The sequence below is a fragment of the Mucilaginibacter litoreus genome, from assembly GCF_042676805.1.
Lineage (GTDB): Bacteria > Bacteroidota > Bacteroidia > Sphingobacteriales > Sphingobacteriaceae > Mucilaginibacter > Mucilaginibacter litoreus.
Genome location: NZ_JBHTHZ010000014.1, coordinates 57,672 through 115,342, shown reverse-complemented (window position 1 = coordinate 115,342; position 57,671 = coordinate 57,672). Strand labels below are relative to the sequence as shown.

General features: G+C 41.0%; 48 protein-coding genes and 1 tRNA gene (1 of these 49 only partly in view). 23 read left to right on the top strand and 26 right to left on the bottom strand.

Going from position 1 to position 57,671, the window contains the following annotated elements:
* The first annotated feature begins 249 nt into the window (after positions 1–249).
* The 3 genes from ACFQZX_RS16160 to ACFQZX_RS16150 all read left to right on the top strand — a co-directional run bounded on the left by ACFQZX_RS16160 (position 250) and on the right by ACFQZX_RS16150 (position 2,171).
* Positions 250–323, top strand: a tRNA-Asp gene (locus ACFQZX_RS16160).
* A 252-nt stretch (positions 324–575) separates the two neighbouring features.
* Complete coding sequence (locus tag ACFQZX_RS16155) at positions 576–1,805, top strand: site-specific integrase (protein ID WP_377117294.1); 1,230 nt, start codon at positions 576–578, stop codon at positions 1,803–1,805.
* Positions 1,806–1,880: 75 nt separating this feature from the next.
* Positions 1,881–2,171 (top strand): helix-turn-helix domain-containing protein, encoded by a 291-nt coding sequence (locus ACFQZX_RS16150; RefSeq protein ID WP_377117292.1) that lies wholly within the window; start codon positions 1,881–1,883, stop codon positions 2,169–2,171.
* 174 nt (positions 2,172–2,345) lie between these two features.
* On the opposite strand, the gene ACFQZX_RS16145 is transcribed toward ACFQZX_RS16150, so the two are convergent.
* Both ACFQZX_RS16145 and ACFQZX_RS16140 read right to left on the bottom strand, forming a co-directional pair.
* Positions 2,346–3,425, bottom strand: coding sequence for a hypothetical protein (locus ACFQZX_RS16145; protein ID WP_377117290.1), 1,080 nt, complete (start codon positions 3,423–3,425; stop codon positions 2,346–2,348).
* A gap of 15 nt (positions 3,426–3,440) precedes the next feature.
* Complete coding sequence (locus ACFQZX_RS16140) at positions 3,441–4,292, bottom strand: RNA polymerase sigma factor (protein ID WP_377117288.1); 852 nt, start codon at positions 4,290–4,292, stop codon at positions 3,441–3,443.
* A gap of 127 nt (positions 4,293–4,419) precedes the next feature.
* On the opposite strand from ACFQZX_RS16140, the gene ACFQZX_RS16135 reads away from it, so the two are divergent.
* Positions 4,420–4,635, top strand: coding sequence for a helix-turn-helix domain-containing protein (locus ACFQZX_RS16135; RefSeq protein ID WP_377117286.1), 216 nt, complete (start codon positions 4,420–4,422; stop codon positions 4,633–4,635).
* A gap of 35 nt (positions 4,636–4,670) precedes the next feature.
* Here ACFQZX_RS16135 and ACFQZX_RS16130 read toward each other — a convergent pair whose 3' ends face one another.
* The 5 genes from ACFQZX_RS16130 to mobC form a co-directional block, all read right to left on the bottom strand.
* Positions 4,671–6,485: an ABC transporter ATP-binding protein gene (locus ACFQZX_RS16130; protein ID WP_377117284.1), complete on the bottom strand. Its 1,815-nt coding sequence runs from the start codon at positions 6,483–6,485 to the stop codon at positions 4,671–4,673.
* A gap of 78 nt (positions 6,486–6,563) precedes the next feature.
* On the bottom strand, positions 6,564–7,373 hold the full coding sequence (locus ACFQZX_RS16125; protein ID WP_377117282.1) for a helix-turn-helix domain-containing protein: 810 nt from the start codon (positions 7,371–7,373) through the stop codon (positions 6,564–6,566).
* A gap of 6 nt (positions 7,374–7,379) precedes the next feature.
* Positions 7,380–8,261, bottom strand: a complete 882-nt coding sequence (locus ACFQZX_RS16120; RefSeq protein ID WP_377117280.1) for an SDR family NAD(P)-dependent oxidoreductase — start codon at positions 8,259–8,261, stop codon at positions 7,380–7,382.
* 131 nt (positions 8,262–8,392) lie between these two features.
* A complete protein-coding gene (locus tag ACFQZX_RS16115) occupies positions 8,393–9,754 on the bottom strand; it encodes a relaxase/mobilization nuclease domain-containing protein (RefSeq protein WP_377117278.1) in 1,362 nt (453 codons plus the stop codon).
* Positions 9,741–10,085 (bottom strand): plasmid mobilization relaxosome protein MobC, encoded by a 345-nt coding sequence (gene mobC, locus ACFQZX_RS16110; RefSeq protein WP_377117276.1) that lies wholly within the window; start codon positions 10,083–10,085, stop codon positions 9,741–9,743. Before mobC ends, ACFQZX_RS16115 begins: the two co-directional genes overlap by 14 nt.
* 379 nt (positions 10,086–10,464) lie before the next feature.
* Between mobC and ACFQZX_RS16105 the strand changes: the two genes are divergently transcribed.
* The gene (locus tag ACFQZX_RS16105; RefSeq protein ID WP_377117275.1) at positions 10,465–13,830 is read left to right on the top strand and encodes a helicase-related protein; all 3,366 of its coding nucleotides are present in this window, start codon (positions 10,465–10,467) and stop codon (positions 13,828–13,830) included.
* A 1-nt stretch (position 13,831) separates the two neighbouring features.
* Positions 13,832–18,109 (top strand): Eco57I restriction-modification methylase domain-containing protein, encoded by a 4,278-nt coding sequence (locus ACFQZX_RS16100; RefSeq protein ID WP_377117273.1) that lies wholly within the window; start codon positions 13,832–13,834, stop codon positions 18,107–18,109.
* Positions 18,110–18,655: 546 nt separating this feature from the next.
* Here ACFQZX_RS16100 and ACFQZX_RS16095 read toward each other — a convergent pair.
* Positions 18,656–20,086 carry a hypothetical protein gene (locus tag ACFQZX_RS16095; protein WP_377117271.1) on the bottom strand — a complete coding sequence of 477 codons (1,431 nt, stop codon included), beginning with the start codon at positions 20,084–20,086 and terminating at the stop codon, positions 18,656–18,658.
* A 227-nt stretch (positions 20,087–20,313) separates the two neighbouring features.
* On the opposite strand from ACFQZX_RS16095, the gene ACFQZX_RS16090 reads away from it, so the two are divergent.
* Both ACFQZX_RS16090 and ACFQZX_RS16085 read left to right on the top strand, forming a co-directional pair.
* The gene (locus ACFQZX_RS16090) at positions 20,314–22,602 is read left to right on the top strand and encodes a Piwi domain-containing protein (RefSeq protein WP_377117269.1); all 2,289 of its coding nucleotides are present in this window, start codon (positions 20,314–20,316) and stop codon (positions 22,600–22,602) included.
* Positions 22,590–23,450, top strand: a complete 861-nt coding sequence (locus ACFQZX_RS16085; RefSeq protein ID WP_377117267.1) for a hypothetical protein — start codon at positions 22,590–22,592, stop codon at positions 23,448–23,450. The genes ACFQZX_RS16090 and ACFQZX_RS16085 overlap by 13 nt, the downstream gene beginning before the upstream one ends.
* Positions 23,451–23,497: 47 nt before the next feature.
* Here ACFQZX_RS16085 and ACFQZX_RS16080 read toward each other — a convergent pair whose 3' ends face one another.
* Positions 23,498–23,809, bottom strand: coding sequence for a hypothetical protein (locus ACFQZX_RS16080; protein WP_377117265.1), 312 nt, complete (start codon positions 23,807–23,809; stop codon positions 23,498–23,500).
* A gap of 127 nt (positions 23,810–23,936) precedes the next feature.
* Between ACFQZX_RS16080 and ACFQZX_RS16075 the strand changes: the two genes are divergently transcribed.
* Positions 23,937–24,497 carry a hypothetical protein gene (locus tag ACFQZX_RS16075; RefSeq protein ID WP_377117263.1) on the top strand — a complete coding sequence of 187 codons (561 nt, stop codon included), beginning with the start codon at positions 23,937–23,939 and terminating at the stop codon, positions 24,495–24,497.
* A 486-nt stretch (positions 24,498–24,983) separates the two neighbouring features.
* Here the strand turns inward: ACFQZX_RS16075 and ACFQZX_RS16070 are convergent, their stop codons facing one another.
* From ACFQZX_RS16070 to ACFQZX_RS16060, 3 genes are all read right to left on the bottom strand, one after another.
* On the bottom strand, positions 24,984–25,823 hold the full coding sequence (locus tag ACFQZX_RS16070) for a hypothetical protein (RefSeq protein ID WP_377117261.1): 840 nt from the start codon (positions 25,821–25,823) through the stop codon (positions 24,984–24,986).
* A gap of 10 nt (positions 25,824–25,833) precedes the next feature.
* Positions 25,834–26,301: a hypothetical protein gene (locus ACFQZX_RS16065; RefSeq protein WP_377117258.1), complete on the bottom strand. Its 468-nt coding sequence runs from the start codon at positions 26,299–26,301 to the stop codon at positions 25,834–25,836.
* 319 nt (positions 26,302–26,620) lie between these two features.
* Positions 26,621–26,848: a hypothetical protein gene (locus tag ACFQZX_RS16060; RefSeq protein ID WP_377117256.1), complete on the bottom strand. Its 228-nt coding sequence runs from the start codon at positions 26,846–26,848 to the stop codon at positions 26,621–26,623.
* 4 nt (positions 26,849–26,852) lie between these two features.
* On the opposite strand from ACFQZX_RS16060, the gene ACFQZX_RS16055 reads away from it, so the two are divergent.
* Both ACFQZX_RS16055 and ACFQZX_RS16050 read left to right on the top strand, forming a co-directional pair.
* Positions 26,853–27,701, top strand: a complete 849-nt coding sequence (locus ACFQZX_RS16055; RefSeq protein ID WP_377117254.1) for a sensor histidine kinase — start codon at positions 26,853–26,855, stop codon at positions 27,699–27,701.
* Positions 27,664–28,404, top strand: a complete 741-nt coding sequence (locus ACFQZX_RS16050; protein ID WP_377117252.1) for a LytR/AlgR family response regulator transcription factor — start codon at positions 27,664–27,666, stop codon at positions 28,402–28,404. Before ACFQZX_RS16055 ends, ACFQZX_RS16050 begins: the two co-directional genes overlap by 38 nt.
* A gap of 144 nt (positions 28,405–28,548) precedes the next feature.
* Here the strand turns inward: ACFQZX_RS16050 and ACFQZX_RS16045 are convergent, their stop codons facing one another.
* From ACFQZX_RS16045 to ACFQZX_RS16030, 4 genes are all read right to left on the bottom strand, one after another.
* The gene (locus tag ACFQZX_RS16045; protein WP_377117250.1) at positions 28,549–29,310 is read right to left on the bottom strand and encodes a LytR/AlgR family response regulator transcription factor; all 762 of its coding nucleotides are present in this window, start codon (positions 29,308–29,310) and stop codon (positions 28,549–28,551) included.
* A complete protein-coding gene (locus ACFQZX_RS16040) occupies positions 29,291–30,310 on the bottom strand; it encodes a sensor histidine kinase (RefSeq protein ID WP_377117247.1) in 1,020 nt (339 codons plus the stop codon). Before ACFQZX_RS16040 ends, ACFQZX_RS16045 begins: the two co-directional genes overlap by 20 nt.
* Positions 30,311–30,381: 71 nt before the next feature.
* The gene (locus ACFQZX_RS16035) at positions 30,382–30,822 is read right to left on the bottom strand and encodes a hypothetical protein (protein WP_377117245.1); all 441 of its coding nucleotides are present in this window, start codon (positions 30,820–30,822) and stop codon (positions 30,382–30,384) included.
* Position 30,823: 1 nt separating this feature from the next.
* Complete coding sequence (locus tag ACFQZX_RS16030; protein WP_377117243.1) at positions 30,824–31,786, bottom strand: heme-binding domain-containing protein; 963 nt, start codon at positions 31,784–31,786, stop codon at positions 30,824–30,826.
* A gap of 169 nt (positions 31,787–31,955) precedes the next feature.
* Here ACFQZX_RS16030 and ACFQZX_RS16025 point away from each other — a divergent pair, with 169 nt between their 5' ends.
* Entirely contained in the window at positions 31,956–33,560 is a 1,605-nt protein-coding gene (locus ACFQZX_RS16025; protein WP_377117241.1) for an ABC-F family ATP-binding cassette domain-containing protein, read from the top strand.
* Positions 33,560–34,147: a TetR/AcrR family transcriptional regulator gene (locus ACFQZX_RS16020; protein ID WP_377117239.1), complete on the top strand. Its 588-nt coding sequence runs from the start codon at positions 33,560–33,562 to the stop codon at positions 34,145–34,147. The genes ACFQZX_RS16025 and ACFQZX_RS16020 overlap by 1 nt, the downstream gene beginning before the upstream one ends.
* Before the next feature lie 48 nt (positions 34,148–34,195).
* Here ACFQZX_RS16020 and ACFQZX_RS16015 read toward each other — a convergent pair whose 3' ends face one another.
* From ACFQZX_RS16015 to ACFQZX_RS16000, 4 genes are all read right to left on the bottom strand, one after another.
* Entirely contained in the window at positions 34,196–34,654 is a 459-nt protein-coding gene (locus tag ACFQZX_RS16015; protein WP_377117237.1) for an organic hydroperoxide resistance protein, read from the bottom strand.
* Positions 34,655–34,690: 36 nt separating this feature from the next.
* On the bottom strand, positions 34,691–35,740 hold the full coding sequence (locus tag ACFQZX_RS16010) for an alpha/beta fold hydrolase (RefSeq protein ID WP_377117235.1): 1,050 nt from the start codon (positions 35,738–35,740) through the stop codon (positions 34,691–34,693).
* 39 nt (positions 35,741–35,779) lie between these two features.
* On the bottom strand, positions 35,780–36,202 hold the full coding sequence (locus tag ACFQZX_RS16005; protein ID WP_377117233.1) for a DoxX family protein: 423 nt from the start codon (positions 36,200–36,202) through the stop codon (positions 35,780–35,782).
* A gap of 174 nt (positions 36,203–36,376) precedes the next feature.
* On the bottom strand, positions 36,377–36,742 hold the full coding sequence (locus ACFQZX_RS16000; RefSeq protein WP_228950019.1) for a winged helix-turn-helix transcriptional regulator: 366 nt from the start codon (positions 36,740–36,742) through the stop codon (positions 36,377–36,379).
* A gap of 74 nt (positions 36,743–36,816) precedes the next feature.
* Between ACFQZX_RS16000 and ACFQZX_RS15995 the strand changes: the two genes are divergently transcribed.
* Entirely contained in the window at positions 36,817–37,557 is a 741-nt protein-coding gene (locus tag ACFQZX_RS15995) for an SDR family oxidoreductase (protein ID WP_377117230.1), read from the top strand.
* A gap of 129 nt (positions 37,558–37,686) precedes the next feature.
* On the opposite strand, the gene ACFQZX_RS15990 is transcribed toward ACFQZX_RS15995, so the two are convergent.
* On the bottom strand, positions 37,687–38,607 hold the full coding sequence (locus ACFQZX_RS15990; protein ID WP_377117228.1) for a helix-turn-helix domain-containing protein: 921 nt from the start codon (positions 38,605–38,607) through the stop codon (positions 37,687–37,689).
* Positions 38,608–38,616: 9 nt separating this feature from the next.
* Positions 38,617–39,426, bottom strand: coding sequence for an SDR family oxidoreductase (locus tag ACFQZX_RS15985; RefSeq protein WP_377117226.1), 810 nt, complete (start codon positions 39,424–39,426; stop codon positions 38,617–38,619).
* A 284-nt stretch (positions 39,427–39,710) separates the two neighbouring features.
* Between ACFQZX_RS15985 and ACFQZX_RS15980 the strand changes: the two genes are divergently transcribed.
* Together ACFQZX_RS15980 and ACFQZX_RS15975 are read left to right on the top strand one after the other, a co-directional pair.
* Positions 39,711–40,505, top strand: coding sequence for a DUF1223 domain-containing protein (locus ACFQZX_RS15980; RefSeq protein ID WP_377117223.1), 795 nt, complete (start codon positions 39,711–39,713; stop codon positions 40,503–40,505).
* Between the two features lie 33 nt (positions 40,506–40,538).
* The gene (locus ACFQZX_RS15975) at positions 40,539–41,333 is read left to right on the top strand and encodes an alpha/beta fold hydrolase (protein WP_377117221.1); all 795 of its coding nucleotides are present in this window, start codon (positions 40,539–40,541) and stop codon (positions 41,331–41,333) included.
* A gap of 325 nt (positions 41,334–41,658) precedes the next feature.
* Here ACFQZX_RS15975 and ACFQZX_RS15970 read toward each other — a convergent pair whose 3' ends face one another.
* Positions 41,659–41,895 carry a hypothetical protein gene (locus tag ACFQZX_RS15970; protein WP_377117218.1) on the bottom strand — a complete coding sequence of 79 codons (237 nt, stop codon included), beginning with the start codon at positions 41,893–41,895 and terminating at the stop codon, positions 41,659–41,661.
* Between the two features lie 237 nt (positions 41,896–42,132).
* Between ACFQZX_RS15970 and ACFQZX_RS15965 the strand changes: the two genes are divergently transcribed.
* The 3 genes from ACFQZX_RS15965 to ACFQZX_RS15955 all read left to right on the top strand — a co-directional run bounded on the left by ACFQZX_RS15965 (position 42,133) and on the right by ACFQZX_RS15955 (position 43,545).
* Positions 42,133–42,687 carry a YeeE/YedE family protein gene (locus tag ACFQZX_RS15965; protein ID WP_377117215.1) on the top strand — a complete coding sequence of 185 codons (555 nt, stop codon included), beginning with the start codon at positions 42,133–42,135 and terminating at the stop codon, positions 42,685–42,687.
* A 2-nt stretch (positions 42,688–42,689) separates the two neighbouring features.
* On the top strand, positions 42,690–43,103 hold the full coding sequence (locus tag ACFQZX_RS15960; RefSeq protein WP_377117213.1) for a DUF6691 family protein: 414 nt from the start codon (positions 42,690–42,692) through the stop codon (positions 43,101–43,103).
* A gap of 118 nt (positions 43,104–43,221) precedes the next feature.
* Positions 43,222–43,545 carry a cation transporting ATPase C-terminal domain-containing protein gene (locus ACFQZX_RS15955; protein ID WP_377117211.1) on the top strand — a complete coding sequence of 108 codons (324 nt, stop codon included), beginning with the start codon at positions 43,222–43,224 and terminating at the stop codon, positions 43,543–43,545.
* Between the two features lie 32 nt (positions 43,546–43,577).
* Here the strand turns inward: ACFQZX_RS15955 and ACFQZX_RS15950 are convergent, their stop codons facing one another.
* Complete coding sequence (locus ACFQZX_RS15950; protein ID WP_377117209.1) at positions 43,578–43,988, bottom strand: winged helix-turn-helix transcriptional regulator; 411 nt, start codon at positions 43,986–43,988, stop codon at positions 43,578–43,580.
* 159 nt (positions 43,989–44,147) lie between these two features.
* Between ACFQZX_RS15950 and ACFQZX_RS15945 the strand changes: the two genes are divergently transcribed.
* Positions 44,148–45,179, top strand: coding sequence for an NADP-dependent oxidoreductase (locus tag ACFQZX_RS15945; protein WP_377117207.1), 1,032 nt, complete (start codon positions 44,148–44,150; stop codon positions 45,177–45,179).
* Positions 45,180–45,282: 103 nt separating this feature from the next.
* On the top strand, positions 45,283–45,633 hold the full coding sequence (locus ACFQZX_RS15940; protein WP_377117205.1) for a nuclear transport factor 2 family protein: 351 nt from the start codon (positions 45,283–45,285) through the stop codon (positions 45,631–45,633).
* A gap of 298 nt (positions 45,634–45,931) precedes the next feature.
* Here the strand turns inward: ACFQZX_RS15940 and ACFQZX_RS15935 are convergent, their stop codons facing one another.
* Positions 45,932–49,492, bottom strand: a complete 3,561-nt coding sequence (locus tag ACFQZX_RS15935) for a VCBS repeat-containing protein (RefSeq protein ID WP_377117203.1) — start codon at positions 49,490–49,492, stop codon at positions 45,932–45,934.
* Positions 49,493–49,750: 258 nt separating this feature from the next.
* Between ACFQZX_RS15935 and ACFQZX_RS15930 the strand changes: the two genes are divergently transcribed.
* The gene (locus tag ACFQZX_RS15930) at positions 49,751–51,079 is read left to right on the top strand and encodes a vanadium-dependent haloperoxidase (protein ID WP_377117201.1); all 1,329 of its coding nucleotides are present in this window, start codon (positions 49,751–49,753) and stop codon (positions 51,077–51,079) included.
* Here ACFQZX_RS15930 and ACFQZX_RS15925 read toward each other — a convergent pair.
* On the bottom strand, positions 51,076–55,068 hold the full coding sequence (locus ACFQZX_RS15925; RefSeq protein ID WP_377117199.1) for a two-component regulator propeller domain-containing protein: 3,993 nt from the start codon (positions 55,066–55,068) through the stop codon (positions 51,076–51,078). The genes ACFQZX_RS15930 and ACFQZX_RS15925 overlap by 4 nt on opposite strands.
* A 201-nt stretch (positions 55,069–55,269) precedes the next feature.
* Between ACFQZX_RS15925 and ACFQZX_RS15920 the strand changes: the two genes are divergently transcribed.
* Positions 55,270–57,671, top strand: partial view of a SusC/RagA family TonB-linked outer membrane protein gene (locus tag ACFQZX_RS15920; RefSeq protein ID WP_377117197.1) — the 5' portion only. The gene runs 823 nt beyond the window's last position; the window shows 2,402 of its 3,225 coding nt (coding positions 1–2,402); its start codon is at positions 55,270–55,272; the stop codon falls past the right edge of the window.

Here is a 57,671-nt window from a genome sequence, read left to right as displayed (position 1 = left end):
GTTTATAATTGATTTTAAATTTAGGCTAATAATAGGCTATAAATGTCAGTTTAACAAATCTAAGAGAATCCACGTTTGATGATAGACCTTTATTATATTGCTAAAGCCAACAATTAAGTCAAAACGAATTTAAGTTAAATTTTGAAAAAGCTGCTATAACACCAAAATAATGCAGCAACAAAGGAAAATTAAAAATTTTAAAAAAGATTTGCGCTATTAAAAACGAAGCGTATATTTGCAGTCCCAAACGGAGTGGTAGTTCAGCTGGTTAGAATACATGCCTGTCACGCATGGGGTCGCGGGTTCGAGTCCCGTCCATTCCGCTAAAAGGGTATCAAAACCCACCAAAAGTGCTTAAATCAATGATTTAGGCGCTTTTTTTATGTCAAAAGCGCTCGTTTCAGACTAAGTTTTATGATTCTCTCGGTTACCTATTCGGTTACCTATTTGAATCACCTAATTTAGGTAACCGAATAAGGATTTAATTGATTGATTTTGAATGAATTAACATGGTGTCAAATGGCATCAAAACGATTCAAATTTTATTAAATCTTTTATCAAAAAATTGGTTACTTATGAAGAATTCTAACAGCTTTTCGATCCTGATCTGGGCAAACAAAGCAAAATCAGATGTTAATGGCCTTATGCCCCTATACGCGAGAGTGACTGTAATGGGCAAAAGGGCGGAGATCTCTCTAAAAAAGAAGGTCAATCCTGCTAAATGGGATGCAAAGACCGGCTACATGAAAGGAAGCGGCAATGAAGTGCGTACTATCAATAATCATATTCACCAAGTTTCGGAGGAGATCTTCCGGATCTACAGTGAATTGCAGAAAAACAGCGAGTACATTTCGGCCGAAGAAATTAAAAATAAATTTACAGGCGTACCGGATGAGCGGCGTTCTCTGCTTCAAATATTTGACGAACACAATGCCGATATTCAGAAACTGGTCGGCAAGGACTATGTTAAAGCGACGCTGACAAAATACAAAACTATCCGAAGCAAAGTCGCTGAATATATACTGCACAAATACAACAGGTCCGATATTTACCTCGACTTACTTGAGTACAGCTTTGTAACGGGTTTTGAAAAGTATCTTAAGATAGAAGCAGGCATCGACCATAACACGGCTATGGCGTATATCAAGCGCCTTAAAAGGATCATCTCTTTAGCGGTACATAACCATTGGATACCGTACAATCCGTTTGCGGCTTTCAAATGCACTACACGAAAAGTAACACGTGAAGAATTAAATCCGGAGGAGCTTGAAAGACTTATTGATAAAAATTTCGCTGTAAAGCGTCTTGAAGAAGTACGTGACTGTTTCCTCTTTAGTTGCTACACAGGTTATGCGTTTGTTGATGCATCCAAATTGACCAGCGCGAATATTGTGATCGGGAATGACGGAGAAATGTGGATGAAGACCAACCGGACAAAAACAGAAATCGCTGCCAACGTCCCGTTGCTGCCACAGGCCATAGATATTATCAACAAATACAAAAATCACGATGAATGTGTGATCAGTGGCCGAATCCTGCCGATGAAAAGCAACCAAAAGATGAATGCATATCTTAAAGAGATAGCAGATCTGTGCGGCATAGAAAAAAATCTTACAACCCACATGGCCAGGCATACCTTCGCCACGACAGTAACACTAGGAAACGGTGTTCCGATAGAGTCAGTCAGTAAAATGCTTGGCCATACCAAAATCACCACAACGCAGATCTATGCCAGGGTAAGGGAACAAAAGCTAAGCTCTGATATGAAACTCCTTCGAAAAAAACTAAACGCGAAATCTGTATAGAACCCATGTTCATTCATCAAAAAGTTTATTCTTCGGTAGTTCCGAAAAACTACCGAAGAATTTGGCTTTTGCCCGATGATCTTTGTGCAAAAAGAAAATCCAATGGCACTTGAGATCATAACCAAAGCGGATCTGGAAGAATTTAGATTAAGGCTATTAGAAGATATCAAATCGATAGTAGGCAACCAAAAACAGGAAACCGGCAAGCTGCTGAAGAGTTACCAGGTCAAAAATCTGCTTAAAATATCCGGTGGCACCTTACAGAACTTAAGAATGAATGGTACCTTACCATTCTCAAAAATCGGAGGTATCATTTACTATAAGTATGATGACATTGCCAAGATCCTTGAAGCTAAAACCAGATAAGCTATCACTTCAACTTATAAATTATAAGTCCAGCTTATAGCAATGCTCTACCTACACGATAAGCGAGCCGTTGTATATACGGAGAGTCTCACGTTCTGTCCCTATTTAGTGAGGCAGCATGGCCTCACCCTACGGCTGTACAAGCAGCCTCAAATTTCTTTGATGGCGTTCAGTCTATTCCACGATCAGATCGATGCCAACCTTGGCCGCCTTAAACGCGATCAGATCCTTTAGCCCTGCAAAGTTCCAGTTCCGCAACAGGAACGGCTCAGCCATTGCAACCTCTTCCTTCTCCTGCTGGCAGGTAAGTATCAATGTCGCCGCCCTATGCTGAAGACAAAAATCGATCAGCCGTTTACTATAAACATTCAGCTTATGATTGATGTAATCTTTCTCCAGGTGCTGGTAGTGCTCCAGCGGCTTACGCTTCCGGATCTTACCATGACCAGCCTTGTTACCCGAAACAGCAGCCTGAACCCGTCTCCGAGCCGCCTGAATGGCCAGCCTGCGGTGCAGAAATTCTTCCTTGCTGCCGATGGTCATTTTCGCTTTACCGATCTTAACCAGGATAGGATGCTCAAAAGAAAGTGACGCTTCAGCGATGATCTCTTCACCCAACAGGTGCACCTGCCTTTCCTGAACAAAAGTCGCCAGTAAAAAAATCTTATGCTGTTCCACCTTCAGGTAACTGGTCGCCATCTTCAGGCTACAACTTGTAACCTGCCTTAACAACTCCCGCTTGTCATCGTAGCCTCGGCCCAGGTAGGTCCTAAATGGAATACCGAACAAGGTAAACGTGAAGTTGCCGGGTTCGCAAGCCTCCAGCCGCCGGATACATTCCGCGCTAAAGGGCATAGCAATAGAACGCTTGAAGTTCCGCATGGAGCGTTCACCATTTCTGTAAAGCTCTTTCTCCTTTAAAAATGTCCCTACCAACTGGCTGTTGAGGTTATTGTAAATATTGCTGGGCAATGCACCTTTGAACTTTTCGGTCAATACCCGATAAGTAGAATTGGTGCGGGAGGAAACCAGCATCCCGTCAGCATCCTTATGTTGATCGGATATCTTCAATTTGACACCTTCCGTCAGGTAAACCAGTTCAGAAATCTGCTCCTGTAAGAACTGATGGGTATAGACGAGGTTAGCACATTTAAAGCAGGCCCTCTGCCATTCCATTAACTTGCCAATGGATGCATATACAAGATCCTTATCGCTGCTGTTAACCAGCAGCTGGATCTTACGGGTAATATGCATAGTGCCTCCCATAACTTATGCGCTTAGACGGGATGACACAGTATATCTGCTCTTATACCGCGACGCAGGATCAGCCATTTTCTTTTTTTGCCCGCCTGCTATTTTAAAAGCTTTGACATATTCCAGCTGAACAGAAGATAGCGGAAGACATAGAAAAGTTGCGATCTGCTCAAAACTGTACTTACCAACGGTTCTCAGTTGATAGATAACACTTTGATCAGCACTTAAACCTTCGATCTGTTCCAGCTTCTCCCAAAAGGCTGCGGTAACAGCATAACCCTCACTTGTTATCTGCCTATCCTTTGCAGTTAGTAAAACGGTCTTTAATCGCAGCTTTCCTTTTTCAAGGATCATGGTTACCGTTGTTACTGATAAGTGATAACGTTCCGCGATTTGCGTATGGGTAAACCCTTTGATAAAGTGTAGCTCCATGACTTCTCTTTCCCGGCCATAACAAACTTTAGCAATGGCGTCGCTGATCGCGTCGAGCCGTTTTTGTTCAACGTCGTCGAAATCAGAATTATACTCCTGCACATCAACTATAAAGTCATCGTAATTTTCCAACGCATCCAGCTGCACCATGCGGCGGTGAAACCTGCTGCCGGCATTCCGGAAGTAAGAATAGCAAGCCCATTTCACAGACTGCATCAGAAACCGTTCAGCGTGCTCCGTACTGGTTATCGTCTCCCTGAAATTCCAAAGCTTCAGGAACGCGTCCTGTACGATGTTCTCGATGATATAAGTATCATTTAGCATCCGCAATCCGAAGCGATGTAACATTGTTCGCCTCTGCCTTAACAATGTTTGGAAGTCATTTTCTCCAACTATCTGTTGTGGATTGCCTAAATCGTTTACAAGACCAAACATAACACAATTGTATTTAGAATAACCCTACTAATGTATAGATTTTCTAAACAAAATCAAATATATTATTTCGTTTTGCTAAACACTTGTACTTTAATTCTGGAAATAAGTAATGGAGAACTAAAATTTAATGACGCAACTGGGTTTATATCTGGCAAAGAAATCTGTCAACAAAGCAGAAATTTCGCGAAAGACCGGAATAAGTAAGTCAAGACTTAGTGAGTTGTCAATGAATCCGAGTACTAAACTTAGGGCGGATGAACTTTACCTGATCGCCTTGGCAATCGATGTTGATCCAACAGAACTTTTAAACCATCTTTTCACTGACTTAAAATTGAAGGAATAACCTAACTCCTGATAAAACCAGTGACCACAAACTTTCTATTGATAACCCATCTTTTGCAACTCAAATAATTCGGTGTAACGCCCGCCTTTAGCCAGTAATTCTTCGTGTGTGCCGATCTCCGTTATCTCCCCTTTGTCTAATACGATAATGCGGTCAGCCATCCTTACAGTCGAGAAACGGTGTGATATCAATACGGCCATTTTACCTTGAGTAAGTTCAGTAAATCTTTCAAAAACCTGAAATTCCGCCCGGGCATCAAGTGCCGATGTGGGTTCATCCAGGATGACCAGCTGAGCATCACGCATGTATGCCCGGGCAATGGCCACTTTCTGCCACTCGCCCCCGGACAATTCGACGCCTTCGGCAAACCGTCGGCCTAGCATCTGCTCGTAACCACCGGGCAATTTACCAGCCAGCTCATCGGCCATACTTTGGCTTGCAGAACGATAGATAAGCTCTTTATTAGTCTGTTCGTCTATGTTACCTGCGGCAATATTTTGAGAGAAGGTCATTTGATAACGAAGGAAATCCTGGAAGATCACACCGATATGTTTGCGCAGATCGTTCAGATCATACTCCCGCAGATCATGCCCGTCTAAAAGAATGCGTCCTTCGCTCGGATCATATAAGCGCGCTAGCAGTTTAACGAGTGTACTTTTACCTGCTCCATTCTCACCGACAAGAGCCAGCTTCTCCGTTGGATGAAGCGTGAAATGCAGGTGTCGGTTCGCCCAGCGTTCGCTGTTCGTGTATTTGAACCCTACATTTTCAAACGTAAAGCCTTGTTGGATAGGATCAGGAAATGGCAGAGGTCGATCAGCGTTTTGAATCCTCGGCCTGATCTTAAAAAAATCAAAAAAGTCACTCAGGTAAATGGCTCCCTGGGAAACGCTGGTAAAACGAGACAAGATGGTCTCAAGCAGCGAACGCAGTTGCCTGAACGAGCCAGCCAGGAAAGTCAGTTCGCCAATAGAAAGAGCGCCGCTGACCGTTTGCTGAATAATAAATACATACGCACCGTAATAACCAAGGCTGCCTAATAGTGCAAATAGCGTCCCCCAAATTGATCGTTTAATAGCGATCCGTTTACTGTCCAAGTAAAATTTATCAGATAAAGCCTTGAAGCGGTCAATAATAAATCGCGATAGGCTGAACATCTTAATTTCCTTGGCCGTTTCATCACTGGCTCCTATATATCGCAAATAATCAAGTTCACGGCGCTGCGGCGTTTGCCTGCGGCTCAGCGCATAGGTTTGGTCATTAAAGTAAGACTCCCCCAAAAAGGCAGGTAGGATAGCGACAATCAAAAGAATAATCAGCCAAGGATTGAATGCAATTAAACCCGCTGCAAGAAAACCAACGGTGATCAGATCTTGTACCTGACTCATCACCTGTGAAAGCAAGATAGTGCGGCCGGCTGTTTGTTGCCGCGCACGTTCGAGTTTGTCATAGAAAGTGGCATCTTCAAACTGGTCGAGGTCTAGTAAACCCGCATGTTCCATAATGCGCACAGACGTATGATTAGCGAAACGGTCGCCGAGCAAACCATCCATCAGCGTTATGGCGCGGCTAAGACCATCCGACAGCAGAGCCAACGCGAACTCAGCCGCCACCAGCTTCCATAGATAACTTTCTGCAAAAGCATCGTGCGTCTGATTGAGGTGAACTACCCGGTCAATGATCAATTTACCAACAAACAGCAATAAAAACGGAATGGCTGCCTTAAAGAATCGCAGAACTATATTGATCGCCATCATGGCGCGACCAGATGCCCAAACCAGTTTGAAAAATGCCGGCAGGTTGCGCAAAGCACGTAACCGATCCTTAAAATTTACATTTGGATTTGTCATCGCTACAAAGCTAACAATCACAGCCCTTAAGAGATCACGCCAAAATTATTCGTTTTGCAACGATTATGTCAACACTGCCTAAGGAACCACGCTGGATGGCGTAACCCCATATGTTTTTTTGAAAGCAAATGAAAAGTGAGAAAGGTCCTTGAAGCCTGCATCCAAATAAACGTCAGTCACTTTGCGACCTTTTTCTTTAAGCAGAAAATAAGCTTCCTTTAAACGCTGTTCCTGCAACCATTTGCTGGGTGAGGTATGAAAGGTATGCTCAAAATCACGTTTGAAGGTAGCCAGACTGCGACCCGTAAGGTAAGCAAAGCGATTCAGATCAACATTGAACTTATAATGCTGCGTCATAAAGGCTTTAAGATCAACCTTGCCCGGCGGATCAAAGTCAAACAGCAAGTCGCATAGCTCGGGGTTGGTTTCCAGGAGTATCATGGCAGCTTCCTTTACCTTCAGCCTGGTGATTATTTCATTCAGTTCACCCGAACCATTAAGGTATGGGCTTAAAGAAGCGATGAATTGCTGGAGCAAAGGCACCGGCTTCAGGCTTAACAGGGTCTCACCTGTATAAACCTTTTGCTGGTGTAACTTATACTCCTCACTGATACTTCTGAGTGTTTGCTGATCAATGACCACGCTGATGGACTTGAACGCCTCCGTAGCCGAAGGGTACTTAGTGAACTTAGCCAGCTGGTTTTTAGCCGTAAACCTGAATTCCCCCTCACCGAAACAGTGCGTTTTACCATTCAGGTAAATATCATTCCGGCCGGAAACTACATAGCTCAATGTATGGTTAGGCACGAAATGCTCTCCGCTGCGGCTGACGTTACCGTAACAGGACTGCAAGATCTTCGGCTGGTCATCTGATCCTTTGATAATCATAAAGCTTTATTTTTTCTTCATAAAAAACTGTCCCTGTTCTGTTGCTGAGAAATCATCCGCATCATCGCTATCGGTTGATTTGCTAACCTCAAGCCATGCCTCCAATTCCGCAGTACGCTCTGCATCCGCCTGTCTGATCATCTTGACCGCATCGCTGCCTAGTACCAGGTGCACCGGTGGCTTCGGATGATTTACTACATTGATCATTGCCTGCGCCGCTTTATCAGGGTCGCCTAACGGCTGGAATTTGCCGGCGGCAAATAATTCAGCGCGTTTATCCGTCGTTTCTTCATAGCCTTCCACCTTGGGTGCATAAGTCATTGAAGAACTTCCCCAATCCGTACGAAACCCGCCCGGTTCCACGGAGGTTACAAATATTCCTAATGGATTCACCTCGTTGTTTAGCGCTTCGGTAAAACCTCCCAAACCAAATTTAGCTGCCTGGTAAATGCTGACGCCGACACTACCGCGACGCCCACCGATAGAACTGATCTGCAAAATTCGTCCCGACCGTTGTTTCCGCATATACGGCAGCACTGCCCGGGTGAGAGCGATAGGTGCATACAGGTTGGTCACCAGCTGGCTGTTGACCTGTTCCTCAGTGTAGGCTTCTGTTGCGCCGGTTATGCCGAAACCCGCATTGTTCACCAGCACTTCGATCCTTCCGAAATGCTTAATGGCAAGTCCCACCGCCGCGCTTATTTCTTCGTTAACATTAACGTCCAGCTTTAACGGCAATATCTGATCCGGATAATTAAGTTCCAATTCGTTTAGATCGTCTGTATTTCTTGCCGTTGCTACGACGTTATCGCCGCTGGCCAGTACTGCCTCTGTCAGGCTGCGTCCTAATCCACGCGAACTTCCTGTGATAAACCATGTTCTTTTCATTGTCTTTTATATTTTGTTAAGACAAAGGTAGCGCCACAACGAAGTTAGCGTTTTGTTGTAAAGCTCAAATTATTTTGTTGAACGGCTCATTAAACAGGTGGCTAAAATAATCTCTAACCCCTCATAAAAATTCATCTCCGGTTCGTCCTGGCCTTTTTCTGCCGCTGCCGGTTTCTGCCATGTACCGCTTCATCATCCACATCTTCAGCTATCTCTATACCGTTATAACTATATAAATTACTATCAGTGTAATCAGGAACATCACTGCGATCAATATCTTCAGCACTTTCAAGCTCTTTTCCTGAGTAACCGCTTTCTGTTCCAGTTTCATCAACCGGCTCGTGTTGTCCTGATCCTTTTCGGACATCTCCCGTAACAACTTGGCGCTCGCCGTCGCGTTGGTTTGCATTAAGCCCAGGGTTTGAAATAACAGCTCCCTTTCTTCCTCCAATGCTGTTGTCGTTTCCTGCTGGTCGGCCTTCGGTGAGTTCGCCGTATCTTGCTTTTGTGCGGCTGTTTGCTGCGCTAACAGCCTTGCTGTCTCTGTCTTGTTCATAATCGATGTACTTAACTATTTCCGCCCACTTGAAGCGGTTACCCAGTGATTGCCCTTTGATCTTAAAGTCATTGATGAAATAGGTTATACCGCTTATTCTCCCAGTACTTGCCTGGTTAAACAAAAGGCTGACCCCGGCTTTATTGCAACGCGCTATAAATTCACTTAAGCTGAGTTTCCTATCGTAAATGATTGGATCAAGAATAGCCTGCAATAATGCCTTGTCAGAGGGAATGCCGGTTCGGATGGCTCGCTCTATTTCGTTCTTTCGCAATGAACGTTGCGATAGCTTGTTATGTTGGCCTGTTGTTACTTTGCTACTTTGATAAGATGATACATGGTTATCCTGTAACCTTGCCGCACTGTTATCTTGTTCTATCGGTCTACTATCATACAGTTCTGCGGATATACTGCTGTCGATGTTATTTGATCTACCGATATCAGGCTGCTTAGCTATGCTGTTAGCTTGCGCTAATGGTATAAGGTTATACTGCTGCTCTAATCTTCTCAATACGGTTTGGCTCTTACGGTAATTATTACTGTCAGATACTACCGATCCGTCAAAGCGAATACGGTTTACTAATAAATGGATATGCGGATGTTCTGCATCAAAGTGACGGATGACCAGGTGCTGATTATCACCATAACCCATAGCTCGCATATATTCTAATCCGATCTCCAGCAGCTTTTCATTGGTCAGATTTTCGGGACGCTCGTCAGCTGAAAAGTTAAGGCTGGTATGCCAGACGTATTTGGAGAGGGAAGAACGCAGGCTTTTGATCAGGTCTACCTCTTTTTTGATCATGCCGGCTGAAAGAGAAGAAAAGGTGCTTGCTAATAGTTCAGCCCGTTTGCTTTCATCCGAATGGTTCAGCTTTTTGAGGTTATAAGCTAAAGCGCCCATGAAGTTAGAACCCAACTTCTCAACCGCGATCATCCAGTAAACGTCTAATGATCTCCTGCTGCTGCTTTGCAACAGCTTCCAATACCGGCAGCAATGCAGCAGGAAGTCTGCCGGCATTAACCTGCTTGGTAAGCTGGTTAATGTTAACACCTATCCTGTTCAGTTCCCCATAAAGCTCAACGGTCACTTTCGGCAAAACTGTTTTCGGGTATTTACCGGTAAACAGCTTTTGCCGGATCATCACAGCCAGGTGCTGTCCGCAAATGACACTCCAGTGCTCCAGTTTTCGCAGTTCACCTTCCGTTAGCCGGAAAACAACTGTCGCGGATAGTTTATGTTCTTTATCTTTTTTCGGCCTTGCCATAGTGCAAAGCTCCACAGACAAAACACCACTTTTTGACAAGCATTTCTGTACTACCGAAACATAGTCTCAATACACAACAGCCAATAAATAAAATCCCAGCGGTCTGCTGAACAAAGTGAAGCTGCCTAAATCAGCGCAGCTGACCCCGCAGGCAAGTCGTTTTGGTATTACCAAAACATAACTTGCTCTACTTCATGGTTAATAAAACTAACTGTTCAAATATCAAACATAATCTACATTAAGAAACAAAAGCTTGATTGGCAGCAGAGGTTTTTGTGGACATGAATGGGATTTACCCGCCCCTAAACCAGTGTTTTGCTTTTAAAATATCTTATAAATCACTTAGTATTGTTAGTTTTATAGTTTACAAAAACTGTGCATGCCTAAAATTTATGACAACATAGAAAACCAATTATCTCAGGGACTGAATCAAACCTTGGACGCTGCAAAGCGGGCGGACTTATGTGTAGGATATTTTAACCTACGGGGTTGGAGGGAAATTGGCGATAAAATAGACGTTCTTAATGGCGATAATGCAATCGAAAATAAAGTGAACGTATTTCGGACTTGCCGACTTTTAGTTGGCATGCAAAAGATGCCGATTGATATTTTAAAAGAGCAGTTTTCAAAGGAAGATCATCAAATTGATCAAGCAGAAGCTCTTAAGCTTAGGCGACGCTTAGCAGAGGAATTTAAAGATCAGTTAACTATCGGTGCGCCAACAGAAACTGACGAAAAGGCGCTGCGTTTGCTCAGCCAGCAAATGAAAGATAAAAAAGTTGTTGTTAAACTTCATTTAAGATATCCATTACATGCAAAACTTTACTTATGTTATTTAAAAGATCGGGATAAGATTGAAGGCTTTGTAGGGAGTAGCAATTTAACTTTGGCCGGCTTATCAAGACAAGGAGAATTAAACGTGGATGTAGAAGAACAGGATGCCGCAAAAAAGTTGGTTACCTGGTTTGAAGATCGATGGATCGATAAATGGTGTTTTGACATAACAGACGAACTAATTGAAATTATCGATAATAGTTGGGCTGCTGATAGATTATTTAAGCCATATCATATATACCTTAAAATTGCATATCATCTTGCGCAAGAAGCGAGAGCAGGCATTAGTGAGTTTAAGGTATCTTCAGTTTTTCAAAAAGACCTTTTACCATTTCAAGTTAATGCCGTTCAAAGAGCAGCAAAAATGCTCAACAAGCGCGGTGGTGTCATGATTGGGGACGTTGTCGGTTTAGGTAAAACTATTACAGCTACAGCTTTAGCGAAAATTTTTGAGGATGATTTTTTTCTAGAAACTTTAATAATTTGTCCTAAAAATTTGGTGGATATGTGGGAGCATTACGTCCACCGTTACCAGCTTCGAGCGAAAATTATTTCACAAAGTTTAGTGCAACGACTACTTCCAACACTTAGACGCTATCGCTTAGTTATCATAGATGAAAGCCATAACCTACGCAACGACCAGGGAAGTCGCTATCGTGCTATCCGATCCTATTTAGAGGAAAACGAAAGTAAGGTAATTTTACTTTCAGCAACTCCCTATAATAAAACTTATCTCGACCTTTCTAACCAATTAAGACTATTTATTAACGATGACAGAGATCTTGGAATAAGCCCTGAAAACTATATAAATTCAATTGGAGGACGTGTTGAATTTGAAATTCAACACTCTAGTTTCATTCGTAGTATTAAGGCATTTGAGCATAGTACATATTCAGATGATTGGAGGGAGCTGATGCGCCTTTTTCTTGTACGCAGGACAAGAAGTTTCGTACGTAAATGGTATACCGAACAAGATTCTGAAAATGACCGAAGGTATTTAACTTTTGCGGATGGAAGCCGATCATATTTTCCAGATAGAATTCCAAAACGTGTCGAATACGAGTTCAATCCGTCTGATCCCTTGGATCAATATGCTCATCTTTATTCAGCGGATGTTGTTAATTGTATCAATAATCTCTCGATTCCCAGATACGGATTGGGAAACTACTTGACGGATCGCCCTTTGGTTAGGCCCACTTCTGACGAACAATCGATAATAGCTAATCTTTCACGGGCAGGTAAACGCCTGGTAGGGTTTTGTAGAACAAACTTGTTTAAACGGTTAGAAAGTAGCGGTTACTCTTTTTTGTTATCGTTGAGTAGACATGCATTAAGAAATTTTATTTTCATTTACGCAATCGAGAATCAACTTCCAATACCAGTAGGAAAAAACACTAGTCATAACCTCGATGACTATCTTGATGATCAAGATTTGGATGATTCCGAATCAGAGCGCAACCATCTAAATCTAATTACCGATGAAACAGTATATCTTAAACAAGCGGAAAAAGTTTATGCCAGTTTCCGAAGCCCTAAACATCTAAAAAAGTTTGACTGGATACGATCTGAGTTTTTTAATGAATTATTAATGCAAGAATTAATTGATGATTGCAGAGATATCTTATCCATTTTGCTAATTGCAAAAACTTGGGAGCCTAGTCAAGATCGTCAACTCAATGCTTTATTTAATTTGATAACTAAGAATCATGCAAATGATAAAGTTTTAGTCTTTACACAATTCGCAGATACAGCTGAATATTTACATCGACAATTAGTTGCTAAGGGTGTAAACTCAATTGATTTTGTTACCGGCGATAATGAAAACCCCACCTTAATTGCTCATCGATTTAGTCCGCAAAGTAATCGAAAGCCTGAAATAGTAACTAATGGACAGGAAATTCGCGTACTCATCACAACGGATGTTTTGAGTGAAGGACAAAACTTACAGGACGGTCATATAATTGTTAATTATGATTTACCATGGGCTATAATCAGATTAATACAACGCGCTGGTCGCGTGGACCGTATTGGGCAAAAGTCTTCACAAATTATATGCTATTCATTTTTGCCTGAAGATGGAATTGAACAAATTATTAACCTAAGAGGGCGACTATCAAATCGTATAAAAGAAAATGCAGAAGTAGTTGGATCTGATGAAACTTTTTTTGATGGTGACCCGATAAACATCGAGGACTTGTATAACGAGCGATCAAATGTATTAGAAGAAAAAGATGATGATTCGGAGATTGATTTGTCATCTTACGCATATCAAATATGGAAGAATGCTACTGATGCAGATCCGGAATTAAACAAATTGATTCCAGATCTCCCCAACGTAGTATATGCCACTAAGGCTCAAAATAACAATCTGTTCGAAGATGGTGTGATTGTTTATAGTCGTACAGCTGATGATAACGATGTACTTGCGTGGCTTAATGAGAAAGGTGAAGTAATTACTAATTCGCAATTAACAATTTTAAAAGCGGCGCAGTGTAATGCCTATACTACCCCGTTACCGAAAATTGCAATTCATCATGAACTTGTTGCCAAGGCTATGGATATAATAAAAGAAGAGGAAAAGACAATCAGCGGAACTCTTGGAAAAAAAACTGGTGTTAAATATCGTGTTTACATGCGTTTAGATCGATATATAAAAGAATTTGAAAATACTTTATTTGTCACCGAAGCTTTAAAAAAAGCTCTCGATGACATTTATAAATATCCTTTGAAGGAATTTGCAAGAGAAACCTTTAATAGACAACTTAAATCCGGCATTGCTGATGATCAGCTTGCCAATCTATCTGTATCGCTTAGAGAAGAGGATAAACTATGTCATATAGATGATGGTGATTTTCTTGCTAAAGAGGCACAAATAATATGTTCTATGGGCCTTATTCACAACTTAAACTAATATGTCATTAAACGTAGCGTCGGCGAAAAGGCTATTGCATAATTTTAGTTTCCAGGATCTTTTCCGTGAAGAATTGGGCTGGAACAATCCGAAGCAAAAGCAACCTATTCCATTTCAAACTAAAGATGGAAAGTTTTACAGAAAAAGTATTGCAGAATTGTCAGGCGCTATTGTGTTTGAAATAATTGCAGGGGATGGCAAGATTCCAAATGCGAATACGCGCCAAAATCTCAGCAATGAATTATTAAAAATTAACTTTCATCACATTTTGATTTTTGTTGATGAGGAAAGAACGCAAACTGTATGGCGTTGGTTAAAAAAGCAAGATAAAAAGAACTTGCCACGTGAGCATTATTATTCGGTTGGACAAAGCGGTGATGCCTTTATCTTTAAAATATCGGCTCTTTTAGTCGATATAAGCGAATTAGAAGATGATATCACAATCATCGACGTTGCAAAAAAAATTCAAAAAGCTCTTGATATAGAGCACATTACCAAGAAATTTTATAAGCAGTATCAACAACAATTTATTGAATTTTTGCCGCTTATTGAGGGTATTGATAATGAATCTGATAGAAGATGGTATGCATCAGTAATTCTTAACCGGCTGATGTTTATTTATTTTCTTCAGAAAAAAGGGTTTCTTGACAATGGGAATTACGATTACCTGTACTTGAAGCTAATACAATGCAAAGAAATTTATGGTAAGGATCAATTTTATCTTGAGTTTTTAAATAGACTGTTTTTTGAAGGATTTGCAAAACCCACACGCGAACGAACAAAAGAAACAAACAATATTTTAGGCACGATAAAATACCTAAATGGTGGCTTGTTTTTAAAGCATAAGATTGAAGAAAAATATCCTCATATTTTTATCCCAGATGTGGCGTTCGAAAACTTACTTAAATCAGATAATCCTAAAGGATTATTCGAACAGTTTTCTTGGAGTTTAGACGATTTGCCAGGTGGGAAAGATGATGAAATAAACCCTAATGTCTTAGGTTATATCTTTGAAAAATATATTAATCAAAAAGCCTTTGGTGCATATTATACGCGGCCGGAAATGACCGAATATCTTTGTGAACAAACAGTTCATAAATTAATTCTCGATGAAGTAAATAATTTTAAATCTAAAACCTTAGATTATCCTTTCGCCTCAATAAATGAGGTTTTGTTAAATGCTGACGCAGCAACGTGTCGATTTTTGATTTTTTCTAAAAGTTCAATTCTGCCTAACTTAAAACTACTTGATCCTGCTTGTGGCTCTGGTGCCTTCCTTGTTGCAGCAATGAAAGTCCTTATTAATCTTTATTCTTCACTGCTGGGAAGAATAGACTATTTCGAGGATGAGGATTTAATTGAGTGGAAAAGGCAAATAGAGACCGAACATCCAAGTATTAGCTATTTTATCAAAAAAACCATCATTACTAATAATTTATATGGGGTAGATATTATGGAAGAGGCTTCAGAGATTGCGAAGCTCCGGTTGTTTCTTGCATTGGTATCAAGTGCCCAAACTGTTGAACAGCTAGAACCGCTTCCGAACATAGATTTTAATATCATGTGCGGCAATTCACTTATTGGTTTAATGAGAGTTGATCCTAATCAATTCAACACCTACAATGGAATCGGTCGTCATACGCAAGGAAAGATTGTTAAAAAAGGCGACCTATTTGAGGCGGCTGTGATCCAAGGTAATATGTTTTCTGAAACCCACGCGAACAATTACCAGCAACTCATTGAGAAGCGTGAAAATTCGATAGCAAATTATAAAAGTGCGAAAGATCTAAATGTGAGCCAACTTCAAAAGTTGAGAAATAACATTGAGCTACAGGAAGATGAAGCAAAAAAAATTCTTGACAGAATCTTAGTTGATGAATTTCAGAATCTTAGTATTCCTTATTTGAAATCAAAATGGGATTTTGAAAAAAATGACTTGGGCAAGCCTGAAAAACGAGCAGTAAAATTAGATGATATTAAAGAACTAGAACCATTCCATTGGGGGTATGAGTTTTCTGAAATCTTTCGCACAAAAAACGGTTTTGATGCTATATTAACAAATCCGCCGTGGGAAATTTTCAAACCGAATTCAAAGGAGTTTTTTTCCGAATACTCTGAGGTCATTTCTAAAAAGAAAATGGATATTCATGATTTTGAAAAAGAGCAAAATGAATTACTGAAAGATCCTGAGGTTCGAGAAGCGTGGTTAAATTATTTAAGTCGCTTTCCGCACACAAGCGCTTATTATCGAAGCGCGAGTCAATACAAAAATCAAATTTCTTACATCAATGGCAAAAAGGCCGGATCTGATATCAATTTATTTAAACTTTTTACTGAGCAATGTTATAACCTATTAAAAGAAAATGGTTATTGCGGAATTGTAATTCCAACAGGAATATATACAGATTTAGGCACTAAGCAATTACGAAAACTGCTTTTCGATAAGTGTCGTATTCAACAACTCATCGGCTTTGCAAATGAACGGTATTTGTTCGAAAATGTTCATCATGCGTTTAAATTTGCGCTTTTATCATTCGAAAAAGGTGGGGAAACTGATGAGTTTTCAGCCGCCTTCAGAATCAATCCCAGAGAATGCATTGCTGCTGATGATTTGGACATATTTCTTCATGCATCTGAAAACTTTAGTAAAATTTCAAAATCATTTGTTTTTCGACAAAGTCCTGAAAGTTTGTCGATTATGGAGTTGAGACTTCCGTTAGATTTCTCAATTACTGAAAAAATTTTAGCCTTCCAAACTCTCGGAAGCGAACAATATGGTGATTGGCAGTTTAAGTTGACCAGGGAATTTGACATGACCAATGATGCAAAAATTTTCTCAAGCCAATTTGCTGATGGACACTTGACCCTTTATGAGGGAAAAATGATTCATCAGTTCCTACATAAACCTCAAGAGAAAAGATTTGTTATAGATCCAGCTTTAGGGCGAAAATCTTTATTGGGTAAAAAAGAGGACGAAGAAGGAAAGCAATTTGGATATGAAAAATTTAGGCTTGGTCTAAGAGCAATTTCGAGTAGCACTAATACTCGGACATTAATATCGACCATACTTCCTCACAATGTATTTGCAGGTAACTCTGTATTAGTATCTGCCGCCGAAACAAGTTACAGAGATCAGCTATATTTATGTGCGTTTTTAAATTCTTTTGTTGTTGATTACTATATCCGCCAAATTGTCTCGCAGAACATCAACATGTTCTATATATATCAGTTGCCAATCCCCCGTTTGCGACGCGAAACGACTTGGTACAAGGATTTAATAAAAAATACTTTATCATTAATAGCTACTGACTTGCATTATTCCAACTTATGGGAAAATGTTATGCAAATCCCCTGGAATATAAATTCATCATTCACCGACCCCGAACAAAGACTTAAAGCTACGGGGCGCATAAACGCAATTGTAGCCCACATCTACGGTTTAGACAGCAAGGAATTAGCTCATATTTTAAATACCTTTCCTGTCACCGAACAGGCCGAGAAAGATTTGGTGTTAGAAGCATTTAATGAATTACTACCCGAATTTCCTATAGAAAGATCAAAGTTTGCAAATCAAAATAATTTCTATAATTTGATCGACGATTTACCACTAGCTGAACCAACGGTCACAATGAAGGAATTCGCTTTAGACGAAGGAATATATTCAATACAGGACGTTGTCCAAATTACACGTATTCCGGCTGAAAAAATTTCCAGATGGTTTAAAGAACTTTCTAATGAAAATTACGAGGGGTTGAAAGGCAAATCGTCAGACCATAAAAAGCTCAAAATTAGCTTTCACGGCATCATAGAATTGGTTGTAATTGGAACACTTAGGGATAATAAATTTCCTCTCAAAAAAATCCTTTCCGCACGTGCAGATCTTAAGAATAAAACCCAAAAGATCTATCCGTTCGCCACAAATAATGTACGAGATAATTTGAAGGTTGCAGGTAAGAGCTTAATATTCAAATTTGGAGATGACATTGTAACATTGGACGGGACGGGGCAATTCAACTTGACAATTATTGTCTCCTTCTTCAAAAATATAGACTTTGATACAGAAGGTTTAGCACTTAGGTTATTCCCTTTAAAAGATTCGAAATTAATTATAGTCGATCCAAAGCTTGGAGGCGGAAAAGCTGTCATTAATAATGGAGAAGCTATCTGGGCTGAAACTGTTGCGTTAGCATATCAAGGGGAAGATTCTATCGGTGTAATTAGCGAACAATATAACATTAGTCGTGAGGAAATCTTGGCGGCTGTCTCATATTTAAATTGAGATGACTAAGGTATACCTGCATAATAACTATCCAAAGAATCTTGCGGAAGCCCTTCAGCTATTGCATAATTTACAGTTTCCTAAGCAGTTTGAAATTGTACGGACCAACCATTTTTCCGATGAAATACCGCCTGGTTCAGTATTGTTTTTATTTGATAGAAATAAAAAGGGTATCGATATAATTACTGAAAAACACTTTGAAGCCGGTTATAAAATATTTGCGTTCAAACAAAATTTAGTTCAACGGTTCGATTTTTTTAGCTTGACATTAACTGTACTACACTTTTGGCCCAAGATTATGAAAGTTATAACGGAAGAAAACCAGCCCTTCATCTTCACTTATAAGTACATGGATAGTACTCTAAAAAAGATTAGATAAGTATTTTAAAATTTCACTTAGAATTATTCATGGAACTGCAAAGTTTCTTTAGTCAGGGAAATTTTAAATAGAGAATCTTAAATAAATCTACTTAAGAATCACGTATTAGGTTTACGGGACCGATTATAAGTATCCTTAGTATCATTCATTTCTTAGTGCGTTAAAGTTTATTTCAACAATACTCTTAAACTATCCACTGCGGTTTTAATTGTCTTGTCGTTTTTTAAATTATCCAAGCGCGATGGAAATTTTTCAACCTTTTCAATGAGTTCCTTAACTGGCGGTGATGTTACAATTGGTTTGACTAACTGAATTAATTCCTTAAACTTTGTTTGGCACAAACTAAATTGGAGCTTATCGGAAATCTTAGGATCTGTAAAAGAAAGTATTGCCACATTAGCTTGATGCGAATCAAGTTTTTTCAATAGGTCTTCATATATTGGCTGGGCAGCTCTCGTAACTCCATTACCATTTGTTATATACGTTTCAACCAATGCGACAACATATTTTTTACTAATTTGCTTCGGAACTTTGGGTGGATTGCCAACGATTCTTTGTAACTGTGATGCAAATGATGGTTCATTGTAAAAATTATTCAATCCACGATGAGCGGATAGTAAATTGTTTATTGCCGCTTCTATTTCAACAACTCGCAAATCATCTGGTATATAACTTTCTGCATTAACTATTTGCAAAAATTCTCTTGATAGCTTTTTTTCATGTTGATAGTTTGCCGCAACAAAATTTCCATACTTTAAACCAAAAGTATCCCTTGTATCCTCATCAACTCTATCCCAAATTTCAGGCAGTAATCTATTGATATTTTGCAATGTCTGACTATCTGTTTCCGGCTTTGTATAGATGCCGAAAAAACCTGATACCAAATTGTTGACCTGTTCTTGAGTTAGATTGGTAAAAAAAACTGCTATTTCTTGAGCTTCTTGGGATGAGATTGAAGTTGTTTTAATACCTGCTAACAATTGCTTAATTTGAATAGTTAAGTTTGAAATAGGCAGTGATATGACTTCTTTCACGCATGTTTCCAGCCAAGAGACTAATTGTAACCCTGTGATTTCATTTTGATTAGGATGTGCTGCGCTGGCCCAATTACGCATATAATTAATATATTCAAGATGCTTGGAGCCTAGTTCAGAAATTAGACCGATTTCTCTAGCTCCTTTTATTAGATCGTAATCATCAACTTTATTCAGGTCACTTTCGTCCTTTAATCTTTTTCTTTTATCACCAGAAACAGCATTATCATAAAAGTATTCCAAATCATATTGCACAACTCTCTTCCTTATTTGAAGAATAGTTTCATCCCATAAGTAGTTTAGAGCTGCGTCAAAGAGCCCTGAAGCGACTCCGGCTATGAATTTAGACAGATATAACGAACTATCTTTCTCTTTAGAATCGATTTGAGCTATAACGCTATCGAGGTTTGAAAACACCTTTATACGTTCAGGTACAGTCACGAAAATGCCTTCAGATGGTAAATTGTGTTGAACTAAAAAATTTATTAGCCCACCTTCAAAATCGCGAAGCTGTATATCATAACTTGGAGTTTTGATTATTTCAGGTTTGTTGTGATCTTCCATTGCGACGAGGTTGTTTTTATTTATTGCAATTTATGCAATCTTTCAACAGTGCAGGATATATTAAATTATTTCTGGTGAATATTCAATGTAGAACTCTAAGTGCTTCAGGGTTTTATTGGGAATTAAATATTATCAACAACTTATTGGAAATACTTTTTGTTATTGGCAAATGACTAAATTTGTTAGTATTTAGTTAGCCAAACCGATTAGCGATAATAGACCATACAATGCAATTAAATTTTTTTCCGTTAAACTTTCAATTTACAGATTATCAAATCACTGATGTTAATTATAGCGACGAGTTGTTGTTAGATCTACGAAGACGCTATAATACTTCTCATTCTTTTTTCCGTTTCGGAGAGAATATTTATTTATCAAATTCAGATTCTGATTCAGGAATAGATATAGCAACTAATACGACATCAAAAAACGTTTATGGAGATAACCAAATCACAGCTTCCTTAATTAAGCACATTTTTTTTAGGACATTTAAAAAGCGTTTCATATCCTATACTCCAGTAGATTTTTATCCTTTTCGTTTCTTTTCCAGCAAAGAGAAAGATGATTTATTATTTGATCTATTACCGAATCAGCTTAAAGGGCGCATAGGCTACAAAAAGATGATTGAAGTGCAACTTAGGTTAGCAACAATCGCAGGTAAACAGCAATTCGGTTTCGTAATTAACATCGCTCGCAACTGGATATTTGAAAAAAATTGTGCTACGCTGAATTTAGAGGGATATAACCTGCTGAACGTTGAAGTACTTCACTCCGAAATCTATCCAGGCTCTTGTGGTATCCTTGCTCCAAATGAAGAGTTTATTGGAATAATTTCTGAAATTATAAACGATGAAACGGCGAAGGTATTGACCAATGAGGGAGAACAAGTTTTTCCGCTAACTGAGTTGTTTATCCGAAAAACCAAGTTCAATATAGCGAACTATTTAGATTTCGCCTTGTCACCTGATAAAACAAGCCAAATTTTAAATCATATTGAGAGTAAGAAACAAGAAATTTACAATACCAAAAGTCTTCACACAGAAATTTGTGAAATCGCAAAGGCTTTATTTTCAAGCAAACTCGATGGTCACAGTATCGAGTTTATGAATAAAGATGGCTTTTATTTTACGGTTCAAGACAAGCCATTAGAAGTTACCAACACCTTTGATTTAAAAACTCCTACTTTCATTTTTGATCCGGCCGGCACAAAAACAAATAACAATAACCCTGATCTTGGGCTTTCAAACTTTGGCCCTTATGATAGTATTAGTTTCGATATAAAATCGCCGTCTGTTTTATGTATTTGCCACAGGGAAAACCGAGGCTATTTTTCAAAGTTTTTAGCCGACCTTAAAGACGGTATCCCAAGTTCCCGGTATTTTATCAAAGGATTTCAAAAAAAATATGAGTTAACTGAAGTGAATTTCCAGATAAATGAATTGTCTGCGTTCACATTGGCGGAATATATCCGGGTAATGAAAGAATGGGATCAGGAATTCCGTCCTGATTTGGCAATTATTGAAATCCCAAACGAGTTCAGAAAATTGAAGGATGCAGATAACCCGTATTACCAATTAAAAGGAAAACTACTTTCTTACGAAATACCTGTTCAATATGTATTAACAGAAAGGATCAAAACCTACAACGAATATATATTAAATTCAATTTGCTTACAGTTGTACGCAAAACTTGGTGGCACCCCTTGGGTATTACCCGCTAATCGCTCAGTTGATCGGGAAATCATTATAGGGATTGGACATAGTTGGATCAGAAAGAACCAGTTCAAGGGAGCAGACCAGTCTAAAATAGTCGGAATAACAACTTTCTTGTCAAGTGATGGGCAATATTTACTTGGTGATAAAGTAAAGGATGTTGCCTTTGAAAATTATTTTGAAGAACTTTTAAATAGCTTAAAATCGTCGTTCAATAGGTTGGAAAGTGAACAAGGTTGGCAAGAGGGCGACACCGTTAGATTGATTTTTCATATCTTCAAGCCTGTAAAGAACACTGAATTTGATGTAATAAGCCGATTTGTAAAAGATATCACAAAGTATCGTATCAAGTTTGCTTTCGTTACCATTAGCAAATCCCATCCTCATCTATTATTTGACCCAAACCAGCCGGGTGTAAATGGTAAAGGTGCATATATCCCTAACCGCGCAACCAATGTGTTTTTGGATTCAGAAACTTGCATTGTCCAAATGCTCGGTGTAAAAGATTTAAAAACAGCTAAACAAGCTATGAGCACACCTATTCAAATTAAAATCAGGACACCTCAAGGGAATTACAATAATCCTGAACTTAATGATATGTTGTATTATGATCTGGCTTACATTGTACAACAAATATTCTCATTCACTTATTTGTCCTGGCGTAGTTTTTTACCGGCTGAATTACCAGCGACCATGTTGTATTCAAACTTGATTTCTAAACTACTTAGCAAGATGAGAAATGTAAATGGTTGGGATGCAGACCGTTTGAATTATAGTTTAAAGAGAAAAAAATGGTTCCTTTAGAAAGCAGGTCTACATATTTACAAGAAGTAGCAGGTAACTGGCTATTATCGTCATTCAACGAGTTTATAAACCGCAGGAAACCTCATGTATCCGACGAGTTGAATGAGATTGATAGCGTTTATAGTGACAGCATTAATAGTATTTTAAATAATGATGCGGAAGCATTTCAAAAAGCGTATGCTGTTATCAACAGGCGGGTACCCCAATCAGGTGCACAATCGCCTTTCGTTCATAATGATTTTTTAATTTTCGTTTTAATAGCTGGTTTAGTAAAATTCAATTACGATAAATCATGGATCAATCAAATTTTAAAATTAAAGGCCAAAAATTCAATTACAACGACCTTTGAAAATATCTTGATTGACGACTTTGGGAGTAAAAGCAACAATCATAGTATCGCATATTGTTTTGCAGTCTTAATCCGATCTCAAGAAGTTGCTAAAAATTTGCAAGATGCCGCATATAACGAAATAATAACGAACAGTCATTTATTCGATGATAGGAATGATATCGTTAAAATTTGCTCTCTTCATGCCTTTGATGGCATAATATTATCTCGACAAATTACCGACACTCATCGATTTGACGAATTAATAAAATTTCAGACCAAATTTCTAAAACGCATGAAGATCACAGCTAAAGTGATATACAACGTCTTAATACTTTTTGCTGTTTATGGGATTTATAAATTAGTCGGGCTTACTCCAGCCCTAAAAGAAAAAGCGAATGATATTGCTATTGTCACGGGTTTATTGGGCGCTGGGATAGGGAATTACTTCGGCGGATTTAGTGTCAAAATAGAAATAGTTCTAAGGAGAATATTAGGACATACGGGTGTCGAAATATAGACAATCGGCTTATCGTATTAGTAACATGCTATTCAGTGGTTGGTTAATTAATTTCCTTTAAATGTTATGTAATGTTTAATGCTTTCATTAAAAGCCCAAAAACTTTCCTCGCTTGCGTAATAATATTCAATTCCATTTTGCACCTCAAATCCTTGTTTAGAAATCTTTACTGACTTGATATGCTCAGTAAAAAACTTATAACACGTACCGCTATGGTCAAACCATGCCCATACGAATTCTTGCTGAAATAAATCTTCGCCATAGATATATGGATCGATAATTAAATCAAAGTCCATTTCTAAATATCTTATTATAAGCTGTTTTTGTGATTCAATTGCTTTTTTAATCTTGTCTGTCATTGTTTTTTGAGTTTGTTTAAAAATAAAAATTCAAACTGAGTTTTATATACTGTTATTCGAGACAATTATCTTCGTAATTTAATCTGTCATTTAAAAGCATGAGTTTAACCTTAATCACTCTATAATTATGAACCCAATTTATTCACGTCAACCCAGCGGAGGTATTGGCTACAGCTTTGAAAATTTTTTAGCCCATTTTTTTGAAATTTGTTATGAGCATCTACGAAATGGAAGAGCAAAGTCTTTTGCTTTCATTTTGTTTGATTTTGAACATGGTGATGTTTTCTTGACTTTAAAAAATGAAAAGGTATTCACAAAGTTGGATCGCTTATCTGGTAAGGAGCTAACAATTTTTTACTTGAACTCAGAACAACGGGATTTAGTCGACCAATTCAACAATATTTTTGTTAATGCTCTTTCAGTAAATGATTCGATACCGCTACCTTCTATTGTGTTTTTTAAAGTAGTAGGAAATGACGCAGAAAACATTGAATTCCACAGAATAAGCAACGATAAATTGTTCGCCTTTCAAGAGATTAACGACTATATACAATCTTACATCACAAATATGGATCAGCCGCAAAAAAAAGGGACTGCTTTTCTTAACGCGGTTTTTAAAAAGCTTACGGAAGCTGGTTTTGATTACATCACTCAAAAGTTCTTTGAGAAATTATCCAATGGTCAGTAATTTGTCGTTTTACAAAAGGGAGAAATTTTCTCCAATTAAACCTAATTATTCTCCATTATTATCTCAAAGAAATCTTTATTGGCTTATGTTTCTTTTGCTACTTTTCTTTTCAAAGAAAAGTAGTCTGGCTAATCCAATTCAATCTCGCTGATCGCGAGCAAGAGCATTTGTATATCAAAGGTCAACGACAATAATGTCGTCGACCTTTGCTTGACTGATAAGTAGCATAAATCATTCAAGAGCAAACCTTAATGCATTTAAAACTTTTAATTGTTCTACGAGGTGGTTCGAATTATGTCCAGTCTGGGGAAGCAAATGCCATCAAAGTAAAATTTGATGGCATTTTTTTATAACGATGATAATTTATGGTATTTATCGGCTAACCGCTTTACGATAATTTCCAAATACAGTTCTTTTACTGCACAAAACCATTTAGCCTTTAAATGGTGAAGTTTTTACTATCTGGCAGATAATTTATTGACTTTTTTATTTCCTCAGCAACCACGGCGTTTTACCTTTTGGCCCGTACCAATCAAAAGTACTCAATGTTGTGGTGATCCTGGCGGCTGTAAATTCATAGGGGTCAACGTATAATGTTTTTCCGTCTGCCGAAAGCACACCATAATACGGTATATCATAAATTTCAGACAATGTGGGATGCGCTCCATAAAAAGTAATACGTGAACCATCTTGTTTGTAATTTACCCTATGGAGTAAAGACTGGTCGCCAGTGGCATATATTACTTTTCCGTTTTGGGTATATATGGTTTGCCCTGGTATAGTTTCACTTGGATTAAGAAAGATAATAGCGTTCACATCCGGAAACCATTCCGGGTGTTCAGGCTGTTCCCAGGTGCCTACAATACTTGGCGCATCTTTAGGAAATAATTTCATATCAACCATGGATATGATGGGCGAAGTACCACCGGTTATCTTTGACTTATCGGCCGAGATGGTATACACCTGCGGCGAATTGAATTGTTCATCTCCCGGCAGATCAAAAAGTATAGTAACCTGTGTTTGGCCCTGGGCATCTTCTTCAACCTTTGTTATTTTGCCGTGCACATCACCCCGACGCCATTGGGTTAGCGTTAAGTGCGACCACGCGGTAACACTGTCCTTAGCCCCAAACCGTAAGGATAACGGACGCGGATAGTAATGATTGCCTACGTTTGCAATGCCTGTATATTCTGTGTTTGAAAAGCTGTAAAGCCCTTTTGTGTCTTTGTCCGGATCTCTTTGTGTTTTATCTTTTTTACAGGCTACGCCAAGCAGCAACGTGCTGATCAAGATAAACGCAAGAATGGACCTGATCATTCTTTTCATGGTGATATGGTTAAGGTTTATGGTTTGTATTTACCGGAAAAAGGTTCTCGTCTACTTGCGTGCCCTGGCCAGCTACGCGGCACCAGTTACCGGAGGTCTTGTGGTAGACCTCCAACCGGCGGACCTTGATATTCAGATCGCGGCCATCAACAAGAATGTTAACATTGATTAGCAAATTGACCACTGCGGTGGTGCCATCATAGATCCTGATGAACTCATTGCCGGGTATAGGCCTAACAGACTTGAATACCAGTTTTTCCTTTTTCTGAGCGTCTATCCATTGCTGACGGGTGAAGGAAATATCGCCTTTGGGACCGACGGCGATCATATCCGCGCAATCGATGTTTGTTCCAGGGCCCTGGCTCCGCAGGAGTTGCCGGATCTCCTGTCGCTCCTTTTGATAGCTCGTCGTATCGATCTGCGCGAACGCACCAAGCGATAAAGAAGTCAAAAAAATTAAGGTGAATAATGATTTCATAGTATTTGTTTTTATTCAAATGTACCGGCGTTGATCATATGAATGCTGGAAAGTAGCCCGATGTAGCCATTTCGAAAACATACACCTGATCTTTGTCTATCAGATCATTTCGTCGTCGACGAAATGATCTGATAGACTGCATAGTTACGTTTGTCGAATATGTCACCGGAAATAGTTTGCTTTGATAGCCTATATGTATCTTAGTATGATAATTAAATTCGATGCAGCAAATACCATTTATTTATTCCAACAATATCAAATGGCGGTTGTCGCGGCATCTAATCTTTTGGCTGCTCTGGTTCCTGTTCCAGCTTTTGCTTTACTCGTTCTCGCCCTCACCTGCGTTGCAGCGACAATCATTTCTCCATCGCTTGATCATCACCTCGCCGGAAACCTTCATGTACTTGATCCCAAGTATATTTTTGGCATATATACTGATGTACCTGGTCATTCCTAAATTGGTGTTGCCAGGCAGATATGGCTGGGCTACTATAAGCACGATCGTATTAGTTTTTTTAACGGCAGCATTATCAGCAGTCTTATCCATAACAGTGATCGACTACATACGTCATCTGAATGCTGATAATATGTCGCCGCTCGTTGCCCGTGAGCCTCATCCTGCATTTTATATACAATTCGGTGTAGCCATGCTGGCTGGTTTGCGGGGAAGTATTACCGTAGGCGGTGTAGCCGCTGCGATCAAGTTGATGAAGTGCTTCTATGAAAGGCAGCAAGCTGCCCTGATGCTGGAAAAGGAAAAAGCGAATGCTGAACTGCAAATGCTAAAAGCGCAGCTGCACCCTCATTTCCTGTTCAACACGCTTAATAATATTTACTCCTTCACACAGGAAGTATCCGAGAAGGCATCCGGAATGATCATGGGCCTATCCCAACTACTCCGCTATATCCTCTACGATTGTAGCAAGCCGTTAGTGCCGCTTGACAAAGAGCTGAAAATGATCAAAGATTATTTTCAGCTGGAGTCGGCCCGCTATGATGACGGTTTAGACTTATCTATTCAAATACCAAAATTTACCGATCATTTGATCGCCCCGCTATTGCTTTTACCCTTCGTTGAAAATGCATTCAAACACGGTGCAAGCCAGATAACCGAGCACCCCTGGATCAGTCTTGCTGTTTATATAAATAATGATGAACTGTCGATGAAACTGATTAATGGCAAGCCGGCCACCGTTAACAATTCGAACCCTGGGATCGGGATCGCCAATGTCCGCAAACGTCTGGAACTTTTGTATCCGGGTCAACATGAGTTGGTGATCAATAACGAAGAAGAAATGTACATTGTCAATTTGACGATAACGCTGGCAAACGCACGTGCCAAAGTGGTCAATAATGTTTATCATGCAACCGGACAAGAAATACAACTGCCTCATCGTTGATGACGAGCCGCCCGCAAGGGAGGTACTGCGGCGTTATATTAGCCAGATACCGATGCTTAGCCTCATCGGGGAATGCGGTAATGCCGTGCAGGCCATTACCATGCTCAAGCAACACCACATCGATCTGCTTTTTCTTGATATTCAGATGCCACAGGTCACGGGGTTGGATCTGATAGGCACATTGGTTAATCCGCCAAAGATAGTCCTGACGACCGCTTTTGAACAATATGCGGTCAGGGCCTTTGAGCTTGATGTTACAGATTACCTGGTCAAGCCCATCCGTTTTGATCGGTTCCTGAAAGCGGCCATGAAGGCATTGCCCGAGCAGGAGGGCCGTTCTGATGACCAAACGCTCTTTAATACACAGGACGCTGCTGATCATGCTTTCCTTTATTTCCGGGCCGACCGAAAAATGGTAAAGGTCATGCTTAATGATATTCTTTACATCGAGAGCTTAAAAGATTACGTCAAAATAAACACCACTAAAGGCCCGGTCATAACCAAGTATGCGATCACATCGCTTGAAGCTATGCTGCCTGCATCATCATTTATTAGAGTGCATCGGTCTTATCTTGTATCAGTAAATAGGATCGATTCTTACACGCAGGAGGAAATAAATTTAGAAAGCAATATCGTACCTATTGGAAAGCTCTATCGGCTACAGGTATTAGATACCTTGAACAAGCAAAGGGGGTTATATTAGGCAATAGCCAATGCATTTAAAATCTTTAATTGTTCTACAAAATGGTTCGAATTGTGTCCAGTCTGGGGACAAGCCTAGTAAGTCCTGAAGCTGGGCTCGAACCATAGCTAAATATGGCGATGTTATTCAATCAGACATGAAATTTCAGCGCTCTTCCATCCAGGTCAAAAAACTGTGTGATTTTTCTTTATTGATCAGCAGCTTTTCAGGCGTATCAATTACGAGTTTGACATAAAGCTTGCGCAGAAAATAATGCTCGACCTCTTTAATTGCTTTGAAGTTGACCAGATACTGGCGGTTCACCCGAAAAAATTGCTTTGCTGAAACAGAAGCGGCAATATTATCAAGAGACTGGCTCAGCGCATATTCCTGTCCGTCAAAACACATTAAAGAAGTGGAATCATTACGTATGTAGAAAAAAGAAATATTATCTGTTTGGACCGTAGCGTACTTTTGATTCTTAAAAACCAAAAAGCTCGTTTTGCCGCTTTGCGGACTAAGCCGCTGTAGCAAACTTTCGATATCAGGCGTTGTCTTCTGTTGAAAAAAATTCTTCAGATCATCCACCTTTCGCAAGGCTTCTTTGATGTCATCCTTGGAGAAAGGCTTTAAAACGTAGTCTACACCATTGCTCTTAAATGCCTCCAGCGAATATTCATCAAAAGCCGTGCAAAATACTACTGGGCAGGTGATCTTTACTGATTTAAATATTTCGAAAGACAAACCGTCTGCCAGCTGGATATCCATAAATATCAAATCGGGTTGCGTGTTTTCAGAAAGCGCAGCGACTGAATCTTCTACGCTTTGATACCGGCCGGTAATGCTGGCATTTGGCTTTATTTCTTTAATGATAGTTTCCAAAGAACGGGCTGTCCGTAGCTCGTCTTCAATTATTATGATGTTCATAAATAAGCGGCAGTTTTACCTTAAAAATTTTATCGTCATTTGTAATCTCAATATTTTTATCAAGCAGGTGACTGTAACGTAAACTTATATTTTTCAGTCCGACACCCGTTGAGCTCACATCTCCTTTTTTTACCTGCAATACATTTTCTACAATGATGTATTCACCATCTTCAGTAATAGCGATGTTTAAAGGGCGGCTTAGGGAAACAACATTATGCTTGATGCAATTTTCTATTAATAATTGTAGTGTAAATGGTGGTATCAAGGTCTTCAGTGTTCGTTCGGTAAGCGTTGAGGTGAATTTTAAACCTTCCTCAAAGCGGGCCTTTTGCAAAAAAAGGTAGGCATTCATAATTTCCATTTCTTCTTGCACATGTATCAGGTCCAGCTTACGACTCTCGAGTGTAAAACGGTAGAAGTTGGAAAGCTTGAGGATAAAGTCAACCGCCTCTTTGTCGCCCGTTTCTACCATGGACTTTAAGGTATTCAGGCTATTAAATAGAAAATGCGGGTTGATTTGCTGCTTCAACAATTCATACTGAGCCGCCAGATTATCGCTTTTGATCTTGTCCAATTCCATACTGACATGCTGGTTTTCATAGTTCTGCTGTAAAAGATTTAAAAACATGTAAAATACCAGGTTGATGAGTATACCCCGTACCTCAACCATCAGCATGGTGGGTCCGAAATTGATATGCGACAGTATTAGCTGCTGCACCCATGCTAATCCGAACATGACCACAAGCCCGAATAGCAACGAACTAAGCAATTTGGTGTAAGATATGCTTTGCACGCGTTTACTATCTTTTTTCCGTGAGAGCATGTTGATATTGAAATACCACATCAGCACGGCAAAGGCAGCGGTAATGCCGGCGTTGACCGCCGCCTCAGCAACGTTAAACTTATGAGAGGCCAGTTGCGGTACAGATGAAAGCAAACCCAGGGTAACAGCGCTGACCCAGATAGTGGTATGTGATATATGTAGTGGTAATCTTTTCATTTAGATTGTATTGGTCAGCCAACGGGCTGATAATGAACAAAGCTATTTATTTAGCTCCATTTACTGAACTGCTATGGAAACACCAATGCCCGGTGCGAGGTAATGCTTTTTATTCTGGCATCGGCATCACCCGGAACTTGGCCTTGAGGTATCTTATATTTAAAGGCGATGACATTTTTATCTTTATCATATGAAGTGACCAGTTCGATACTTTGAACCGCACCATTGATGTAACTGCCATACCAGTATTTATTATCGGCCTGCTTAAATGTTACCAATTCAAATAGCTCACCCTTATGGTGTATGCCTGTTTTGGCACTTTGTAAGGCGGGTGCATTACCATACAAAAGGGATATGGTTCGCTGTTTACGGTCAGAAAAAGAGGTGATCACTTTCAGGCCATGAGCGTTGTAAACGGTTCTTTTTCGGGCATCATCGGAGGTATTGTTAGCGCATCCGGAAAATCCGGCAACTACAGATAGTAATAATGCAAATATCTTCGTGCGTATCATTTTATTTAAGATTTTTATTTTCTAATGGAATGCTGAACACATAGCCCGTTTCATCAGCTATCTTGTGGCAATTGTAGCAGGTGGTGTTGAATGCCGCGGTTTCACCATAAGGTTTAAGATCGGTACCATTAAATTTGCCAAATCCCCAGCCTTTACTCTCAGGGAAACGCTTCTCATCCTTGATCATGATCTGGATGTTGTTCAATGCTCCCGGGTGAACTTCACCATTCTTTTCCTCAATGATGTTGTAAACTACTTTGACAATTGCTGCACCATCCGGAAAAGGTTTGATACGCCCGCCTCGGATGGCGTTAACGGTTACTTTGTTTCCGTAGATCACGCGCATTGTGTGGTTATCAAATCGGCTGGTCGTACTGATCACTTCCCAGTTTTTGTAATCCGGAATGAACCGGACGCCATTGGGCCCCATCGGTATTTTTTTAGAAATAGTTGACTTATCTCCCAAAACTTTTTGCTCTTCTTCAGCGCTTTTAATCTGCGTACTATCATGGTATTTTGTCGGGCTGATGCTCAATACATAGTTTTTAAGTACTTCTACATCGTGCGGGGTAAGCTTAGCCTCTGGATGCAGTGTGGTATAACTGTTCAGCGGCATTTTACCTGCAAGTACCATGTTCACCATTTCCCATAAACGCACCTGCTGATCTGTTGCGCTAAGCGTGTCAAAGGTGGAAAAGTTGAAGCGCGACCGGGCTTCCTTAACATCATGATCGACCAGCCATGATACCGGAGCTACCTTATCATACCAATTGAATTTCGATTCGTTGGAATGACAGTCATAGCAGGCTTTCCTAAAAATTTTGGTCACTTCTTCCGGTGCATTGATCGGGTGCGTTACTTTATCGTTTTGCACCGGAACCTGTATAAACTGTATGGAAATGATCCCCACTAACAGTATTCCGGCTATCGGCCAAAGCCTTCTAAGTTTTTTTGAACTTACCATGCTGCGTAATTTTTTAACTAAGCTATAGCCCAGCTTAATTTTGCACCACCAATAATGGCGCGAAGTGGACATAACCGCCCCTGAACTAGACAACCAAGCATCTCGACATTTCCACTAATTTATTTAAACAATTTTGTTGAACAAAAAAGATGGCATATTTTTGCGTCTTATGAGCATAATCGTCAACGAAGTAAGTTATAGTCATACTGACCGAACGCTACTCTTTCATAATATTGCATTCTCCATCAACAAGGGTGATAAAGTTGCATTAGTAGGTAATAATGGCGTAGGTAAGTCTACCTTACTGCAAATTGTAGCAGGTGTTCTTGCTCCGACAACAGGCCGGGTGATTAGTCAGGCTAAACCGTGGTATGTGCCGCAGCATTTGGGACAATATAATGAGATGACCATTGCACGGGCTTTAAGGATCAACTTGAAATTAGCGGCTCTGAAAGCTATAACTGAGGGCAGCGTCGATATTAAAGACTTTAATGACCTGAACGATGACTGGGAGATCGAAGATAAATTACATTCAGCTCTGGCGGAATGGCATTTGGAGCATCTATCTCCTTCACAAAGACTGCATGAATTAAGCGGCGGCGAAAAGACCAAGGTTTTCTTAGCCGGGATCACGCTTCACGATCCTGAGATCATCTTACTTGACGAAGCTTCTAACCATTTAGATACAGACAGTCGCGACCAGCTGTACCGGCTTATTAGTAATAGTCGCGCAACAATTCTGGTTGTAAGCCATGACCGAGCCCTGCTTAACCTATTACCGGTAACGCTTGAGCTGAGTGCAGGAGGTGTAGAAATTTACGGCGGCAACTTTGATTTTTACCGGGCACAGAAAGTCTTAAAGTTAAATGCCCTGGAAAGTGACCTGCACGAGCAGACCAAAACAATGAAGCAAAGCCAGGCAAAAACAAGAGAGGTTACAGAAAAAAGGCAGCGGATGGAGAGCCGCGGCAAGGCAGAAGGCAGATCCGGCTCGCTGCCCCGCATTATTGCGGGAGGCCTGAAAAGCCAGGCTCAAGGCAGTACAGCAAAGGCCTTGAACGCCCAAAACGAAAAACTGGATCATATCAGCGACAACATCAGGCAAATACGCAGTCAAATTCAGCAATATCAGGTTCTCAAAATAGATATTACCTCATCAGGAATGCATGAAGGCAAGGTGTTGGTTGACGCACGGGAGATCACGTATGGATTTGACAAGCATCCTTTATGGGACGCGCTGACGTTTCAAATACGTTCGGGCGACCGAATGCACATCAAAGGTGCTAATGGTGCAGGAAAGACAACTTTACTCAAGATCATTGCCGGGGTGCTGCAACCAACGGACGGGCGACTAGAACGGGCGAATTTCAATTATTTGTACCTCGACCAGGATTACACCATGCTAGATACCGAGAAAAGCGTTTTTGAACAGGTACAGCACTTCAACAGCCGGCAATTGCAGGAGCATGAGCTCAGGTCGCTGTTGATATATGCCCAGTTCGATAATAATGCCTGGAACAAAAAGAGCGGTGTTTTAAGTGGTGGTGAAAAGATGAAGTTGGCATTATGCTGCTTATCCGTATCAGATCATGCGCCTGATATGCTGATCCTGGATGAGCCGACCAATAATCTGGATATTAAAAGCCTGGAAGTACTGACAGCCGCCGTTAAGGATTTCGAAGGAACTTTGTTAGTGATCTCACACGACGAGTACTTTGTAAAGGAAATTACCGTAGATAAAATAACAGAACTTAAAAAGTACAATAAATTATAATGCCAGCAAAAGATACAGGGACCGAAGAACTTATTAAATCGACCGCAAAAAAGCTATTCTTCAAAGAAGGAAAACTGCACGCTACCACACAGGACATCGCTGATGCTGCTGGTATGAACAGGTCGGCTGTCCATTATTATTTCAGAACAAGGAATCAGTTAATCGCTTTGGTCTTTGCTGAATCTATGCAAGCCTTGAGCCTGCTATTGGGAAACGTAATGTCGGCTAAGATGCCTTTTAGGAAAAAAATACAGGGATTGATTGACGTGTTTACAAACGAAATGATGGAATACCCTTTTCAGGAGGTGTTCCTGGTTACCGAGATCAATACTACCGGGCAAGACCTGGTGACAAAAATTGATGTGGGCCCGGTATCGTCCTTTTTAAATGAAATTGAAAAAGAAATGCAGTTGGGGACGATCGAAAAAACGGATCCTAAACATTTTCTGATCAACCTTTTCTCATTACTATCCTACCCAATTATGATGTCTCCCATATACCGGCAATTCTTTGGGATGAATGAACAGCAATTTGATGAACTGATCGCTGAGCGCAGGGAATTGATCATGCGCACCATGTTCAAATAGAAATGCGGAGCATTACATTGATACTCCGCATTTTTCTTAATCGTATGCTTATACAGCTACATCGATCTCCACATTGATATTCCCATGGGTAGCCTTGGAGTATGGACACGTTTGGTGTGCAGCTTCTACCACGGTTTTTGCTTGCTCTGCTGATAAACCGGGTAGCTTCACATTCAAGCGTGCTTGCAGATAAAAACCACCTTCGCCAGTTCCCAAGTCAACTTCTGCATCAACAGCAAGGTCTTTGGGTAGCGGTATTTGCAGGCTCGACGCATTGTGACGCATGGCCCCGATAAAACACGCTGACCATCCGGCGGCAAATAACTGTTCGGGATTAGTGCCATTGCCGGGACCGCCAGGTGTAGAAAGGCTCACGTTTAAGCGGTTATCAGTACTGGTAGCATTACCTTCCCTGCCACCTGTAATATGCACTTTAGCGGTATACAGCACTTTTGTGATGGCTGTTTTGGCAATATTTTCACTGTTTACTACATTTTGATTTTCCATTTTATTTAAAGTTTATTCGTGTGTTTTTGTTGAATGTTATTTGGCAAGGCTATCTGCTTCAATAATTGCATTGGCAAATGCTTCCGGTGCCTCCTGCGGCAGGTTATGGCCGATGCCGCCAGTTAGGGTATGATGAATGTATTTGCCGGTAAAGCGCTTTGCATAATCTGCAGGAGCCGGGTGGGGCGCGCCGTTCGCATCGCCTTCCAATGTCACAGTGGGCACTGTAATGGCCGGCGATAAAGCCAGTTGTTTTTCCAGGGCATCGTATTTTGCTTCGCCTTTAGCAAGCCCAAGCCTCCACCTGTAATTATGAATGACAATGGCCACATGGTCCGGATTATTGAAAGCTGCGGCAGAGCGATTGTAATCGGCATCAGTAAAGTTCCAATCGGGTGAAGCAGTCTGCCATATTAACTTGTTGAAGGCTTTAGTATTGGCTGCGTAGCCGGCTTTTCCACGTTCGGTAGCAAAATAATACTGATACCACCAGGCTTGCTCTGCCTTTGGCGGCAGCGGAGCTTTATTACCTTGCTGGCTACCGATAAGGTAACCGCTTACTGATACCAGCGCGTTGACCCTTTGCGGCCATAAGGCTGCGACAATATCCGCAGTACGCGCCCCCCAGTCAAAGCCCCCAAGCGTGGCCTTTTGTATATGCAAGGCATCCATTAAAGCAATCACATCTTCAGCTAAAGCTACCTGTTGCCCGTTTCGTACTGATTTTGCTGAAAGAAAGGTAGTGCTGCCGTAACCTCTTAAGTATGGTACAATAATATGATACCCCTGTGCTGCAAGTATTGGCGCAACTTGTGAATAGCTGTTAATATCGTATGGCCAGCCGTGCAGTAAAATAACCGGGTTGCCATTTGCCGGTCCAATTTCGGTGTAGCCCACATTGAGTACACCGGCTTTGATCTGCTTAATTTTTGTGAAAGGTGTGTCGGAAATAGCTGGTTTGCTGTTGCTTTGATTAGCAAGCGGTTTAGCTTGTAACAGATCTGAACTACTGAATAAGATGATGGCGATCTTAATGGCTGCTGCGATTATCAAAACACGGCGACCTGTGGTGGTAATTTCTTTCATAACAATTGATTATAGATAGTATTGTGTGGAAGATTTTTATTATGCTCTTTCGAAACCGTTAACCACGTGTTCTATACCGGCTTTGGTATAGGTAGCCGGATAGAGTTTTCTGAACATGATATAGGTGATGGAAATGGCTGTAAATGCAACGATGGCGTCAATGGTAGGAGCAAATCCTAATATTGCAAGTTTGGAGAAAAATGCGAAGGTGATGTCGAAAAAGATGCCTGCAAATACCCACTCCTTTAGTCTAAGAATGCGATTAGGAGTTAACAATACGGCTACGCCTAAAAGTTTAGCTACGCCTAAAATGTAAATGAAGTGTGGCGGATAACCCAGTTTTACGGTGATGTCCCAAACGATTGGGTTTTTAGTCAATTCAAAGAAACCGCTTGCGCCAAACCAAAGTGAGATAAAGATGGCACCTGACCAGTAAATTGTTTTTGATGTTTTTAAGTTCATGACGTTTTGTTTTTGATTGTTGACACAAAGTTGTGGCAAATCAAACCTCGCCATGAGCAGATAATGGTTCAAGCGGACATACTGAAACGCCAGTTAGACATTTACCGATCTGAGCTTAAGACATGGGTAAAAAAAGCCCTTACAAATGGAAAGGCTGCCGGATCTATTTGCATATTAATCTTCCTTTAAACGTTGCCTGTGTTCCTTACCCCATTTGATCATATGTAAAATTATATCAGCAAAGGAGTGGCAATAGTCGCTGGGCGAATACTCAACCGTTACCGGGCTGGTGGGTGTGACCGTACGTTTCAACAATTTATTAGCTTCCATATCTTTCAGTTCGCGCGATAACATGCGGGTAGTAATCCCTGGTATGCTTCTTTCAATCTCTCTGAAGCGCCTGTTTCCATTACATATCGAATTGATAATAGGCAGTTTCCACTTGCCGCCTATTACATAAATAGTGTCCTGCAAAGCCTGAATCTCCTCCTTCTGATTTCGGGGTTCCGATAGAACTTCTTTAACTAAATGCTCATCCATGTTGGTATACTCTGTGATACTGGTATCAATATTATACCAAACATAGTATACGTTTGCAGAAAAAATAAAAAATCATGAAAAATTTAGAAGGAAGGGTTGCTGTAGTAACCGGAGGCAATAGCGGTATCGGCTACGCTGCCGCAAAAGAATTAAAAGCACAAGGTGCTCAGGTGATCATCACCGGGCGCAGACAGGAAGCTGTTGAAACCGCTGCCCAACAATTAGGCGTTACCGGCTTAGTGGCCGATCAAGGTAACGTTCACGCGATCGGGCAGTTAGCTGCGACAGTCGGCGAGCAATACGGTAAGGTAGATATCCTGTTCATAAATGCAGGGATAGTTGGCGGTGCTTCTATTGAAACAGCTACCGAAGAAGTATTTGATCAGGTCATTAATATTAACTATAAGGGCGCTTACTTCACCCTAAGCAAATTGATTCCATTACTCAATGATGGCGCATCGGTGGTATTCTTGTCATCAAACACAGCCAGTATGCATGGTGGTAATGCATCGGTATATTCGTCAAGCAAGGCAGCATTGAACTCCGTAATGAAAGCTGCTGCTATTGAATTGGCCCCAAGGAAGATCAGGGTCAACTCCGTAAGTCCAGGGCCAACTCAGACAGAAATCTTGAATAAATTAGGTTTGGATGAAGAGGCAAGAAAAAACCTGGATACATGGATGCTGGAACGTGTTCCTTTAAAGCAGTTTGGTGAAGCGGATGACGTAGCTAAAATGGTTGCGTACTTTTCAAGCGATGCTGCTAAGTTCATTACCGGTGCAGAAATTGTGATGGACGGCGGGATGAGTCTTTAAATATCAGCAACTTTTTCATTCAACGGTTTCTCCGGTGCTGTGCTTACTTTAATGAGGTGCGACGGTAATTTAATACCGAACAATTTTATTCTTACACATCCCGGCCTTCGAGCCGGGTTTTTTATTGAACTAATTGGTGAAAAATTGCGCTTTAAAGGCCACTGGCGTAAGCGCAGTTTTGTTTTTAAACAGCTTATTAAAGGATTGCGGATATTCGAAGCCCAACTCATAAGCGATTTCTGCGACGGAAAGGTTGGTGTTCGTCAAATATTCTTTCGACTTGTCGATCACTTTTTGATGAATGTGTTGCTGCGCGCTTTGCCCTGTTAAAGACCGCAGCATATCGCTTAAGTAACGTGGTGATAGGTTAAGCTGATCTGCCAGATATTCTACGGTAGGCAAACCACTTTGCAAACCCTGACGGGTGTCCAGATAATGAGTAAGTATCGTTTCCAGTTTGGTAAGCAGATCATGATTAACAGCTTTGCGGGTAACAAATTGCCGTTTGTAAAACCGGTTGCCGTAATTCAGCAATACCTCTAAATAAGAAACGAGTAGGTCCTGGCTAAAATCGTCGATGTTATTGGTGAGTTCCTGTCCGATGTTTTCCAGCACCGATACAATAGTCTCCTTCTCTTTTTCCGATAAGTGCAGCGCTTCATTAGTATCGTAAGAGAAGAAACCATATTTACTGATACTGGTACCCAACTGATATCCGCGCAAAAAGTCAGGATGAATTAGCAGAGAAAGCCCATAGTATTCCGTATCCTTATCAATGGCTAAAAGCTGATGAGGTGCGGTAAAGATCATACCCCCCTCATCAAAGTCGTAATAGCCCTGCCCATAACCAATCCTGCCGTTCAGCGTTTGCTTGTAAGAGATCTTGTAGAAGTCCAGAATCAAGGTTTCCGGGAAACGTTCCCTCTCAATATTCAACTTTGTATTATCTACCAAACTGATCAGCGGATGGGCAGGACCGGGCAGGCCAACCAGCCGGTGTAGTTCCGTGATGCTATGGATCGTTACAGGTGGCTGATTAGACTTTTTCATGTTGCTAATTTAAAACTTTCCGTCGCCAAAGACCATGCTGCCAAGTTCCTTGCGAAAGGCTTCCGCGCCAATTGCATTTCTTCTTTCATACAACCGTTTAGCGTCTTCGCCAGCCACGTAGCGTATTTGGTCTTTACCGTCTGTTGCCGCTTCATAAACCACGCCAGCGATTTGCTCTGCCGGAGAAAGATTATCCTCTACGAATAAACCAAACACTTTTTGCATAGCTGCTTCATAAGCCGGATGAGTTACCGGATCAAGGGAACGGCCTATAAAGTCCGTTTTGATGCCACCCGGGGCTACGGTTTTAACCCCGATATTGAACAGGCCTAACTCGAATGACAAACTTTCACTCCAGCCTTCCAATGCCCATTTTGTGGCGTGATAAATTGAGTTTAAGGGAAAAGTTAAAAAGCCGCCCATAGAAGTGGTTGTGATAAAAAGGCCACTTTCCTTTTCCCTGAAGTAAGGAATGAAAGCCCTGGTCACCTGTATGACACCCAAAAGATTGGTATTTAGCTGACGAGCCAGTTGTTCATCGCTTACCGCTTCCAACGGGCCGACAAGCCCGTAACCGGCATTATTAAACACAACATCGATATCTTGCATGGCAATCGCTTTGCTCACGATATCGTTAATCTGCCCGGTATTGGTTACGTCCAGCGGAAGCAGCGTGACATTTTCCAGTTGGCGCAGTTCTGTATCGTTGTCCGGATTGCGCATGGTTGCGATAACATTCCAGCCCTCACTTTGAAAAAGTTTGGCGGTTACTTTACCTAATCCTGTTGAGGCGCCTGTGATAAAAATTGTTTTGCTCATTTTTTTTCTAATTTGATAAGACAAAGTTCAGCAGCAGAAACGCCATACATGTATCCGTATTGAGTTTGTAAGTATCCAAAATAACATATTGATGAAGCCATCCAACTCTCATGTTATATCACTGGATCAGGTTGTCTAAATTCACACTACCAAAACTGGTATATAGTAACTTTCACCTTCTAATTTTCGGGGTTGAGTATCAGTTGTGTCCGGTTCAGCCTTATTTCACTCGTCCCAGCCACTTTCTGCCCATAGTTTTGAATCAAATTAAAAAGATCAGAACTATGAAAATGATAAAACTTTCAGCCATGTGCGCCGCCATTGTGCTGTTGCTTACTTCGGCTGTGTATGTAAGCCGCCAGAATTCTAATAATAGCAAAGCTTTGAATTTTGATTCGAGCGAGGGTTTTGCCTTGTTAGAGTTGTTTACTTCCGAGGGCTGTTCAAGTTGTCCGCCGGCTGAAGAGCTTTTGGAACGCGTTCAAAAAGAAGCAGGCAACAAACCTGTTTATATTTTGACTTACCATGTAGATTATTGGAACCGGTTGGGCTGGAAAGACATATTCAGCAGACCTGATTTTTCAAAAAGGCAATACTGGTACCATAGCAAGTTCACCAGCCAGGTATATACACCCCAATTGATAGTGAATGGCAAGCAGGAGTTTGTAGGTTCAGATGAAAGAGCAATTAGAAATTCGTTATCTACTGCACTAAATGAAAAAGCAAGTACTGCGTTAAACTTAAAGGCGCTACAAAAGCCTCAAGGCATTAACATTCACTATCAGTTAGCCAGTCAGCCGACACAAGGTCAACTGGTTGTTGCCTTAGTACAAAAACATGCGGTAAACAAAATTAGAGCCGGTGAAAACGAAGGTCGAACCCTTAATCATGCTCAGATAGTACGGCAGTTACATACATTTTCTTTAGGCCCCCAACGACAAGGCGACGAGACAATAGCTTTGCCTAAGGAATTTGATTCACAAAATTGGGAGCTTATCGGCTTTATACAGAACCCGGATACAGGCGAAATATTAGCCGCTGCCATAACATCTGTTTCATCACCTTCTGCTAATCTATAACTCATGTTCAACTATTAAAACATTTATAAAATCATGAAAACATCAATTAAATCTTCAGAAAACCTCCGCTTTTTAGTTTTTACTATTCTGTTTATTGCAGCACTTGTAAGCTTAGGAACCCATGTAGCGAATGCACAACAAAAGAGGATAAAAAACATTGTATTAGTGCATGGTGCCTTTGCTGACGGCTCAGGCTGGAAACCGGTTTATGATATTCTCGTAAAAAAAGGATATAACGTAAGTATTGTACAAAATCCTTTAATCTCATTAAAAGCAGATGTTGATGCTACCAACAGCGTAATTGACCGTCAAGATGGAAAGGTGATTTTAGTGGGCCATTCCTGGGGTGGAACCGTAATCACAGAAGCCGGCGTAAATGAAAAGGTAGCTGCATTAGTATACGTTGCTGCTTTTATGCCCGATAAAGGAGAGACAACAGGAAAGTGGGTAGCCGCTGCACCTGCTTCACCTGATGCCGGTTTCACTACGCCTGATCAGTACGGTTATGTTTACTTCGATCCAGCTAAATTTCATGGGGGCTTTGCCGGTGACTTAACCAAAGCACAAAGCGACTTTATGAACGCTTCGCAAGTGCCCATTATCGGTAAATGCTTTGAAGAACCCGTGCATAATGTAGCCTGGAGAAGCAAGCCGAGTTATGGTATTATCGCGACACAGGATAAAGCTTTGAACCCATCCACAGAACGAGCAATGTATGAACGTGCTAAGGCTGAGATCACCGAAATTAAAGGCAGCCATGTAATTTTCATGTCGCAGCCTGAAGAAGTTGCAAAAATTATAGTAACCGCAACAGAAAGTTCACAATAAGGATAGCCGAATATGCACCCTGCATTTACTAATATGCCCCAAAAATAGGGGTGTTGTTTTAATGGCAAAAACTCTTTTAATTGTTATATTTGAATTAGTTCTTTCAAACTCAATCAAAACAGATCAAATTATTCGGTTACCTAATCGGTTACCTTTTAGTTTTAAGAAATATCAAGTTATTGATAATAAGGCCATTAAGGAAAAATAAGCGGACCCGTCCATTCCGCAAAATTAAAATTGAGCAAAACCCTTCAAATGATATCATTTGAAGGGTTTTTGTTGTAGAGCTTATTAAATTCTACATCTTATTTATATTTAAACGGCGTCATTCCCGGTCGTATGTCATGAAACCGTTTACTTCTCCTTCCACATCGGTTGTCTGCGTATACACTGCTGCTGAAAGGCCGAGTTTAATCAGCTCCTGCAGCCTGTCTGTAAACGTAATGTACCTTTTAAGCAGGTCTTCGCCGTTTTTAAAAGTCTGGTATCCCCAGTTTTTGTTCGCTTGCCAGTTATGGCCCTCTACCGGCCAACCCAAGCCTCCAACTATTAAAATTTTCATAAGTATTTTGCTATATTATTAAGTAATTGCAGCCTGTATAAAGGAGACCATCCAGACACCAGCTTGAATATTTGGGGTTTGACGCCTGGAGTTCAGAATCGCAAGTTCAAGCAACTCTCTTAAAAAAATTGCATATCCTATTCGGACTGGATATGTATAGATAATTTAGAGCTCAAGCCAAATTAGAATTGACAGGTTATGTTTCCAGGCACGTTCACTTAAATACTATATTTGAGTATGATTGATCTACTGAAGCAGCCCTGGCCCTGGTATATATCCGGGGCCATTATCGCAGGCCTTATGGTGATGCTACTCTATTTTGGAAAATCCTTTGGTTTTTCCTCTAACCTGCGAATGATCTGCACACTGATGGGCGCAGGTAAAAGGTCATCCTTTTTTAATTTTGACTTGAAAGCGCAAAAATGGAATTTGCTGTTTCTGCTTGGATCGGTAATAGGCGGGTTCATTGCACATACCTGGTTACGATCCGAACAGCCGCTGCGATTGTCGGCAGCAACGGTAACGGACCTTAAGGTTCTGGGGATCCATTTTGACGGACAGCTGGAACCCGGGCAGCTTTTTGCCATTCAAGCCTTATCCTTAAAAAACGCCAGCCTGATGCTTGCGGGCGGCCTGATGATCGGTTTCGGCTCGCGCTATGCGGGTGGCTGTACTTCTGGCCACGCCATCAGCGGACTTTCCAACCTGCAATTACCATCGCTGGTCGCGGTGATAGGTTTTTTTGTTGGAGGGTTGATCATGACCCACTTATTGTTCCCATTGCTGTTTTAAGAATGAAAGGACTCAAATATATTTTAGCCGGCATCGTATTTGGCATAGTGATGATCAAATCAGAAGCGGTAAGTTGGTACCGGATCCAGGAAATGTTCCGCTTTCAATCCTTCCATATGTATGGCATAATTGGTTCTGCGGTGATATTGGGCATAATCTCGGTTTACCTGATCAAAAAATTCAAATTGCGGGATATCAATGGGGCGCCGATCAGGCTGCCTGCAAAGGACAAGCAATGGAAAAAGTATGCGTTAGGTGGCCTCATCTTCGGGTTAGGCTGGGCGCTTACCGGCGCTTGTCCCGGGCCGATGTTCGTAAATATTGGCTACGGTTATTTCACAATGATCATTGTAATTTTCGGTGCACTCTTAGGAACATATCTGTACGGACTTTTACGGGACAGGCTTCCCCACTGAAAGTACGGCTTTGTCCATCGACTTCAAGTAATGCTCATCAGTAGTATTGGTGATGTTCGTCACTTGCCCGAAGTGAACCATTGTTTAATTTGGTCCTACCATCATTTCGTTCAAGATCATGCCGAAGGATAACTATGGAATACAGGGCTTAAGTGGCCAGGAAGTCCTGGCGGCAAGAGCCGCGTACGGAGCGAACCGGCTGTTCGGCAAAAGATCTAAGCGGCTGATAGACGCCCTGATCGGAATTGCAAAAGAACCGATGGTGGTGTTACTAATCGCACTCATTTACCTACGGCCATTGGCCATCTTCTTTAAATTAACAGCGCTTCGCCCGGGACAACTGATCGCCGGCCTGGCTATCGGCTTCGTTTCTGTTATCTGGTTCGAGGCGTTGAAATGGTGGGGAAGAAAAATATCTGTCAGAAAAACTAAAGTTTATTAATTTTTGCCCCTATCGTGATGTAAGGGTTGGTATTATTCTTCAGGGCCGCAGATGGCTTTGCAAACCTCGGCTGTGCGTTCATCCTGCCGTAATGGATGGTTAATAGCTTCTTTTTCTATTTGTTTTTTACCCCAATTGTGCAGGTGCGCTATAAATGGTATCAGTTCCCGCCCTGTTTCGCTAAGCGAATATTCTACTTTTGGCGGAACCTCGTGGTACATTTTCCGGATGATCAACTGATCATCTTCTAATTCGCGTAGTGTTTGGGTAAGCATTTTGGTTGTAATATCCGGTAGGGTCCTATTCAACTCGCCATAGCGCAAAACTTTCTTCATATCCAGATACCATAATATCCTTGCCTTATATTTTCCGCCAATGCGTTTAAAAGCGTAGTCAACGGCGCATAGCTGAGTTCCTTCCGTCAAATTTGATTCATTTTTCATAACTGAAATATCATAATAACTTGATAATCAAACATACATACTTTTTGGTACATAAGGTACAAAAAAGTACATACTTGCCATAAGTATTCAAATATTTTACTATTGCAGCACTTATTAGGTAACTCTACCAGGATTTATATATATATAATTTTAAAAGAAATGAAAACGATCGAAAATACACCTGAAAGGTCAATGAAAGCAGTAAGGCTGCACGAATTTGGTGGGCCGGAAGTTTTACAATATGAAGACGCCCCTATCCCAGAGCTCAAGCCCGGCGAAGTACTTGTTCGGGTTTATGCTGTTGGTATTAACCCTCCGGATTGGTATTTGCGCGATGGTTATCGGTCACTGCCTCCCGAATGGCGACCGGATGGCAAATTCCCGATGATCTTGGGTACAGATATTTCAGGCGTTGTGACAGCAGTTGCTGATGATGTTCAAAACTTTAGCATTGGCGACGAAGTTTATTCAATGGTGCGCTTTTTCAGCATTGGGGAGAGCAAAGCTTATGCTGAATATGTGAGTGTTCCTGTTACAGACCTGGCACTTAAACCTGCAGGCATTGATCATGTACACGCGGCAGGCGCGCCAATGTCTCTGCTTACCGCCTGGCAATTTCTTGTCGAGGTAGGGCACGATAACCCTAACCCTTTGCAGCCAAACAAACATATACCCGTACCGCTGAAAGGCAAAACAGTACTTGTGAATGGGGCGGCTGGCGGGGTAGGCCATTTTGCGGTTCAAATAGCAAAGCTGCAAGGCGCTCATGTAATTGCTGTTGGGTCTGGTAAACATGAAGCACTGCTTCGTAACCTTGGTGCTGACGATTATATTGATTATACAAAAACACCTGCTGAAGAGGTTGTCCATGACATTGATATTGTACTTGATACACTTGGCGGGCCAACTACCGGCCGCTTTTTGAAAACATTGAAGCAGGGGGGCGCCTTATTCCCGGTGTATCCTTTAGGTTTTGCTGATGCCGGTGAAGCTGAAAAGCTCGGCGTTACCGTCTCTACCTTACAGGTGCGTTCAAGCGGAACCCAGCTTGCACAACTGGCCGAGCTGCTTGATGAAGGAAAAATTCGTGTTGTGATAGATAGTACATACCCGCTTGCCAATACCCGCCAGGCTCATGAAAGGGCGGCCAAAGGCCACATACAGGGCAAGATAATTCTTACGGTAATTTAAACAAGCGTTACGATTTGTTGTGAGAATAAATGTTGGTGCATAACAGATAGGAATTTTGATTGGCTAAAAACCAAACACGTTTCACAGCTATTATAAACCATATATGGAAAACAAACAAATATTGCTTAAGGCGAACGCTTTTGTAACCCAGGGAGATAACGAAGGATTTTTATCTTTTTGCACTGATGATGTAGAATGGGATTTTATAGGCGATAGGAAGCTTACCGGGAAGGATGCCGTGCGGAAATATATGGACGAAGCGTATGCAGAGCCACCAAAATTTGATGTGGAAGAAATTATTGAAGGCGGAGATTTTGTTACAGCAATTGGCAAGATCAGTATGAAAGATGTGAACAGTAATGTACATAACTATGCATACTGTGATGTGTGGAGATTTCGCGATGGTAAGATGGCCGGATTAAAAGCTTTTGTTATTGAGACAGGAACCTATTAAAAGTTACTTAAAAGAATGCCGAGGCCCAGAAGGGGTAAAATGCTGATTTGATTTTAAGTAGTTACTGAAAGACTGCAAATGCTCAAAAAAGTATATTGGCTATTTCGTAACTGATTAATTTGTTGTGGTAAGTTTTCTTTTGCCAGTTCTATCAGCTTACTATGCAAGTGCTGCTGGTTATTTTAATTATACAAAGATGGGCTTGCGCAGCAGTAAGTTTATCCTAATCTGCGTTGGCTTGTCAAAATACTGTAATTGATATATAATACCCCATTTCGGGCTATTGAAATACCACTATTTACAAGGCTGATAAAGACCTTTTAGTTCCATTAAATGAAGTGATCGTAATATTAGATACATCAGGCCCTACAGCAAACGCGCGTGTTGACTGTGACAGGAATGATGACCCATAATAAAACTCCAAACGTTGTTTTAAGCCAGATTTATAAGTAACAATCGCATAAAAATCGTTGGGTTTAAGCTTTACCGTTTTTGTTGGAGCTTTGTTATCAACCTCTTTTTTGTATGCCTTTATACTATCCTGGTTTTGCGTGGCTACAAATAAACTGCCACCATTTGCCGATCCAATTTTGGCAAAGCCCTTGGCATCGCCTTTAATAAGCAGTCCGCTTTTGGCTAATCCTTCAGGAATAAAGTGACCCTTCCCGTCACCTTGTAAAAGCAAACCTGTAAAGGCATCGTGCCTGCCTGTAAAAGGTTCCATTCCAAAATCGTTTCCGGTTAATAATATATCCGTAAACCCATCTTTATTTACATCATCTGTTATTATACCATATACCGGTGCAGCCTGAGCGGCCAATGGTAACGGGTTGATATTAAAATGCCCGCTCCCTTTATTCATGATCAGGCTGGTGTTCATATCAGTAGCTTTAAAAGAAACGGCATTTTTGCGGTCGTCGGCAGTCCATAGGTCATCCATTGTAGCGTGGCCATAGCCTTTATAACTTAGATATTTTTTACGGATGCTTATCAGCTGGCTGATCAGGTCATCGCGCGTATGCATAGGGAAAGGCTTCTTAACACCGGTTTCATCTTTCATAAAGCAAAATATCATGGCATCAAATGACCCGTTATTGTCCAGATCTTTGCCTAAAATAGTCATAGGCTCTGAAAAGGATGCTTTGTAATTGGTGTTTTGCCCCAGGTTACCTGCAACATAATCTGTTTGGCCATCGCCGTTAAAATCGCCTGCAGCAATGCTGTTCCACCAGCCAATATGTTTTTCAATGCCTGTTGATGCAGTAACATTCTTAAAACCCTTGCCCGTATTTTTATAAAAGGTTATAGGCATCCACTCGCCAACCACTATGAGGTCTGGCCGGCCGTCATTGTCAAAATCCGACCATAGTGCATCTGTTATCATGCCACCCTGCATTAATTCCGGGCAAAGGGAGGCGGTTGCGTCTGTAAACTTACCGGCATCATTTAAAAAGATATGGCTAACAGGCGAAGATGGATAGGCCCCTGAAACAGACCTGGCCCCAACAAAAAGGTCCAGATCGCCATCGGCATCAATATCTGCCGCCCTCACGCATGATCCGTTATCATATTCTACAGGGATCGCCTGGTAATCGCGCTCAAATTTGCCTTTTTTGTTGTTGATATATAATCTATCCTGCGCCGAGGTATGCCCTTTAGCAAATTCGTAACTGCCACTAACTACATATAAATCTAAATAACCATCGTTATTGGCATCAAATAACAAAGCGCCCATGTCTTCCTCGTCCTTAAATTCTTCGTTTAAAAAGCGACTGGCATCTTTGGTAAACTTGCCATTAGCGCTTTGCATGAAAAAAACGCCTTTATTGCCAGCGGAGCCACCTATATAGAAATCGTCGAAGCCGTTGTTATCTATATCGCCTGCTGCAATGCAGGGGCCGTATTGGCTAAGCTTATGCGGAAGAGTCGCCTGTATATTATAATCAATGGCATCTTTCTCCTGATGCAAAAAGTTTATGCCCAATTGATTGTTCACAAGCTTAAAAATGGGTTTTATTTTTGGTTGCGCATCGGGGGAATATTTGCCGGAAGCATCTTGCTTTTTCAGGGTGATAGAACGGTTCGTCTTAATGTTAGTCAATAATTGTGTCGATCCATCGGGCCAACGTACCCTTAATGAATCTATCACGGTGATACTTCCCAGGCCAAAGTGTGCCCTTGCATCATGGGTACCCAGGTAACCCCTGCAAGGTTGCTGGTCATAAAATTGTTGCCCCCCTTTATAGTAAAGGCGAATGGTAGCACCAATACCACCAGGATTTTTTTGGTCCCCACTGAGTTCAGCCGTTAAATAATTGAAGGATTTGTTGGGTTGGCTTTTATTGTTAAGTGTGTTTTCATAAACAAAAGCATCATCATCTATATTATTGATCACCAGGTCAAGATCGCCGTCGTTATCCAGATCGGCATAAACACCACCGGTAGAAAAGGTTGGTTTAACAATGCCCCAGTCTTTTGACTGATCTTTAAACTCGTACCCGCCCTTGTTTTTAAAAGCATAGCTGGATATTTTTACAACCGGGAACGAGTCGGCTGCTGCTAAAGTAGTATTCTCTTTTACGGTACGGCCCTGGTCATTGGTGTAAAGTGCGTGATCCAGATCGGTTACATCGCGCGGATAGCCATTGGTTATTACCATGTCCCGGTAGCCGTCATTGTCAAAATCGGCTACAAGCGGTGTCCAGCTCCAATCGGTCTGGTAAATTCCGGCAAGATAGGCCACATCGCCAAACTGAACCTGCCCGCCTGGCAGTTGACCCTGATTAAGCTGCAGTACATTTCGTATATATTGATGCTCATAGTTATATTTAGCGTTATTAATATAGGTGATATAATTATCCCCTACGAGCATGGTTTTTTTACGCAGGTTTTGCTCCGGAAGCATTTCCAGCGAAATAAGATCCTGCAGGCCATCATTATTGATATCTACCATATCCGCACCCATTACAGACCAACCCGTATGCCTGAAATAATCTTTTGCATGGTTGGTAAACGTGCCGTTCTTGTTATTTATATACAAAACATCGTTAGATATAAAGTCGTTACCCACATAAATATCCGGCCAGCCGTCCTGGTTAAAGTCACTTACCGCTACAGAGTTGCCAAATCCTTCTATCGATATCCCCGCTTCTTTACTAACATTGGTGAATGTATTATTGCCATTGTTGCGGTACAGGCGGTCGGTATTTTCGGCGCTGCCGTCGCTTAGTTTAGGGCGATAGGCCACAGGTGTAGTTTTACCAAGCACATTGGTAAGCAGGTACATGTCTAAAAAGCCATCGTTGTTATAATCAAAAAAAATAGCCTGGGTGCTGTACCCGGTATCCTGCAGGCCAAATGCTTCGGCCGACTCTTTAAAAGTTGGTATCCCGTCCTTATTGTTTCCCTGGTTAATGTAAAGTAAGTTTTTTCGCTGTGCCGGATTGTTTTTGAATGATGTGCATATATAAATATCAAGCCAGCCATCGTTATTGATATCAATTACAGAAACGCCTGTACACCATCTTCCTTCGCTGCTCACCCCTGCAGATGCTGTAATATCTGTGAACTGTAACCCGCCTTTATTAAGGTATAATTTGCCGGGCACCATATTCCCGGCGAAGTAAACATCGGGCAGCGAGTCGTGGTTAAAGTCACCTATTCCTACCCCAGCGCCGTTATATAGGTAAGGGTGGTTTAAAATATTGATGCTGTCGCTCTCTGTAATGGTGTTTTTAAAGTTAATGCCGCTTTGTGACGGGCTAAGTAGCTTAAATAGCGTGGCCTGCTTATCATTATTTGAGCAGCGCGAGCAAATGATTGAAGCTACAATCAAAAAAAGCAATAACCTTTTATCCATTGTTTAAATGATTTAGGCAAAAAAGCGGTTGTACGATGCAAATTATGCAGGTTTATAAAGTTTGATGTACCACTGGTCAGGCAGTAAATCAATGTAAAGAAAACTAATTTAAAACTACAGTTTTCTTCAAATCTTATCAAAAGTTAGTCAAATCGTATCGGCTGAGAACGGACTGGGAAAGTTATATATATTTACTTTACATTATTAAATAATGGCATATCCTGCCAGCGGCCAATTAGTTTTTGACATCCTTTTTTTATGAAAAAATTTTATCCAATATACATTGTGATGGTGCTCCTGTTTTCATGCGCCGGGGCGCAAAAAGATTGGAAGGAAAAAGCAGAAAACCCTGCCTTTATTCATCGATCTGTAAGGCAGGTAACAGATGTAATGCTGCACGATATTTACTCGCCGCCGGTAGCCAGCAGGATTTATGCTTACATCACCGTGGCGGGTTATGAGGCGGCCATAAACGGGAACAAGGGTTATATTTCGCTTAGTAAGCAATTACATGGGTTAAGTGCTATGCCTAAACCGGAAAAAGGTAAGCAATATTGTTATTCGCTGGCTGCATCGCACGCTATTTTAACGGTTGGCAAGATACTGGTGATGTCTGAAGGGCGTATCGAGCGCTTTCATGATGAGCTGATGGATGAGTTCAGGCAAACCGGCATGCCCGACGAGGTTTATCAAAATTCAATAAATTACGGAAAGCTGATTGCCGACCGTATCATCAGGTGGGCGGGTGAAGATAATTACAAGCACACCCGATCGTTAGCCAGGTATGATGTGCAAACCGATGATGCCACCTGGAAGCCAACACCACCGGCGTACATGAAAGGCGTAGAGCCGCATTGGAATGAAATACGCCCATTCATCCTGGATTCGGCACAGCAGTTTAAACCCGCGCATGCAATGGCTTTTTCTGCCAAGCCGGCAAGCTTTTTTTATACCCTGGCCATGGATGTACGTAACACGGGACTAAATTTAACCGATGGACAAAAAGCAGTTGCCAATTTTTGGGATGATAACCCTTTTAAGGTAAATACCAATGGGCATACCATGTTCGCCATAAAAAAAATATCACCCGGGGGGCACTGGATAAATATAGCCGCCCAGGTATGCGCTAAAGCAAAGGCTGATTATGTACGTACAGCAGAAACCTACGCGTGCCTTGCTGTAGTAATTGCCGACAGCTTTATAAACTGCTGGGATGAAAAGTATAAAAGCAAGGTAATACGGCCAGAAACTTATATCAACACATACATTGATCAAAACTGGCAACCATTGCTGCAAACACCTCCGTTCCCCGAGTATACCAGCGGGCATAGTGTGGTTTCAAACGCCTCGGCAGTTGTTTTAACAAAAATGTTTGGTGACAATTTTTCTTTTTCAGATTCTACCGAAACAGCTTTTGATTTGCCCGTGCGTAAGTTCAAATCTTTTAAAGCGGCAGCAGCCGAGGCCTCAATAAGCCGGTTTTATGGCGGCATTCACTACATGCCTTCAGTTATAAACGGAATTGACGAGGGGAAAAGAATAGGCGAATTTGCCCTTACCAGGTTACATACCCGCAAAGCAAATTAAGCAGTTTTTACTTTTTGAGCTTTTTTAGCCTGCTGATACTCGGTAGGTGTGGTGCCAAACTGTTTTAAAAAGTTTCTGCCTAATTGTGATTGTGAGCTATAGCCCACCATTGCGGCCACCTCATAAATTTTATAATCGGCCTCCTCAAGCAATTGCGCGGCTGCCTTAAGGCGGGTAATATTAATCAGTTCGTTTATTGTAAGGTTAGATATGGCTTTAACTTTACGGTATAAAGTGGGTTTGCTCATATTCATGAGGCTGGCTACCTGTTCTACATTCAGTTCGGTATCCTGCATGTTTTTAAATATAACGGCATTAAGCTTATCCAGAAAACTCTCGTCGGGTGTTGAGTAAGCCATTGATTTGATTTGAGCCAGTGGCGAGCTTGCAAAGTATTCTTTGATTTTATTACGGTTAATAAGCAAATTGGCAATTTGTACCTGCAAATGTTCCGGAGAGAAGGGCTTTTCAATATAGGCATCAGCGCCAACCTCCAGGCCCTCCATTTTGCTTTGTAAGGTGTTTTTGGCGGTAAGCAGAATAATTGGGACATGGCTGTGATCAAAGTTTGTTTTAATAAGCCTGCATAGTTCAAAACCATCTATCCCGGGCATCATCACATCACTGATCACCAATTGTACGTTTTCTATCTCTATCATATCAAGCGCTTCCTGGCCATTGAGCGCCTTAACAACCGCATATTTCTCGCTTAATTCATCTGCAATGAAATCAAGTATTTCAGGGTTATCATCCACTAAAAGAATAATTGGTTTCATAAAGTCAAAGTTTTCTTCCCGGTTTAAAACATCGGTTTGCTCATAAACATCTGCTGTGTTATGCAAGTCAAACTCTTTTTCCTGATGTATAGGTAATGTAAGTGTGAATATATTAAAATCATTTATAGATTCGCTCAAAAAAAGAGTTCCTTTATGCAGTTCTGCCAAAGAGCGCGACAAAGACAATCCAATACCTGTACCCACCTGTTTAACCGATTCTTTCAGCCTGAAAAATGGCTCAAATATCCTTTCCCTTAATTCAAATGGAATTAGATGACCATCGTTTTTTATCACAACACAAAAAGTGTAGCCATTATCGTTAGGCGTTAACAATTCTACTTCGACATTTGACGTAGCATATTTAAGTGCATTACTTATAAGGTTGCTTATTATTTTGGTAAATGCTTCGGTATCAACAAAGGCATACAAGTGCTGGTCCTTTATTTTAAGCACATAATTAAGGTTGCGCTGTTCTGCCATAGCGTTAAATTGCAAATAAGTATCGGCCAGCAGGTCCGTTATATCGGCTTTAACAAAACTCAGGCTAAAACCATTGGTTTCTGTTTTTCTGAAATCAAGCAACTGGTTGGTAAGGTCAAGCAGCCGGTTGGTGTTCTTCTCCATAATTTTAAGGTTATTTTGAATTTCCGGAACATTTTCTGCTTTTTTTATCACCTTTTCCATCGGCCCTTTAATAAGCGTAAGCGGTGTTCTTATTTCATGCGCTACATTAGTAAAAAACTCAATTTTGGCGTTATAAATTTCTTTTTCCTTGTCGTTTTCAAGCTGATCAATAATGCGTTTATTTTTTTCGCGGGTCCTTCTGTGATATTCACGTAACAGCAGGTATCCGGCGGCAATAATAAGCACAGCATATATCATATAAGCCGTAGTCCCGGCCCAAAATGGCGGGGCGATGTTAATTTCCAGGCGGGTTGCCTTGGCTGTCCAGATGCCATTACTGCCGGCAGCTTTTACAACAAAAGTATAATGGCCCGGTGCAAGCTGTGTAAAGTATACCTTTCTGTTTGTGGTTAAAAAGGTCCAGCCTTTATCAAGCCCTTTCATCATGTATTTATACTGGCTCATCTCGGGCGATGAAAAACTTAAGGCGGAAAAATCAATACTGAATGAGGACTGATTATGGTTAAGGTTGATCTGCTTGGTACAAATTATGGATTGTTTTAGCAATGAATCGGGCCCGTTAACTAAGATCTCGTTATTGTGTACCTGAAAGCCGGTTATATAAACTGGTGCGATAAAATTGTTAGTTTTAAATTGAGATGGATTGAAACTGATAAGCCCTTTTACGCAGCCAAAATACATTGTACCATCGCTATCCTTAAAAGCCGAGTTGTAATTGAACTGGTCGCTCAAAAGTCCGTTTGCCTTTGTATAAACCTTAGTATAACCGGATGTTAAATTAAGGCTGACCAATCCCCTGGTAGTACTTACCCAAATGTTTTTATGGTCATCTTCCAGTATTTTAAATATATAATTACTTGGCAGGCCATTGTTTAATCCGTAAAACTTAAAGCTTTCATTGTTAGGGTTGTACCGCCAAAGGCCAAGGCCTTCGGTGGCAAACCACAAATGATGGTTACTATCTTCAAAAATTCCGTTAACGGTTGAGCTTTGCAGTGCATTAGGCACGTAGTAATCATACTTTAGTTTTTTGCTGGTATCTGATGCAGGGTCATAGCAGTAAATGCCATCCCTTACCGTGCCAATCCATATTATGCCTTTGTGATCCTCGATGATAGAATAAATAAAGTCGTTAGGAGGGATTTTTTTGATCTGGGTAAAGTTTTTATCCGTTTCGTTATAACGGTAAAGCCCTTTTGTTGTAGCGATAAAAATGGCGCCCGCCCTGGTTTTGCAAAAGCTGATAATGAAATTGCTTTTTAAACTGTTATCGCCGTTCCCGGCAACATAAAGCTGTTTTACTTTACCTGTAGCAATATCAAATACGTTAAGTCCGCGTTCAAAGGTGCCTATAAGCAATTCATCATTGCTGGCGAGCAAACCGTGTATGTTACTGTTAGACAGTCCGTTTTTTATACCGGGATAATAATGCGTCCATACGGTTTTATCCGGGCTTAGTTTATTTAAGCCGTTATCTTCTGTGCCAAGCCAGAGGTTTCCGTATTTGTCTTTACAAATCTCGCGAACAACATTACCCTTCAGCGTATTGTCATCAGTACCAGGATAATATTTATTAAATGTTGAGTACTGTTTAGGATAATAATTAATGCCGCCAAAATATGTGCCCGCCCACACCCCTCCTTCAGCATCTTTATATAAAGCGTAAACAGCGTTATCTGATAATGAATAATGATCGGTATAATTCTTTTTAAGGTTTGTAAACTGCCGCGTAACAATATTATAAATAAATATACCCGACTCGGTAGCTATCCAGTATTCTTTATCATTGTACTTAATAAAATCCCGCACATATATCTCTGTATGGTCCGGGTTATAGGTAAGTATATCCGTATAGGTGCCGGTTAGGCAGTCAAATTCTTTAAACCCCTGGTTTGCGGTACCTACAAATATTTTATCGTCGCAGGTGGCGTAGATCTTATCGATATAATTAGATGCTACAGCTTTTGAGTGAGAAAATACGCTGTAACTTTTAAAGGTGCCGTTGTCTGTGTTCAACTTTTCGAGCGTACCTTTAGTAGATGAAACCCAGATGTCTTTATTATTAATAGCTATCGACGTGGCTTCAAATTCATGACCGGTAAGGTAGTTTTTAATCTGTCCGGTATTTTTATTGTACATTAACAGCGAAGACCCTGATACAAACCAGCAGTTATTATCTGCATCATGTACAACACCCCTTACACCATCTTTTATGCTATTAATATGAGCAAAGTTTTCAGTTTTAAAATTAAACTTGTCTAACCCATCATCTGTGCCTATCCACAGGTCGCCCTGGTTGTCTATACTTAAAGAGTGGATGACATTACTGGAAATGCTGTGCTTATCTGCAGGAATATGCCTGAAAACCTTAAAGGAGTAACCATCAAAGCGGTTTAGGCCATCCTTGGTACCAAGCCACAAAAAGCCGCGCTTATCCTGTATGGCGCAGTAAACGGTATTGTGTGATAAGCCATGCTCAACCTGGTAATGTTTAAAATAATGGGTTTGTGCATAGCCGCTGCTTAAACACATCAGCAGCAGTAAAAAAAATGATAAAAATGGTTTCAAATCGGTGCTCTTAATCAAATATAACTATTATGTATAACCATTTTCCTGGTAAAATAAATTGATACTTTTCGACTAATAATTGATATGATTTGATTAATAGTTGGTAATTAAAATGCTTTTCCTTTACATAATGATTTAAAAAGCCCCTCTCCGGTACGCTTTATTAAATTAAACTTAACCAATTATTAAATTAAATCATCTATGAGGAAAACTTTACTACTAAGACAGGTAGGCAATCCCTTCCTGCGGTGGCTTTGGGACAAGTGGTATCAAAAAGCTGCGCTTATTGCATTCACTTTAACATGCCTGCTATTTTCCAATGCTTTATTGGCGCAAAACAATGTCAGGGTCAGTGGCACGGTAACCGATACTGCAGGCGTGGCACTACCAGGCGTAGCGGTAAGGCTGCAAGGTACACAAAGCGGCACCAGTACAGATGTAAATGGCCGGTTCAGTTTAAACGTTGCCAGTGGCACATCGGGTGTATTGGTGTTTAGTTATATTGGCTTTGTTAGCCAGGAAGTACCGCTTACAGGGCAACCCAGCATCAATGTACGCCTCAGGGCAAGCAATTCATCATTACAGGAAGTGGTTGTTACTGGTTTTGGTTCGCAAAGAAAAGAGTCCATAACCGGTTCAATTGCCAGCGTAACCAGTAAGGATATTGATAGGGTACACGCGGGTTCAACAGTAAGTACAAGCCTGGCCGGTAAAATTCCGGGCGTAACGTTCAGGCAGTCAGAAGGCCGCCCAGGCGCTACAGCCAATATTCAGATCAGGAACATGGGGCGCCCGTTGTTTGTAATTGACGGGGTGCAGCAGGATATCAGCCAGTTTAATAACCTGGCACCTAATGACATAGAAAGCATAAGCGTTCTAAAGGATGCATCAGCTGCCATTTATGGGGTACAGGCTGCCAACGGTGTTGTGGTAGTGACCACTAAGAAAGGCTCGGGAGAAACCCGCATTAATTTAGATGCCTTTCTTGGTTTTCAAAATTTCTATCGCTTCCCGGATGTGCTTACCAACTCATACGATTACATGAGATACCTGGCCGAGGCACAGGTAAACTCAAACGGCTCAACTAATATTATCCCAGCCGAACTTGAAAAATATAAAGCCGGTACCGAGCGCGGTTATCAAAGCTTTAACTGGCGCGACTACATTTTGAAGAGCAATAACAACGCGCCATTAAATTCGGTAAATGCTAATTTTACCGGCAGCAGCGACAGAGTTAACTATTATGTATCGGCAACCAATTTGTACCAGAATTCGCAATTGGGTAAAGAGTATGAATACAAGCGGTCAAACATACAATCAAACGTTGCTGTAAAGCTGGCTAACGGTTTAAGGGCCAATGTAAATATCAACGGCAGGATAGAAACCGTTGAGAACCCCGGTGTTCCGGGCCTTGACGATTACGGGCTTGCCAAATTTGCCGTATTAAGAAACACACCGTTGGAGCGGCCGTATGCCAATGATAACCCTGATTACCTGAATGACATCGGTCATACCGAATCAAATTACGCCTTTCTTAACAAAAAGCTTTCCGGTGTTTTTCATAGCGACAGGCGTGTATTACAGGCTAATTTCGGTGCTGAGTGGGATATACCCTGGATAAAAGGTTTAACATTAAAAGGTTTGTACTCTTATTATATAGAGGATTACCTGCTCAATAACCAGGAGTATACTTATAATGCTTATACTTATCGCCCGGCAACAGATACCTATGATGTTACCGGCGGAAGTACCAACCCCTGGAGGGAACGCGAGCAGATAAAGGAGTTTAACAAAACTTCGCAGTTGCAGTTAAATTATAACAACACATTTGGCAAAAGTACCATAGGCGCAACTTTTGTTGCAGAGCGTATAGAGTTAAGGCATTTACGCAACTGGATACACGCTTCGCCAATTTCAAATAATCTGCCTTTGATCTATTTCCCTACTGCCGACCAGTACCAGGACAGGGATGATACCGAAACAAGGCTTGGCTACATCGCCCGTATAGATTATAACTACGATAACAAGTATTACCTGCAGCTTTCTGGCAGGCGTGATGCCTCTTACCTATTTGCTCCCGATAAACGCGTGGGTTACTTCCCTGGCGTTTCGGCAGGATGGAGAATAACGCAGGAAGGCTTTATGAAAAACCTGCTGGGTACCAACAGTTTTATCAACGATCTGAAAATAAGGGGATCTTATGGTATATTGGGTGATGCCCGGGACCCTGGTAATCCGGCCAATCCAATTGTAGCGCCTTACGCCTATTTAACAGGTTATAACTATAATATGGGAACGGCCATAATAGATGGTAATGCCATTATCGTATCGCGCGATAAAGGAATACCGGTAACCCGTGTATCATGGCTTAAGAGCCGCATAAGTAACATCGGGTTGGATTTTACCTTGCTTAATAGTAAGCTGACGGGTTCGGTGGAATATTTTTACAGAAAGCGTACCGGTTTATTAGGAACACGTAATGATGTGGTTGTGCCATTTGAAATAGGTTACTCACTTCCGCTTGAGAACGCCAACAGCGATGCGCAGTATGGCGAGGAAATATCCCTATCATATAACTCGAGCATAGGAGATGTAAGGTATAA

Coding starts and splice junctions, on each gene's coding strand:
- ACFQZX_RS16155 (WP_377117294.1), top strand. CDS start 576: ATGAAGAATTCTAACAGCTTTTCGATCCTGATCTGGGCAAACAAAGCA.
- ACFQZX_RS16150 (WP_377117292.1), top strand. CDS start 1,881: ATGATCTTTGTGCAAAAAGAAAATCCAATGGCACTTGAGATCATAACC.
- ACFQZX_RS16145 (WP_377117290.1), bottom strand. CDS start 3,425: ATGCATATTACCCGTAAGATCCAGCTGCTGGTTAACAGCAGCGATAAG.
- ACFQZX_RS16140 (WP_377117288.1), bottom strand. CDS start 4,292: ATGTTTGGTCTTGTAAACGATTTAGGCAATCCACAACAGATAGTTGGA.
- ACFQZX_RS16135 (WP_377117286.1), top strand. CDS start 4,420: ATGACGCAACTGGGTTTATATCTGGCAAAGAAATCTGTCAACAAAGCA.
- ACFQZX_RS16130 (WP_377117284.1), bottom strand. CDS start 6,485: ATGACAAATCCAAATGTAAATTTTAAGGATCGGTTACGTGCTTTGCGC.
- ACFQZX_RS16125 (WP_377117282.1), bottom strand. CDS start 7,373: ATGATTATCAAAGGATCAGATGACCAGCCGAAGATCTTGCAGTCCTGT.
- ACFQZX_RS16120 (WP_377117280.1), bottom strand. CDS start 8,261: ATGAAAAGAACATGGTTTATCACAGGAAGTTCGCGTGGATTAGGACGC.
- ACFQZX_RS16115 (WP_377117278.1), bottom strand. CDS start 9,754: ATGATCGCGGTTGAGAAGTTGGGTTCTAACTTCATGGGCGCTTTAGCT.
- mobC (WP_377117276.1), bottom strand. CDS start 10,085: ATGGCAAGGCCGAAAAAAGATAAAGAACATAAACTATCCGCGACAGTT.
- ACFQZX_RS16105 (WP_377117275.1), top strand. CDS start 10,465: ATGCCTAAAATTTATGACAACATAGAAAACCAATTATCTCAGGGACTG.
- ACFQZX_RS16100 (WP_377117273.1), top strand. CDS start 13,832: ATGTCATTAAACGTAGCGTCGGCGAAAAGGCTATTGCATAATTTTAGT.
- ACFQZX_RS16095 (WP_377117271.1), bottom strand. CDS start 20,086: ATGGAAGATCACAACAAACCTGAAATAATCAAAACTCCAAGTTATGAT.
- ACFQZX_RS16090 (WP_377117269.1), top strand. CDS start 20,314: ATGCAATTAAATTTTTTTCCGTTAAACTTTCAATTTACAGATTATCAA.
- ACFQZX_RS16085 (WP_377117267.1), top strand. CDS start 22,590: ATGGTTCCTTTAGAAAGCAGGTCTACATATTTACAAGAAGTAGCAGGT.
- ACFQZX_RS16080 (WP_377117265.1), bottom strand. CDS start 23,809: ATGACAGACAAGATTAAAAAAGCAATTGAATCACAAAAACAGCTTATA.
- ACFQZX_RS16075 (WP_377117263.1), top strand. CDS start 23,937: ATGAACCCAATTTATTCACGTCAACCCAGCGGAGGTATTGGCTACAGC.
- ACFQZX_RS16070 (WP_377117261.1), bottom strand. CDS start 25,823: ATGAAAAGAATGATCAGGTCCATTCTTGCGTTTATCTTGATCAGCACG.
- ACFQZX_RS16065 (WP_377117258.1), bottom strand. CDS start 26,301: ATGAAATCATTATTCACCTTAATTTTTTTGACTTCTTTATCGCTTGGT.
- ACFQZX_RS16060 (WP_377117256.1), bottom strand. CDS start 26,848: ATGGATAAGACTGCTGATAATGCTGCCGTTAAAAAAACTAATACGATC.
- ACFQZX_RS16050 (WP_377117252.1), top strand. CDS start 27,664: ATGCAACCGGACAAGAAATACAACTGCCTCATCGTTGATGACGAGCCG.
- ACFQZX_RS16045 (WP_377117250.1), bottom strand. CDS start 29,310: ATGAACATCATAATAATTGAAGACGAGCTACGGACAGCCCGTTCTTTG.
- ACFQZX_RS16040 (WP_377117247.1), bottom strand. CDS start 30,310: ATGAAAAGATTACCACTACATATATCACATACCACTATCTGGGTCAGC.
- ACFQZX_RS16035 (WP_377117245.1), bottom strand. CDS start 30,822: ATGATACGCACGAAGATATTTGCATTATTACTATCTGTAGTTGCCGGA.
- ACFQZX_RS16030 (WP_377117243.1), bottom strand. CDS start 31,786: ATGGTAAGTTCAAAAAAACTTAGAAGGCTTTGGCCGATAGCCGGAATA.
- ACFQZX_RS16025 (WP_377117241.1), top strand. CDS start 31,956: ATGAGCATAATCGTCAACGAAGTAAGTTATAGTCATACTGACCGAACG.
- ACFQZX_RS16020 (WP_377117239.1), top strand. CDS start 33,560: ATGCCAGCAAAAGATACAGGGACCGAAGAACTTATTAAATCGACCGCA.
- ACFQZX_RS16015 (WP_377117237.1), bottom strand. CDS start 34,654: ATGGAAAATCAAAATGTAGTAAACAGTGAAAATATTGCCAAAACAGCC.
- ACFQZX_RS16010 (WP_377117235.1), bottom strand. CDS start 35,740: ATGAAAGAAATTACCACCACAGGTCGCCGTGTTTTGATAATCGCAGCA.
- ACFQZX_RS16005 (WP_377117233.1), bottom strand. CDS start 36,202: ATGAACTTAAAAACATCAAAAACAATTTACTGGTCAGGTGCCATCTTT.
- ACFQZX_RS16000 (WP_228950019.1), bottom strand. CDS start 36,742: ATGGATGAGCATTTAGTTAAAGAAGTTCTATCGGAACCCCGAAATCAG.
- ACFQZX_RS15995 (WP_377117230.1), top strand. CDS start 36,817: ATGAAAAATTTAGAAGGAAGGGTTGCTGTAGTAACCGGAGGCAATAGC.
- ACFQZX_RS15990 (WP_377117228.1), bottom strand. CDS start 38,607: ATGAAAAAGTCTAATCAGCCACCTGTAACGATCCATAGCATCACGGAA.
- ACFQZX_RS15985 (WP_377117226.1), bottom strand. CDS start 39,426: ATGAGCAAAACAATTTTTATCACAGGCGCCTCAACAGGATTAGGTAAA.
- ACFQZX_RS15980 (WP_377117223.1), top strand. CDS start 39,711: ATGAAAATGATAAAACTTTCAGCCATGTGCGCCGCCATTGTGCTGTTG.
- ACFQZX_RS15975 (WP_377117221.1), top strand. CDS start 40,539: ATGAAAACATCAATTAAATCTTCAGAAAACCTCCGCTTTTTAGTTTTT.
- ACFQZX_RS15970 (WP_377117218.1), bottom strand. CDS start 41,895: ATGAAAATTTTAATAGTTGGAGGCTTGGGTTGGCCGGTAGAGGGCCAT.
- ACFQZX_RS15965 (WP_377117215.1), top strand. CDS start 42,133: ATGATTGATCTACTGAAGCAGCCCTGGCCCTGGTATATATCCGGGGCC.
- ACFQZX_RS15960 (WP_377117213.1), top strand. CDS start 42,690: ATGAAAGGACTCAAATATATTTTAGCCGGCATCGTATTTGGCATAGTG.
- ACFQZX_RS15955 (WP_377117211.1), top strand. CDS start 43,222: ATGCCGAAGGATAACTATGGAATACAGGGCTTAAGTGGCCAGGAAGTC.
- ACFQZX_RS15950 (WP_377117209.1), bottom strand. CDS start 43,988: ATGAAAAATGAATCAAATTTGACGGAAGGAACTCAGCTATGCGCCGTT.
- ACFQZX_RS15945 (WP_377117207.1), top strand. CDS start 44,148: ATGAAAACGATCGAAAATACACCTGAAAGGTCAATGAAAGCAGTAAGG.
- ACFQZX_RS15940 (WP_377117205.1), top strand. CDS start 45,283: ATGGAAAACAAACAAATATTGCTTAAGGCGAACGCTTTTGTAACCCAG.
- ACFQZX_RS15935 (WP_377117203.1), bottom strand. CDS start 49,492: ATGGATAAAAGGTTATTGCTTTTTTTGATTGTAGCTTCAATCATTTGC.
- ACFQZX_RS15930 (WP_377117201.1), top strand. CDS start 49,751: ATGAAAAAATTTTATCCAATATACATTGTGATGGTGCTCCTGTTTTCA.